Raw genomic sequence first — 57,552 nt, forward strand, 5'->3', positions numbered from 1 at the left:
CGCGGGGCGCCGTCCGGAGGTCCGTCGAAGGCCGCGCGGACGGTGTGCAGCAGCCGCAGATAGGCCTGGACGGCGGTGCGCTCACGGTCGGTCAGTACGGCGGTGGGCATGGCTCGGCTCTCCCCGTCGGTCGTCACGGTCACGCGCCCGGACGGCGCGGTCGTACCGCGTGTGCGGTGCGCACCCACCAGCTTGCCGTCCGCCACTGACAACGCCTGCCCGCTACGCCTCGGTTCGCCCGCTCAGCCGACCCCGAACCGCCCCGGGACCCCTTCCTGAGGGCACGTCTCCTCGCCCGGCCGCGACGAAATCCGGTGCCCGGTCGAGCCGGGCTCACTTCCCCGGATAGCCCAGTGACGCCTCGATGCGCCCCGCCACGTCGTGCCGCCGCACCGGGCCGCGCAGGGCCGAACCCGCGAGCCAGGTCCGGCACTTGCTGGCCAGCAGCAGCCCGAAGGTCTCCGCGTCCTGTTCCTCGGCCTGGTCGAAGCGGGTGCGGGCGGCCATCCGCCGGACGGCTGCCTGCACCGCGGCCCGGTCACTGACCGCGCCGCCGCCCGCGCCGTCGTCGATGAGCCGGGCCGCCACCGCGACCCCCTCGACGTCGTGACCGTGGTGGTCGGCGTGCATGTGCCACAGCTCGTGGCCCAGGATCACCAACTGGTGGTCGGGCGCGGTGCGTTCCTCGACCACCACCAGGTCGCGGTCGGTCAGGTCGAGCCACAGCCCGCTGGCCGTGCCGGGCGGGAAGACGGCCGTACGGAACAGCACCGGGCGGCCGCGGCGGCGGCTCATCGCGTCGCACAGCGCCCGGTACAGCTCCTGCGGCGGGGTGGGCGCGGGCAGGGTCAGCTCCCCGACCAGCTCGCCGCTCAGCCGGCGCATGTCCCTGCCGATGGCCATGTTCTCCCGTTCCCCCTCAGCTCACGACTCGGGCCGCTTGACGCTCTCCAGGAGCATGTCCAGCCATTCCGCGACCTTGTCGCGGTGCTGGTCGGTGGGGAGCTGGGCGGCCCGCCAGGCGATCCCGCGCACCCCGTGGTCCTGCAGCAGCCGCTCCAGGGGGTCCGCCGCGGCCGCGGCCGCCGCCCGCTCCCGGTCGGCCAGCTTCTGCAGCAGTTCCTGCTCGACGCGCTGGAGAGCGCCGGCCAGCGCCTCGGGGTCCGCGGCGGTGAGGAATCCGGCGTGCACCCGGAAGAAACGCTGGAGGGCGTCGCAGTGCTCCATGGTCGGCCGCCGGTCGCCGTTGAGCAGGGCGCCGGCCTGCTGCCGGGACATGCCCGCGCCGTCGGCGATCTCCTGCTGGGTGTGTTTTCGGCCGTTGGGCTTGAGGCGGGTGCGGCGCAGCAGGTCCAGACGTTGCAGGAAGCGTTCCTGGACATCGGGTTCGCCCGCGGGCCGGCCGCCGAGCAGGGCCCTGACCACGGGCTCGGGGACACCGCAGGCGTAGGAGAGCCGTCCGATGTCGTAGACCTCCGCGTACGCCACGCCGAGCCGGTCGGCGAGCGCGGTGACGCGGGAGACGACGGCCGGCAGCTGGGCGGTCGCCGTGGCGCCCGGATCCTCGTAGCCATCCGTCACCGACAGAACTCCTACGTCTCTCAGAGGAATCAGGGGCTTCGCGCAAGTGGTCGCCGTGGACTTCCCGGAGATTAGCCGGTCGTTCGAACTCACATCCAGGTGTCGCCACAACTGTGGCCAATTTCGGCCGTCAACAGGCATGAAATGCCACGATAGTTGACATGCATCCGAGTGGGGCAGCAGGATCACATCGCCGCGAGAAGGCCGCATAGGCAAGAGGGGTGACCTCCCGATGGCATATCAGGCAGGTGGGCAGCGGCCGGCGCCGCGGCCCGTCCCCGAAAGTCTTGAGGCCCAGGCATATCTTCAGGACTACGCGTTGCTGCTGGACGCGGTTCCCTTTCCGTCCCTGGTGGTGGACCACCGCTGGGACGTGGTGCTGGCCAACGACGCGTTCGAGACACTTTTCGGGGGGGTCGCCCCGCATCCCACGGCCATGCCCGGGGACAACTTCCTCCGGTTCGTTCTGTTCCACCCGGATGCCGGTTCGGTGCTCGGCGCGCACGAGTCGGGCTGGTGCCTGCCGATGCTGGCCCAGTTCAAGACCACGCTGGAGCGGTACGGCCACGACCACGAACTGCAGTCGATCCGCCGTGAGATCGCCCAGGACCCGATCATGGAGGCGGCGTTCCGGCACGGTCTGCCGCACTGGCTGCGCGCGGTCGGCGAGGAGGGTGCCCGGCTCGACGGGGCCGTCCGGCCGGTGCTGCACCCGGACCCACTGCTGGGGGCCACCGAGTGCCGGGTGGTCGGTGAGACCGCCAGGACCCTTCAGGACATGGGCTACGCGCGTTACACCCTGGTGCTGCGTGCCGCTCCCCGCCCCGCCGCCCCGCGCCGCTCCCGCCGGCCCGGCGGCCTGGGCGCCCATCTGACCGTGGTTCCCGCCCCTGACGCCTGACCCGGCACCGTCGGCGTTCAGGTCGCCGACGGCGCCGGGCCGGACGCCCACACCGGCACCGGCCCGCACTCCCCACCACCTGACCTGTCCGGACGCGGATCCCCGCTCATGCCGCGGTGCCCGCACACGGATCCCGCTCACGTCGCGGTGCCCGCACACGGATCCCGCTCACGTCGCGGCGCCCGCACGCGGATCCCGCTCACGTCGCGGCCACCGCCAGGACCAGCGGCACGCCCCGGCAGGGCACCAGGCGCAGCGTGCCGAAGGTGCCCGGCCGTCCGCTCTCCAGCACGGCCGCGAAGTCCGGCCCCTTGGTCAGTGAGCCGGCCAGATGCGCCGGGTCCGCCGACGCCGCCACCCGGCCGCGGGCGTTGACCAGCCGGGCGGGGCCGGACAGCGTGCGCAGCAGGGGCAGCGCGGCCGCCTCGAAATGCCGTAGGTACACGTCCGCGGCGGCCACGCCCAGGAAGCGGCCCGCCCGTTCCACCGGCGCGGACAGGGTGAGGCTGTACTCGTCCGAGCAGAGGTAGTCGACGTACGGCCCGGCCACCGCGCGCCGCCCGGTGTCCCGGGGCAGCGTGAACCAGTCCCAGTGCGTGTAGTCGGAGTAGGCCGACGTGCGCGGGTCGAGGTCGAGGAGCAGTGGTCGTACGTCGCCGCCGGCGTCGCTCTGCCACCATTCCAGCCAGGCCGGCACGTCGGCGAGCAGTCCGGGCGCGGCCACGAAGCCGACACCGGAGACCAACTCCTGCCGGGCCAGGCGCAGATGGAGCCCCGGGCGCAGCGCAGCCAGGTCCGCGGTGACCGGCCGGCGGCCCGTGGCGGCCACCCGTGCCAGCAGCGCGGCGGTGTCGGCGCGGGTCTGCGCGACGGCGTCGAACACCGCCTCCAGGGCGTGGCCGACCCGCTCGGCCACGTACTCCTCGGTGGCGGCCGGTGCCCTGGTCACGGATGTGGAGGGGACGGTGCCGCGGCTCATGCTGCCCTCCGGCGGACGGGGGAGCGGGCGCGGCGCGGCTACAGGGTCAGCCGCAGGGCGATGAGCCGCGCCGTCGAGTCCCGCACGCACCGCTCGGCCAGCTCCCTGGCCGATGCGTCCGCCCCATCCTGCACGGCCGAGATTACGGACCGGTGACGGTCCGCCACCTCTTCACGATATTCGTCGTCGCCGAGCACAAGGCACAGCAGCGCGCCGACCTCCGTCTGGAGCGCGACCTGTTCCCGGGTGAGCCGGGCCGACTGGGCGGCGGCGGCCAGTTCCACGTGGAAGCGGCCGTACAGCCGGCAACGCGCCGAGGTGTCCCGGGCCTTGCGCAGCTCCTCGGTGGTGCGGCGGAGCTGGTCCAGGTCGTGGTCCTCGGTGCGCTGTGCGGCGAGGTGTGCGGCGGTGCCGGACAGGGCGGCCCAGTGGTCGCCGAGGTCGCGCAGCTCCTCGGGGCTCCAGCCGCGCAGCCGCTCCAGGAGCCGCTCCCGGCCGGGCGTGTCCGGCAGGGAGACGAAGCTGCCGCCGCCGCGGCCCCGGCGGGTGACGACCAGGCCCTGCTGGCGCAGCGCCATCAGCGCCTCCCGCAGGGTCACCGTGGACACTCCGAGCTGTCCGGCCAGCTCCGTCTCGCCGGGCAGCTGCTCCCCGTCGGCGAGCAGTCCGAGCTCGATGGCGTCGCCGATCCGGCGTACGACGGCGTCCACCCGGGCCCCGCTGTCCACCGGGGCGAAGACGGCCTTTCGGGCGCCGCCGTCCGTCTGCTGCTGTTCCACGGCCCACCACCCTATGCGTTGACCCAAGCTTTACCTCAGAAGGGTCTTGAGCTTTGAACTATGACTTCATATCTTTCCGTTCACCACGTGCAACGCAAGAGAGCACCAGAAAGGTTCCCGCCCATGGAGGCCAGCGCGATCCGGTTGCGGGATCTGCGGAAGTCGTTCGGTGACACCAGCGCCGTGGCAGGAGTCGACCTGGAGATCCGCGACGGCGAGTTCTTCTCGATGCTCGGCCCCTCCGGCTCCGGCAAGACCACCGTGCTGCGCCTGATCGCCGGCTTCGAGAGCCCCACCTCGGGCGTGGTCGAACTCGCCGGGCAGGACGTCACCCGCCGTGCCCCCTTCGAACGGGACGTGCACACCGTCTTCCAGGACTACGCCCTGTTCCCGCACATGAACGTCGAACAGAACGTCGCCTACTCCCTCAAGGTCCGCAAGGTCCCCCGGGCCGAACGCCTGGTCCGCGCCCGCAAGGCCCTCGCGGAGGTCCGCCTCGACGGCTTCGGCGGCCGCCGTCCCGCGCAGCTCTCCGGCGGCCAGCGCCAGCGCGTCGCCCTCGCCCGCGCCCTCGTCGGGCGGCCCCGCGTCCTGCTGCTCGACGAGCCCCTCGGCGCCCTGGACCTCAAGCTGCGCGAGCAGATGCAGCTCGAACTCAAGGCCCTGCAACGGGAGGTGGGCATCACCTTCGTCTTCGTCACCCACGACCAGGAGGAGGCCCTGACGATGAGCGACCGCGTCGCCGTCTTCCACCAGGGCCGCATCGAACAGGTCGGCACCCCCGCCGAGATCTACGAACGCCCCGCCACCACCTTCGTCGCCTCCTTCGTCGGCACCTCCAACCTGCTCACCGGGGACACCGCCCGGCGGCTGCTCGGCGAGAGCGGCACCCACAGCATCCGGCCCGAGAAGATCCGGGTCCTCGAGGAGACCGCGGGCCCGGGCGAACCCGACCACGCCGACGCCGTCGGCACCGTCGCCGAGGTGGTCTACCTCGGCGACGCCACCCGCTTCCTGGTCGACCTGGACGGCGGCGGCCGGCTCACCGCGCTCCAGCAGAACCTCGACACCTCCGCCGAGGACGTCGCCGCCTACCGCGGCACCCGCGTCCGGCTGCGCTGGCAGCGCCGGCACACCGTCCACGTCCCCGGCTGACCCGCCGTCCCCACGGCCGGATCCGCCGGCTCCCACGTCCGGATCCGCCGTCCCTCACGTCTGGAGTACGTCGTGCGCCTCATCCGTCCCCGCACCGCGGCCGCCGCCGTCGCGCTGCTGCTGGCCGCCACCGCCTGCGGTTCGTCCGGCTCCGGTTCCTCCACCGGACTCAACCCGCCCGACCTCAAGCCCCTGGCCAAGCTCGGCAAGAGCGAGGGCGCGGTCAACCTGATCGCCTGGGCCGGCTACGTCGAGGACGGCTCCGACGACCCCAAGGTGGACTGGGTCACCGACTTCGAGAAGCAGACCGGCTGCCAGGTCCACTCCAAGGTCGCCGCCAGCTCCGACGAGATGGTCAAACTGATGAAGACCGGCGAGTACGACGCCGTCTCCGCCTCCGGCGACGCCTCCCTGCGCCTGATCGCCTCCGGCGACGCGGCCCCGGTCAACACCAAGCTCGTACCGAACTACAAGGACATCTTCAGCGGCCTGAAGAACGGCGCCTGGAACTCGGTCAAGGGCCAGATGTACGGCATCCCGCACGGCCGCGGCGCCAACCTGCTGATGTACAACACCCAGAAGGTCAGCCCCGCGCCCACCTCCTGGTCGGCCGTCTTCGACGACGCCGCGAAGTACCAGGGCCATGTCACCGCCTACGACTCGCCGATCTACATCGCCGACGCGGCCCTGTATCTCAAGGCCACCAAGCCCGAGTTGAAGATCAAGGACCCCTACGCGCTCGACCAGAAGCAGTTCGACGCGGCCGTCGCCCTGCTGAAGAAGCAGAACGCGGACATCGGCGAGTACTGGAGCGACTACCTCAAGGAGATCTCCGCCTTCAAGAGCGGCGACTCCGTGATCGGCACCAGCTGGCAGGTCATCGCCAACCTGGCCGCCGACGACGGCGCCGAGGTCAAGGCCTTCGTGCCCAAGGAGGGATCCACCGGCTGGTCCGACACCTGGATGGTCTCCGCCAAGGCCAAGCACCCCGACTGCGCTTACCAGTGGCTGAACTGGATCGTCTCCCCGAAGGTCAACGCCGAGGTCGCCGAGTACTTCGGCGAGGCCCCGGCCAACGCCAAGGCCTGCGACCTGACCAGCGACAAGAACTTCTGCGCGACCTACCACGCGGCCGACGAGAGCTACTGGAAGAACATCGCCTTCTGGAACACGCCCATCGAGCAGTGCCTGGACGGCCGCACCGACGTCAAGTGCGTGCCGTACGCCAAGTGGGTGCAGGCCTGGACCGAGATCAAGGGCTGAGCCATGACCGTGCTCACCCGGACCGCGGGGGCGCTGTACCGGCGCCCCCGGCTCCGCCTCGCCCTGCTGCTGACCGCCCCGCTGCTCTGGCTGGCCGTGCTCTATCTGGGCTCGCTGGCGGTGCTGTTCGTCTCCGCGTTCTGGACGACGGACTCCTTCACCTCCGAGGTGGTGAAGGTCTGGTCGGCCGACAACTTCCACGAGCTGTTCACCACGCCGGTGTTCCGGCAGGTGATCCTGCGCAGCGTCGGCGTCGCCCTCGCGGTGACCGCCCTGTGCGCGGTGATCGCCTTCCCGGTCGCGTTCTACACCGCCCGGGTGGCCAGGCCGAGCCTGCGCCCGCTCCTGGTGGTCGCCATCCTCACCCCGCTGTGGGCGAGTTACCTGGTCAAGGTGTACGCCTGGCGGCTGATCCTGTCCGAGGGCGGCCTCGCCGACTGGCTGCTGAGGCCCTTCGGGCTGAGCGGGCCCGGCTTCGGGCTGCCGGCCACCGTGCTCGCCCTGACCTATCTGTGGCTGCCGTACATGATCCTGCCGATCCACACCGCGCTGGAGCAACTGCCGGACAACCTGCTGGACGCCTCCGCGGACCTGGGCGCCCGCGCCGGACGGACCCTCCGGTCCGTGGTGCTGCCGATGGTGCTGCCGTCGGTCGCCGCCGGGTCGGTGTTCACCTTCTCGCTCAGCCTCGGCGACTACATCACCGTGCAGATCGTCGGCGGCAAGACCCAGCTCATCGGCAACCTCGTCTACGCCAACATCGAACTCAACCTGCCCATGGCCGCCGCGCTCGCCACCGTCCCGGTCGTCGTCATCGTGCTGTACCTGCTCGCGATGCGCCGCACGGGCGCGCTGAGCAGCCTGTAGAGGAGTCCGCCGTGCAACTCTCCCGTTCCGCGCGGATCGCGGTGCGTGTCGCCGCCGGCCTCGGCTTCGCGGTGATCTACGTGCCGTTGCTGCTGGTGCTCGTCAACTCCCTGAACCCGGACCGCAGCGCGAGCTGGCCGCCGCCCGGTGTGACCACCCGCTGGTGGTCGGCCGCCTGGCACAGCTCCGGTGCCCGCGAGGCCCTGTGGACCTCGGTGAAGGCCGGGCTCGGCGCCACCGCGATCGCCCTGGTGCTGGGCACGCTGATCGCCTTCGCGGTCGCCCGGTACCGCTTCTTCGGCCGGGACGCCCTCTCCTTCGTGGTCGTCCTGCCGATCGCGCTGCCCGGCATCGTCACCGGCATCGCCCTCAACTCGGCCTTCAGCACGGTCCTTGCGCCGCTCGGCGTCGGACTCGGCCTGTTCACCGTGGTCGTCGGACACGCCACCTTCTGTGTGGTGATCGTCTTCAACAACGTGGTCGCCCGGCTGCGCCGCACCTCCGGCACCTACGAGGAGGCGGCGGCCGACCTCGGCGCCGACACCTTCCGCACCTTCGCCGACATCACCTTCCCGCTGGTGCGCTCGGCGCTGCTCGCGGGCGGACTGCTCGCCTTCGCGCTCTCCTTCGACGAGATCGTGGTCACCACCTTCACCGCGGGACCGGGCGTCCAGACCCTGCCGCTGTGGATCTACGACAACATGACCCGCCCCCAGCAGGCACCGGTGGTGAACGTGGTGGCGGCGGTGCTCGTGCTGCTGTCGGTGGTCCCGATCTACCTCGCCCAGCGGCTGTCGGCGGACACGGCCACGGGCAGCCGTGTCTGACCCCGGCTCCCCAGGCTTACGCAAACTGCTTGCGTAACTTGCGCTACGCTTGCACCCATGACGCGACGACTTGCGGAAGTGGCCAAGAAGGTCGGGGTCAGCGAGGCCACGGTCAGCCGGGTGCTCAACGGCAAGCCCGGGGTCTCCGAGGCCACCCGGCAGGCGGTGCTCTCGGCCCTTGACGTCCTCGGCTACGAGCGCCCCACCCAGCTGCGCGGCGAGCGTGCCCGGCTCGTCGGCCTGGTCCTGCCCGAGCTGCAGAACCCCATCTTCCCGGCCTTCGCCGAGGTCATCGGCGGCGCGCTCGCCCAGCTCGGGCTCACCCCGGTGCTGTGCACCCAGACCAAGGGCGGGGTCTCCGAGGCGGACTATGTGGAGTTGCTGCTGCAACAGCAGGTCTCCGGTGTCGTGTTCGCCGGCGGTCTTTTCGCCCAGGCCGACGCACCGCACGACCACTACCGGCTGCTCGCCCACCGCAACATCCCGGTGGTGCTGATCAACGCGGCCATCGACCATCTCGGCTTCCCCGCCGTGTCCTGCGACGACGCCGTGGCGGTGGAACAGGCCTGGCGGCACCTCGCCTCCCTCGGCCACGAGCGGATCGGACTCGTCCTCGGCCCCGCCGACCACATGCCGTCGGCCCGCAAGCTGGCCGCCGCGCGCACGATGGGCGACCTCCCGGACGCGAGCGTCGCCCGGGCCATGTTCTCGATCGAGGGTGGTCACGCGGCCGCCACGCGCCTCATCGACCAGGGCGTCACCGGGATCATCTGCGCCAGCGACCCCCTGGCGCTGGGAGCGATCAGGGCGGCCCGTCGCAAGGGCCTGGACGTCCCGTCCCAGGTGTCGGTCGTCGGCTACGACGACTCCGCGTTCATGAACTGCACCGAACCCCCGCTCACCACCGTCCGCCAGCCCATCGAGGCCATGGGCCGGGCCGCCGTCGAGCTGCTGAACGCTCAGATCGGCGGCACGGTCGTCCCGGCGGAGGAGCTGCTGTTCGAGCCGGAGCTGGTCGTCAGGGGGTCGACCGCGCAAGCGCCGAAAGCCTGAGAGTCAACAGATCCCATCTGCTGTCGAATAATTACAGATTCTGCGCGACATCTTGCGCGGCAGTGCTGCCGGTGCTTGAGTGTGCGGCGCCCACCGGTCCCGGTGCGGCGCCCAACTGCTCCTGTTCTGGGGGGTCCACCGATGTCCAGCACCGGGTTCCGCCGTGCTCTCGTCGCGATAGGTGTCTGTTCGTCCCTTGCGCTCTCGGCCTCGGCCTGCGGGTCGGGCGACGACGACGCGGGGAGCGGCAAGACGCGCATCACCGTCAACTGCGAGCCGCCGAAGAGCGCCAAGGTCGACCGTTCGTTCTTCGATCAGGACACCGCCGACTTCGAGAAGAAGAACCCGGACATCGACGTCGTCATGCACGACGCGTTCCCCTGCCAGGACCCGAAGACCTTCGACGCCAAGCTCGCCGGCGGCCAGATGGAGGACGTCTTCTACACGTACTTCACCGACGCCAAGCACGTCGTGGACATCAACCAGGCGGCCGACCTCACGCCGTACCTCAAGGACCTGAAGAGCTACGACACCATCCAGAAGCAGCTGCGGGACATCTACACCGTGGACGGCAAGGTCTACGGCATCCCGCGCACCGGATACAGCATGGGCCTGATCTACAACCGCGCGCTCTTCCAGAAGGCCGGTCTCGACCCCGACAAGCCGCCGGCGACCTGGGAAGAGGTCCGCGCCGACGCCAAGAAGATCGCCGCCCTCGGCAACGGCACCGTCGGATACGCCGACTACAGCGCGCAGAACCAGGGCGGCTGGCACTTCACCGCCGAGCTGTACTCGCAGGGCGGCGACGTCGTCTCCGCCGACGGCAAGACGGCGACCGTCGACACCCCCCAGGGCCACGCGGTCCTGCAGAACCTGCACGACATGCGCTGGACCGACAACACCATGGGCAGCAAGCAGTTGCTGATCCTCAACGACGTCCAGCAGATGATGGGTTCGGGCAAGCTCGGCATGTACCTCTCCGCCCCGGACAACATCCCGATCCTGGTCAAGGAGAAGGGCGGCAACTACAAGGACCTCGCCCTCGCCCCGATGCCCGGCGGCCAGGGCACCCTCATCGGCGGCGACGGCTACATGTTCAACAAGAAGGACACCCCGGCACAGATCAAGGCCGGCCTCAAGTGGCTCGACTCCATGTTCCTCACCCCCGGTGACGGCTTCCTCGGCGACTACGCCCGCGCCAAGAAGAACAACGCACCCGTCGGCCTGCCCGAGCCGCGGCTGTTCACCGGCGCCGCCGACGCCAAGGACCAGCAGGTCAAGAAGGCCAACGCCAACGTCCCGGTGGAGAACTACCAGGCGTTCCTGGACGGCAACCAGTCCCTCCAGATGAAGATCGAGCCGCCCGACGCCCAGCAGATCTACTCCGTCCTCGACGGCGCCGTCTCCGCCGTCCTCACCAAGAAGGACGCCGACATCGACCAGCTCCTCAAGGACGCCAACGAGAAGATCGCCGGCATCCTGGCCCGGGGCTGACCCGCGATGAACAAGACGGCCGAGCGCCGACCTGCCCCGGCGGCGGTCGGCGCCCGACAGGCCCCGGCGCCGTCCCCGGCAGGGGACCGGAGGCGGCGCCGGTTCCTCGACCAGGCCCGTGCCTACGGGTTCCTGCTCGGCGGACTGATCTGCTTCGCCCTGTTCTCCTGGTACCCGGCGATCCGCGCGGTCGTGATCGCCTTCCAGAAGTACACGCCCGGCTCGTCCCCGGAATGGGTCGGCACCGCCAACTTCACCCGGGTCCTGCACGACCCCGAGTTCTCGGCGGCCTGGCGCAACACCCTCACCTTCACGCTGCTGGCGCTGCTGATCGGCTTCGCGATCCCGTTCGTACTCGCGCTGGTCCTCAACGAGCTGCGGCACGCGAAGGCGTTCTTCCGGGTCGTGGTCTACCTCCCGGTGATGATCCCGCCGGTGGTCAGCGCCCTGCTGTGGAAGTGGTTCTACGACCCGGGGGCCGGCCTCGCCAACGAGACGCTGCGCTTCCTGCACCTGCCCACCTCGAACTGGTCCAACGGCGCCGACACCGCGCTCGTCTCCCTGGTCATCGTGGCCACCTGGGCCAACATGGGCGGCACCGTCCTGATCTACCTGGCCTCCCTGCAGTCCATCCCCGGCGAGCTCTACGAGGCCGCCGAACTGGACGGCGCCAATCTCCTGCAGCGCATCAGGCATGTGACGATCCCGCAGACCAGGTTCGTCATCTTGATGCTGATGCTCCTCCAGATCATCGCCACCATGCAGGTGTTCACCGAGCCGTTCGTCATCACGGGCGGCGGCCCGGAGAACGCCACGGTCACCGTGCTCTACCTCATCTACAAGTACGCGTTCCTCTACAACGACTTCGGCGGCGCCTGCGCCCTCAGCGTCATGCTCCTGGTGCTGCTCGGTGTCTTCTCCGCCGTCTACCTGCGGCTGACCCGCTCCGGGGAGGACGGATGAGCAGCGCCACCCGAACCCTGATCTCCCCGGCGACCCTGGCCCGCCCGCGCGGGAAGGCGATCTACTGGACCGTCTTCACCGGTGTCGTCCTGCTCTTCGCGCTCGCCTTCCTGTTCCCCGTGTACTGGATGGTGACCGCCGCGATGAAGTCCCCGGACGAGGTCGCCCAGACCCCGCCCACCCTCATCCCCAAGCACCTGCACCTGACCGGGTACACCGACGCCTGGGACCTGATGCAGCTGCCCCAGCACCTGTGGAACACGGTGGTGCAGGCGGCCGGTGCCTGGGCCTTCCAGCTGGTGTTCTGCACGGCCGCCGCCTACGCCCTGTCGAAACTGAAGCCGGCCTTCGGCAAGGTGGTCCTCGGCGGGATCCTGGCCACTTTGATGGTCCCGGCCCAGGCCCTGGTCGTTCCCAAGTACCTGACCGCGGCCGACCTGCCGTTCATCCACACCAGCCTGCTCAACGACCCGCTCGGCATCTGGCTCCCGGCCGTCGCCAACGCCTTCAACCTCTATCTCCTCAAGCGGTTCTTCGACCAGCTACCGCGTGACGTGCTGGAGGCCGCCGAGATCGACGGCGCCGGAAAGCTGCGCATCCTGTGGTCGGTGGTGCTGCCCATGTCCCGCCCGGTGCTCGGGGTGGTGTCGATCTTCGCCCTGGTCGCGGTGTGGCAGGACTTCCTGTGGCCGCTGATGGTCTTCTCGGACACCGACAAGCAGCCCATCAGTGTGGCCCTGGTCCAGCTGTCGCAGAACATCCAGCTCACCGTGCTCATCGCCGCGATGGTGATCGCCAGCATTCCGATGGTCGCGCTGTTCCTCGTCTTCCAGCGGCACATCATCGCCGGGATCAGCGCGGGCAGCACCAAGGGCTGACGCCCTTCCTCCGACAGAAAGGCACGCACAGTGGGACAGCCCAGCCATGCCCCGAAGGACCTCGACTGGTGGCGTTCCGCCGTCATCTACCAGGTGTACGTCCGCAGCTTCGCGGACGGCGACGGCGACGGCACCGGCGACCTCGCGGGCGTCCGCGCCAAGCTGCCGTACCTCGCCGAACTGGGCGTGAACGCCCTCTGGTTCAACCCCTGGTACCTGTCACCGCTGAAGGACGGCGGCTACGACGTCGCCGACTACCGGGCCATCGACCCGGCGTTCGGCACCCTCGCCGAGGCCGAGAAGCTCATCGCGGAGGCGGGGGAGCTGGGCATCCGGACGATCGTGGACATCGTCCCCAACCACGTCTCCGACCAGCACCCCTGGTTCCAGGCGGCGTTGGCGGCCGGCCCGGGCAGCCCCGAGCGCGAGCTGTTCCACTTCCGCCCGGGGCGTGGCGAGCACGGCGAACTCCCGCCCAACGACTGGCCGTCACAGTTCCTCGGCTCCACCGAACCGGTGTGGACCCGGCTGCCCGACGGCGACTGGTACCTGCACCTGTTCACCCCCGAGCAGCCCGACCTCAACTGGGCCCACCCGGCCGTCCGCCAGGAGCACGAGGACATCCTGCGGTTCTGGTTCGAGCGGGGCGTCGCCGGTGTCCGCATCGACTCCGCCGCCCTGCTCGCCAAGGACCCGGACCTGCCCGACCTGGCCACGGAACCGCGGCCGCACCCGTTCGTCGACCGCGACGACCTGCACGACGTCTACCGCGCGTGGCGCGCGGTCGCCGACGCCTACGACGGGGTCTTCGTCGGTGAGGTCTGGCTCCCCGACGCCGAGCGCTTCGCCCGCTACCTCCGCCCCGACGAACTGCACACCGCCTTCAACTTCTCCTTCCTGTCCTGCCCCTGGGACGCCGGCCGGCTGCGGACGTCGATCGACACCACGCTCGCCGAGCACGCCCCCGTCGGCGCGCCCGCCACCTGGGTGCTGTGCAACCACGACGTGACCCGTACGGTCACCCGCTACGGCCGCGAGGACACCGCCTTCGACTTCGCGACCAAGGCCTTCGGCACCCCCACGGACCTGGAGCTCGGCACCCGCAGGGCCCGCGCGGCCGCGCTGCTCTCCCTGGCGCTGCCCGGTGCGGTGTACGTGTACCAGGGGGAGGAGCTGGGGCTGCCCGAGGCCGAGATCCCGGCGGACCGCATCCAGGATCCGATGTACTTCCGGTCGGGCGGCACCGATCCCGGCCGGGACGGCTGCCGGGTGCCGATGCCCTGGGCCGCCGACCTGCCGTACGCGGGATTCGGTTCGCGCGAGGAGCCGTGGCTGCCGCAGCCGGCCGGGTGGGCCTCCTACGCGGCCGACCGCCAGCAGGACGACGGCGACTCCATGCTCAGCCTCTACCGTCGCGCCATCGCCGCCCGCCCGCTCTTCGGGTCCGGCCCGCTGACCTGGCTGCCCGCTCCCGAGGGGGTCCTCGCCTTCACCCGCGCGGAGGGTGCGATCTGCGTGGTCAACCTCGCCCCCGACCCCGTCGAACTCCCCGCCCACCGCGAACTTCTGCTCACCAGCGGCCCGTTGGACGGCACGGGCCGTCTGCCGCAGGACACGGCGGCCTGGCTGACGACCTGAGCCGCCGGTACCGCTCGTGCTATCCCCCTCCCCCCACCCCGAAGGGATCAGCAGATGCACCGCACCACAGCCAGAACTGTCAGGAGCATGCCAGCCGTGGCGACCGCTGTCGCGCTCGCCGCCGGCATGCTCGTCGCCGTCGCGCCCGCCGCCCACGCGGCCGCGGGCGCGAGCCTGCCCTTCACCTCGGTCGAGGCGGAGGCGGCGACCACCACCGGCACCAGGATCGGCCCGGACTACACCCAGGGCACCCTCGCCTCCGAGGCCTCGGGACGCCAGGCCGTGCGCCTCACCTCCGGACAGCGGGTCGAGTTCACCGCGCCCCAGGCGTCCAACGCCGTGAACGTCTCCTACAGCGTCCCGGACGGCCAGTCGGGCACGCTCGCCGTGTACGTCAACGGGGTCAGACTGGCGAAGACCCTGACCGTCACCTCCAAGTACTCCTACGTCGACACCGGCTGGATCGCCGGCGCCAAGCAGCACCACTTCTTCGACAACGCCCGGCTGCTGCTCGGCCAGAACATCCAGGCGGGTGACAAGGTCGCCTTCGAGTCCACCGGCACCCAGGTCACCGTCGACGTGGCCGACTTCGAGCAGGTGGCCGGGGCCGCCACCCAGCCCGCCGGGTCGGTCTCCGTCACCTCCAAGGGCGCCGACCCCAGCGGCAACGGCGACTCCACCCAGGCCTTCCGGGACGCCATCGCCGCCGCCCAGGGCGGGACGGTGTGGATCCCGCCGGGCGACTACAAGCTCACGTCCTCCCTGAGCGGCGTGCAGAACGTCACCCTCCAGGGCGCCGGCGGCTGGTACTCGGTGGTGCACACCTCGCGCTTCATCGACCAGTCCAGCTCCTCTGGGAACGTCCACATCAACAACTTCGCGGTGATCGGCGAGGTCACCGAACGTGTCGACTCCAACCCGGACAACTTCGTCAACGGATCCCTGGGGCCGAACAGTTCGGTCTCCGGGATGTGGATCCAGCACCTCAAGTGCGGCTTCTGGCTGACGGGCAACAACGACAACCTGGTCGTCGAGAACAACCGCATCCTCGACACCACCGCCGACGGCCTCAATCTCAACGGCACCGCCCACGGCGTCCAGGTCCGGGGCAACTTCCTGCGCAACCAGGGCGACGACTCCCTGGCCATGTGGTCGCTGTACTCGCCGGACACCAACTCCAGCTTCACCGGCAACACCATCTCCCAGCCGAACCTGGCCAACGGCATCGCCATCTACGGCGGCACCGACATCACCGTGCGGAACAACCTGATCTCCGACACCAACGCGCTGGGCAGCGGCATCGCCATCTCCAACCAGAAGTTCGCCGACCCGTTCTCACCGCTGTCCGGGACGATCACCGTCGACGGCAACACGCTGGTCCGCACGGGCGCGATCAACCCCAACTGGAACCACCCGATGGGCGCCCTGCGCGTCGACTCCTACGACAGCGCCATCAACGCCACCGTCAACATCACCAACACCACGATCACCGACAGCCCGTACAGCGCCTTCGAGTTCGTCTCCGGCGGCGGCCAGGGATACCCGGTCCGGAACGTCAACGTGACCGGCGCGACCGTGCGGAACACCGGGACGGTCGTGGTGCAGGCCGAGGCGCAGGGCGCCGCCACCTTCCGCAACGTCACCGCCACCGGTGTCGGCGCCGCCGGCATCTACAACTGCCCCTACCCGGCGAACTCCGGCTCCTTCGCGCTGACCGACGGCGGGGGCAACTCCGGCTGGGCCGGCACCTGGTCGGACTGCTCCAGCTGGCCGCAGCCCGGCACCGGCAACCCCGACCCGGACCCCGGCCGCAACCTCGCCAAGGGCCGCCCGGCGACCGCCACCGGCTCGCAGGACGTGTACACGCCCGGCAAGGCGGTCGACGGCGACGCCAACAGCTACTGGGAGTCCGCCAACAACGCCTTCCCGCAGTCGCTGACCGTCGACCTCGGCTCCTCCTACGCGGCCCGCCGGCTGGTGCTGAAGCTGCCGCCGTCCTCGGCCTGGAGCGCGCGCACCCAGACCGTCACCGTGCTGGGCAGCACCGACGGCTCGAACTACTCGACCGTCGTGGGCTCCACCGGCTACCGGTTCGACCCGGCCACCGGCAACACCGTCACCGTCGCCCTGCCCGGCAGCACCGACCTGCGTTATCTGCGGCTGACCGTCACCGCCAACAACGGCTGGCCGGCCGCACAGTTCAGCGAGGTGGAGGCGTATCTGACGTCGTGACCTCCGCCGCCCGGGGAGCTCCGCGTTTCGCCGCCTGGATCTGCTCGTAGACATGGGTGCGCAGTTCGGCGAAGCGCGGGGCGACCCGGGTGTGCAACTGGTCGCGCCGGTCCGGCAGATCGACCTTCAGCTGTTCCTGCACGACGGTCGGGGAGGCCGACAGGACGATCACCCGCTCGCCCAGATAGACCGCCTCGTCGATGTCGTGGGTGACGAACAGGATCGTGATCCCGCGCTCCCGCCACAGCCCGCGGACCAGATCCTCCAGATCGGCCCGGGTCTGGGCGTCGACGGCGGCGAACGGCTCGTCCATCAGCAGGACCCGGGGTTCGTAGGCGAGGGCCCGTGCGATCGCGACCCGCTGCTGCATACCGCCCGAGAGCTGCCAGGGATAGGCGCCGGCGGCGTCCGCGAGGCCGACCGATGCCAGCGCGTCGGAGACCAGCTCCCTGCGCCGCTCCCGCGTCAACCGCTTCTGCTTCAGAGGGAGTTCCACGTTCTCGGCGACCCGCATCCAGGGGAACAGGCTGCGGCCGTACTCCTGGAAGACGAACGCCATCCCGGGCGGCGGCCCGGTCACCTTCCGCCCCTCCAGGAGGACTTCACCACCGGTCGGGGTGAGCAGGCCGCCCATGCACTTGAGCAGAGTGGTCTTGCCGCAGCCCGACGGGCCGACGAGACAAACGAGTTCACCGGCCTCCACGGTGAAGGTGAGATCCCGCACCGCCTCGATGCGGCGGCCGGAACCGTCGTAGACCTTCTTCAGGCCGCGTACGTCGAGCATGGACCGCCCCTTCACGATGCGCACTCAGGACCGCCGGGTTGTCGCGCGCAGCCCGTGGTACCAGCCGAGCACCCGCCGCTCGACCAGCTGGAAGACCACCGAGAGCGCGAAGCCGAGCAGGCCCAGCAGCAGGATCCCGGTCCACATGTCGGGGATCGCGAAGCCGCGCTGGAACTGCACGATGGTGAAGCCGAGCCCGTTGCTGGCCGCGAACATCTCGCTGATGACCATCAGGATGATCCCGATCGACAGCGCCTGCCGCAGGCCCGCGAAGATCTGCGGACTCGCCGAACGCAGCACCAGCGTACGCAGCCGGGTCACGCCCGTGATGCCGTAGGAACGGGCCGTCTCCGCCATCACCGGGTCCACCGCCCGTACGCCCTCGACGGTGTTGAGCAGGATCGGCCAGACGCAGCCGCTGGCGATCACCACGATCTTCATGGAGTCGCCGATGCCGGCGAACAGCATGATGACCGGGACGAGGACGGGCGGCGGCACCGCCCGCAGGAATTCGAGGACGGGTTCGCAGACCGCCCGCACCCGCCGGTAGGAGCCGACGACCGTGCCCAGCCCGATGCCCAGCACAGCCGCCGTGGCGTAGCCGGCGAGCAGCCGCAGCACACTGCGCAGCAGGTCGTCGCGGAGCCGCTGCCCCGTCCAGACGTCCGGGAAGGTCTTCAGGATGGTGCGCAGCGGCGGCCAGTAGACGTTCGTACTGCCGTCGGAGGCCACCCACCACAGCGTGAGCAGCAGCACGGGCAGGGCCAGCAGGTACACCGCCGTGAGCAGCAGCCGCCTCACACCGTCACCTCCCCGCGCACCGACTGGTGCCAGGCCAGCGCCCGCCGTTCCACCGAGCGGGCACCCACGTTGATGAGCAGGCCCAGCAGACCGGTGACCACGATCAGGGCGTACATGTCCGGCACCGCCTGCGAGGTCTGCGCGACGGCGATCTGCTGGCCCAACCCCGGCGCCCCGATGACCAGTTCGGCGGTGATGGTGAGGATCAGGGCGACCGCGGCGGCCAGCCGGACACCGGTCATCACGTACGGCAGCGCGGTCGGCCACAGCACATGACGGACCCGGGCCCAGGTACCGAGTCCGTACGACCGTGCCGTCTCCTCGGCGACCGGGTCGACGTCCTGGACGCCGTACATCACCTGGATCAGGACCTGCCAGAAGGAGGCGTACACGACGAGCAGCAGGACCGAGCGGAGTTCGGTGCCGTAGAGCAGGATCGCGAGGGGGATCAGGGCGACCGAGGGGATCGGGCGGAGGAACTCGACCGTGGAGGCGGTGGCCTCGCGCAGGTGCGGGACGACCGAGAGGACGACGCCCGCCACGATGCCGGCGCCGACCGCGACGGCCAGGCCGACCGCCCAGCCGGTGAGGGTGTCGCCGAGCGCCGACCAGAAGGCCCCGTCGGCGAGTTCGGTGCCGAGGGCGCGGGCGATCCGGCTGGTCGGCGGGAAGTAGTCCGCCTTGACCAGACCGAGCCGCGGCACCGCCTCGCCGAGGGCGAGGAAGGCCGCGAGCCCGGCCGCCCCGAGTGCGGTGTTCAGTCCCTTCGCTTCGCTCACGGCAGCAGCTTGTCCAGGTCGGGTGCCGTCTTGAAGAGGCCGTCCTGCTCGCTCAGCTTCTCCAGGGTGTCGATCGACGAACGGTTCGGGTCGGCCGGCCACTTCGGCAGGGTCACCGCGGCCAGCACGTCCGCGGGGGTCTTGGTGTAGGTGGTGACGATCTGCCGGACCTCGTCCGGGTGCGCGTCCGCGTAGGCCAGCGACTCGGCCGTCGCCTCCTGGAACTTCTTCACGACGTCGGGGTTCTTCTGCGCGTACGACGTCGAGGTGAAGTACATGGCCACGGTGAGGTTCTTCGCCACGTCGACCAACGGTGAGGCGATCTCGGTGGCGCCCTGGAGCTTCATGGTGGCGAGCGCCGGCTCGACCGCCATCGCCGCGTCGATCTGCCCCTTGTCGAGCGCGGCCGGCATCTGGTCGAAGGCCAGCTCGACGAAGCTCACCTTGCCGGGGTCGCCGCCCGCCTTGCGCACCGACTCGCGCACCGCGGTCTCGTTGATGTTCTTCAGCGTGTTGACGGCGACCTTCTTGCCCTCCAGCTGCTTCGCCGAGGTGATGTCGCGGCCCTTCTTCACGACGAGCCCGCCGAAGTCCTTGCCCGCCACGCCCGTCGAGGCCACGCCGTTCGCGATCGCCCGCACCGGCACGTTGTTGGACTGGGCGATCATCAGCGAGGTCATGTTGCTGAAGCCGAACTGGAACTGACCGCTCGTCACACCCGGCACGACGGCCGCGCCGCCCTGCGCGAGCGTCATCGACAGCTTCAGACCGCGCTTGCTGTAGAAGCCCTCCTTCTGCCCGAGGTAGAGGGGGGCCACGTCGACGATGGGGATGATGCCCACCTTGACGGTGGTGGTGCCGCCCGACGAGGACGATGTGGACGACGAGCCCCCGGAGGAGCCACAGGCCGCCGTGGTGAGCAGGGCGGTGCCGGCCGCGAGACCGGCGAGCAGACGACGCATGGGCTCCTCCTGTGCAGACAACGGTGTTCCGACAGGGTGTGCGCTGTGCGCACAGTAGTGCTCGGGTGGTGCTCAGCGGGAAGGTAGAACCGGCCGGACAACCCGGTCAATGGGTTTAGCTGACAAAATTGTTGACAGTTATCGAACCGCGCTCTCACCGTGTTCTCCGTGTCGAACCGTCACACCGCGAGGTGACGTGACGGACCGTGACGGGACGAGTCGGACCGGGGAGGCGCCGATGTCGAGTGATGCCCGTGTACCTGATGCCCGCGCACCGCACTTCGTGAGGTCGTTCGAGCGCGGCCTGGCGGTGATCCGCGCCTTCGACGCCGAGCATCCCGCGCGCACCCTCAGCGAGGTGGCCCGCGCCTGCGACCTGACCAGGGCCGCCGCCCGCCGGCTGCTGCTCACCCTGGCCGACCTGGGCTACGTCCACTCGGACGGCCGCCGGTTCCGCCTCACCCCACGCGTCCTGGAACTCGGCTACGCCTACCTCTCCGGCCTCGACCTGCCGAGCCTCGCGCAGCCGCATCTGGAGCAACTCGCCGCGCTGGCGGGGGAGTCGGCCTCACTCTGTGTGCTGGACGCAGCGGCGGTCGTGCATGTCGCGACGGCCCCGGCCCGACGGGTGATGGCGGCGACCGTGGCGGTGGGGGTGCGCTGCCCGGCCCACCGCACGGCGGCGGGGGTGGTGCTGCTCGCCCACGCCGCCGAGCCCGGCGTACCCGGCCCGCCTGGCGCGGAGTTGATACTCCGTCAGGGATATGCCCTGAAAGAGGACGACCTGGAGGACGGCGTCAGAACACTGGCCGCCCCGGTGCGGAACCGGAGCGGCCAGGTGGTGGCCGGGGTGGCACTGGCGGTGCACTCCGGCCGGATGTCCACCGCCGCGGTCCGCCGCGACCTGCTGGCGCCGCTGCTCGCGGCGGTGGCGCGGATCGAGGCGGACCTGCGGATCACAGATCGAGCACCAGGCGCTCCCCTCGGCACCGCGACACACAGATGAGCATGGTCTCCCCGGCCGCCCGCTCCTCCTCGGAGAGCACCGAGTCCCGGTGGTCCGGGTCGCCTTCGAGGACATCCGTCTCGCACGTCCCGCAGGTGCCCTCGGTACAGGAGTAGAGCACCTCGACCCCGGCGGCCCGGACGCTGTCGAGCACGGAGACCCCGGGTGCGACGGTGAGGGTACGGCCGCTCCGGGCCAGGACGACCTCGAACTCGCCGTCCTCGCCCGCCTGTCGGGCCTTCGGCCGGAACCGCTCCACCCGCAGGACGCCCGCCGGGCAGTGCTCCTCCACCGCGTCCAGCAGCGGCTCCGGACCGCAGCAGTACACGAGGGTGCCGTCCGGGACGTCGTCCAGTACCGGGCCGAGGTCCAGCAGCCCGGTCTCGTCCTGCGGGGCGACGGTGACCCGCTCCCCGCCGTAGCGCGCCAGTTCGCCGGTGAACGCCATGGACCGCCGGGTCCGGCCGCCGTACAGCAGGGTCCACTCGGCGCCCGCGGCCACGGCGGCGGCCAGCATCGGCAGGATCGGGGTGATGCCGATGCCGCCCGCGACGAACCGGTAGCGCGGGGCCGGCTCCAGCCGGAAGTGGTTGCGCGGGCCGCGTACCCACACCTTGTCGCCGACGCCCAACCGCTCGTGGACGAAGGCGGATCCGCCCCGTCCGCCGGGTTCCCGCAACACCGCGACGCGCCATCCGGAACGGTCCCCGGGATCCCCGCACAGCGAGAACTGCCACTCCAGCCCGGGCCCGAGCACGACATCGACATGCGCCCCCGGTTCCCAGCGCGGAAGTTCCTCGCCGAGGGGATGCCGAAGGGTGAGGGAGACGACCCCGTCGGCCGCCGACACCCTCGCGCCGACGACCAGTTCGGCTTCGTACAGGCTCATGTCGTGCGCTCCGGGGGCTGGTGTCCCTCGGGGTGGCCGAGCATCCACTCCCACATCTCGACCGGGTCCTGCGCGGTGTGCTCGGCCCCGCAGTGACAGGTGCCGTGCAGCACGTCGGTGCCCGGCAGCCAGTCGACGCGGTAGACCTCACCGGTCGGGGTGTTCACAGGACCTTCTCCACGGGCTTGTCGCCCTCCTCGGCCAGCCGGGCGAGGATCCGGCGGGCGGCGAGACCGCCGGTGTCGATGTTGATGCTCAGCTCCTGGTAGCCGGCCCGCTCCGAACCCAGCGTCCGCTGCAGGAGGTTGAGGGCGTCCACGTCCTGCATGACCACCGTGTGGTTGTTGTTCCGCAGGAAGTCGGTGACCTCGGTGTCGTCGGTCGCCCAGTCCCGGGAGACCATCCAGAAGTCGTACACCCTGCCGTCCGAGGACGGGGTGATCGCGTAGGTGATCTCGGTGTGGAAGCCGTTCGGGTCGCTGCCGTCGGCCTCGGGCACCACGCCGGCCGGTGCGATCCGGCTGTGCAGCAGGTACAGGCAGGGCGCGTGGTACTCGATGTCCTGCCAGCGGGTGATCCGGCCCTCGATCCCGGTCGAACGGGCGTAGAACGGCGGGCACTCGGCGTCGTCCATGTGCCGGCTGACCCGCACGACCCCGGCGCCCTCGTCGACCTCCGTGGTGATCGGCGTCTCGGCGACCTCCGGGGTGCCTATGTAGCCGCCGTGCAGGTAGGTCTCGTGGGAGAGGTCGAGGAGGTTGTCGACGAGGAGGCCGTAGTCCGCGTCGATGGGCTCCATGCCCCGTACGGTCGTCCAGCCCGGGGCGTCGAGGTGCCGGGCCCGCGGGATGGCGTCCGGATCGGCGAGCCCGGGGTCGCCGATCCAGACCCAGACCAGGGAGTCCTGCTCGACCACCGGGTAGGAGGCGACCCGGGCGGTGCGCGGGATGCGTTTCTGCCCCGGCACGTACACGCAGGCGCCGGTGCGGTCGTAGGTGAACCCGTGGTACCCGCACACGATCCGGTCACCGTCGAGCCCGCTCTCCGACAGCGGGTAACGCCGGTGCACACAGCGGTCGTTGAGGGCGACGGGACGGCCGTCCTCCTCGGTGCGGTAGAACACGAGCGGTTCCCCGAGAACCGTCCGCCCGAGCAACTCCCGCCCGACCTCGTGACTGTGGGCGGCGACGTACCACTGGTTCCTGGCAAAAGCGGTGATGTGCGGCATGGTGTTCGGCTCCCGTCTTTGGGTCGTGGCGACATCGTCGGGACGGGCTGTGCGAGGGCGCAATACGGCTTCCGTGTCACGGAAGAGTGCTTGGAAACTCCCTGGTGGGAGCGCTGATGCGAGGCACTGTGCCGCTGCGCGCCGACAAGAAAGACAGCAGTCATGCCGTCTGCCCGCGGTGACGGGCGCGTTCATCGGTGACCATCTCATTGAGATATATGTCCGTTTTATTGCTTCTCTGGCACTTCTTTGGCGGCATACGGCTGGTACAGCGGCAGAAGTTGTATATCTGCAGATCAAGAAGGAGCGTTGCTCTGATCGGAGGCTTCCGGGGCGAATCCGGGTCGAATTCGCCCGCGCGGGGTGTTTTCGCAGGTCACGGTCGTGTTTGGAAGGCGTAACCGGGTGACTGTGAAAGTGGTCGCTGAACCGTGCGGTCTGGGCTGCAGTCGCAAGCAGGTTCTTGGTCTGCTGGTGGTACGGACTCAACACCTCGTTGACCAGCGGAAACGGCAGATGTTGAGGCCCGAGAGGCGGTGTTGGCCCGCGTGTGGTCCGGATCTTGAGTGTCACCGCCACTCAAATGATCTTCAGCTCTTTCGGCGGCTGGACCACCTCGGGCTCCACCTCCCCGTGGTCGGGGCTGGAGGCCGAGCCGGGAGGCGATTCGGCCAGGCGGGAGCGATGGGTGTTGACCGTCTTCTCGACTGCCTGGCCGAGGTTGGCCCAAAGGGTGATACCGATCCGCAACCTGCTCGGCCTGCGGCGCCCCGACCCGGGCGCCCTCCCCGTAACCGCTGGAACGGTCCCGGCAAATAACCCTCACCTCGGGGTGACCGCGGAGCCAGGCGGCCAGGTCCTCGCCGTCACGGCAGTCGTAGAGGTACAGCGGCCGGTGGGTGGCCATGTCGATCAAAACCGTAGTGGCGGCCCTTGCGGAAGGCGAAGTCGTCGACACCGAGGATCTCCACCTTGCCGACCTCCGGCTCGGGCAGCGACCTGACCAGCCGCAACAGCGTGTCCTTCCCCACAGTGAGGCCGCCCACGGCCGCCAGGCGGGCCCCTGCCCGGCCGGCCAGAGCCAGCCCGATCTGCGTCAACACCCCACGCAGCAGCGGGGTATGCCGACTGTGCGGGGTGGTCAGTCCCGCGATTTGCTCGGCGAACGTCACCGCCGTGCACGCAGGGTTCTCGCAGCGGAAGCGACGCACGCATAACTCGATCACGACACCGAGCCCGCCCACGGGGACATCACGCAGCCTGCGTACGTACCGACCGTGCACCCGGGCCGAGCTATGGCCGCACCGACAGCAGCCAGTCATCGCCCGCACCCGCGTTCTCAGCACTACCTGGTTAGGTCGCCGCTCGACCTCCTCGATCAGCAACGCAGACAAGTACGGAAACAGCTCCAAGAGCACATCATGAGAGCACGCGATGCATGATCGCGAACAGTCGGCACGAGCTGCTCAGCCGCCCGGATCACAAGATCGTCGACCGAACCCGGATCTTCACGACGATGGCGTCGATCATGACGACTGCGTAGACGGCGTCCAGCGGGCACAATCTTTAGGACAGTCCCTGCCAGGGCAACGGTGCGGCGGCGGGCAAACTGACGGCCGTTCAGTGGCCGAGGTAGGTGGGCTGTTCCTTGTCGAGGAAGGCCTGAACGGCGATGGCGTGGTCCTGGGAGGCGAGGGCACGGGTCTGCAGTTCGTCCTCCTTGTCCAGGGTTTCGCTGAGCGAGTGGGACGCGGCGAAGGCGAGCGACTCCTTCAGCGCGCCGAGCGCCAGCGTGGGCCCCTCGGCCAGTTGTCTCCCGAAGTCGCGGGCGGTCTGGGCCATCTCGGCGGCCGGGACGACCCGGGTGGCCAGGCCCAGCTCCAGCGCCTCGGCTGCCTTGACGGTACGCGGCAGCATCAGCAGCTCCGTGGCCTTGGCGTGGCCGATCAGTCGCGGCAGCGTCCAGGAGGCGCCGGTGTCGGCGGTGAGCGCGATGCCCGCGAAGGCGGTGTTGAAGCCAGCTGTGTCGGCGACGAGGCGGAAGTCGCAGGCGAAGGCCAGCCCGGCGCCGGCTCCGGCGGCCGCCCCGTTGACGGCGGCCACGGTGGGCTTGCGCATCCCTGCCAGTGCCCTGGCCAGTGGGTTGTAGTAATCGCTGACGCTCGAAAAGACGGCGGGGATGCTGGAGCCGTCCTTGGCCTGGCGCAGTGCGTCGTCCTTGAGGTCCGCCCCGGCGCAGAAGGCCTTGTCGCCGGCGCCGGTGAGCAGAAGGGCGCGTACGGCGGGGTCCTTGGCAGCGGTTGTTACGGTGTCGCGCAGGGCAACCAGGGTGGGGGTGTCCAGGGCGTTCATCGCCTTGGGACGGGTGATGGTGATGACGGCGAGGGGGCCGTCGAGCTCGTAGTCCACGGTGTCGGACACGTTGATGGTTCTCCTTCTGGAGTCGAAGGTAGGCGGACGACTTCTGGTGAGCCGAAGGCCGGGCGGACGACGTCGGGCCGCCGGTGGGTGATGAGCGGCCCGGCGTCGGCCGCGACAGTTCGATCAGCCCCCGATGCCCGTCAGGGTGCGCACACGGCCGGCCTGGGCTGCTCGCTCGGCGGCGCGCTGCTCGGCGTAGGTCGGTCGGCGGTGCCCTGGAGCAGGGCCTTGGTCGCGACCACAGCGTTACGCGGGGCCTTGAGCACCACCGCGGCCAGCTCGCGAGCGGCGGCGTCCAGCTTTCCGCCGGGCACGGCGAGGGAGGCCAGACCGATCCGTACGGCCTCCTCGGCGTACACAAAGCGTCCGGTGGCGCAGGGCTCCAAAGCGCGGGAGTAGCCGACCAGCTCGGTGAGCTGCTTGGCACCGGTCATGTCGGGGACCGTGCCCAACGCGGTCTCGCGCATGGCGAGCCGCCCGTCCTCGGCGATCACCCGCAGGTCGCAGCTGAGGGCCGGCTGGAAGCCGCGCCGATGGCATGCCCCCGAACCGCGGCGATGGTGATCAGGTCGGGGCGGCGCCATCAGGTCAAGGTCTCCTGGTTGGAGGCGATGGTGTCCTGCACCTCCTGGTCGGGCGGCGCGGCCAACTGGAAGGTACTGAGCTCGCCTGGAACGCCCTCGGGAGTGAGCATGGCCCGGTCCAGACCGGCCGAGAAGGAAATGCCCTCGGCACGGAGCAGGACCACCCCGTACGGGGCCGGACAGGGCGCGGCCGACCGCCGCGAGTGCGGGCCAGGTGCCGGGGTGTTGGGCATTGCGCTGCTCGGGTCGGCAGAGCGTGACGGTGGCGAGGGCGTCCTCGACGCCCAGGCGGGTGCCCATGCGGGCCCATTCGGCCTGGTCGGGAGACGGGTTGGTGAGGGATGCGGTCACGACAACCTCTAGGGTTCTGGTGGGTGGGGGGTCAGCGGACGACGCTGGGGAGCCGGTCGGTGATGAGCTGCTCGGCTTCGGAGACGATCCGCTGGATCAGCTCCTCCACGGTGGGGACGTCATGGATGAGGCTCTGCGACAGGCCTGCGGTCCAGATTCCGAGATCGAGGTCTCCGACCTCGAAGACCTTGCGGCCGCGGGCTCCGGCCACCAGTTCGCGCACGTCCTCGAACTTGGCGCCGGCGTTGAGCCTCTTCACGACTTCCACGCTCACCGCGTTGCGGGCGACCCGGGCGGTGTTGCCGAGGGTCCGGAAGATCAGTTCGGTGTCCCGCTCGCTCGACCGGACGATCTGCTTCTTGACCTTCTCGTGCACCGGTGCCTCGGCGGTGGCGAGGAACCGTGTGCCCATGTTGATGCCGTCGGCGCCCAGTGCGAGCGCGGCGACCAGGCCGCGGCCGTCGGCGAAGCCGCCGGACGCGATCATCGGGACGGAGATCTCCCGAGCTGCCACGGGGATCAGGACCAGGCCGGGAACGTCGTCCTCGCCCGGGTGACCGGCGCATTCGAACCCGTCGATGGAGATGCCGTCCACGCCCAGTCCCTGTGCCTTGACGGCATGGCGGACGCTGGTGCACTTGTGCAGTACCTTCACCCCGGCGGCCTTGAACGCGGGCATGTGCTCCGCGGGGCTGGAGCCTGCCGTCTCCACCACCGTGACTCCGGACTCGATGATCGCATCGCGGTACTCGGCGTACGGCGGCGGGTTGATCGTGGGCAGCATCGTCAGGTTGACGCCGAAGTTCTTGTCGGTCATCTCCCGGCATCGGATGATCTCCTTGGCCAGGGCCTCGGGCGAGGGCTGGGTCAGCGCCGTGAGAAGACCGAGTCCGCCGGCGTTGGCGACCGCCGAGACCAGTTCAGCCCGGCCCACCCACTGCATTCCGCCCTGAACGATGGGGTACTCGACATCGAAGACGTCACAGAACGCTGTCCGTATCATTGTCCACTCCTAGGTTAGTGATTGATCCATAATTACGAGCCGCCGGTTGCGGCTCGTGGCGACTAGGGAAGTTTCCCGGCGCTGCCTGACCCGTCCGGGGCCGGTCAGGCAGCGGGCTTGGGCGGGTAGGGGCTACGGCTGCATCTCGTACGCGCCGGACAGCGCCTCGACCTGGGACCAGACGCGGGCGTAGCGCTCCGCGTCGGGGGCCGGGCGGCGGACGGCGGCCTTGGCCCAGGCGACCTGGGCGTCGGTGGCGGCCGCCTTGCCGTACAGGTCGGTGGCGAAGCCGGAGAAGTCCCGGATCAGCACGTCGAAGAGCTCGTCCACCACGTCGGTGTCCAGGCCGGTCAGCTCGGCCTGCTCCAGGATCAGCTGGCCGTAGACCACCAGAGCGAAGAGCTGGGTGACAGAGAGCGAGAAGTCGAGGTCCTTCAGCTGCTCCTTGGTGGGGGCGTTGTCGGTGAGCAGCTCGCACAGCGCGTCGGCCTGCTCGCGGAAGCGGGCGACGTTGGGCAGCTTGGCGAACCGGTCGTAGGGGGCGCGCCAGTCGGCGAAGCGGATGGCGCCCAGGCCGTGCGCCGGACCCTGGTGGAAGAGGAAGGTGTCGTCCGCCGCCTCGAGGCGGGTCGGCACGGGCGCGTACTCGACCGGGTTGAACAGGTAGTTCGACATGAACTTCTGGATCAGGGCGAGGTTGACGTGAACCGTGCCCTCCAGCTTCGGCAGGCCGCGGATGTCCTTGGCGGCCTTGTCGAAGTAGGTGTCCTTCTCGAAGCCCTTGGCCGCGATGACGTCCCACAGCAGGTCGATGACCTTCTCGGCCTCGGTGGTGACCTTCATCTTGGTCATGGGGTTGAAGAGCAGGTAGCGGCGGTCGTCGGCGTTGGCGGAGCGGAAGTAGTCGACGGCGCGGTCGCTGAAGAGCTTCATGCCGATCAGGCGGACGTAGGCGTCGGTGAACTCCCGGCGCACGTGCGGGAAGTTGGTGACCGGCTTGCCGTACAGGTAGCGGTTGTGGGAGTGGGTGACCGCCTCGTACATGGCGTGCGTGCAGATGCCGATACCGTCGGCGCACAGGTTGAACTTGCCGACGTTGACGGTGTTGAGGGCGGCGGAGAAGGCATCCTCACCGGTGTGCATGATGGTCTCGGCCGACACCGGGTAGTCCTCGAGACGGAACTCGCTGACGTAGTGCTGCGCGCTCACCACGTTCTTCACCAGGTGGTAGTTCGGGTGACGGCTGTCGGCGGTGAAGAAGACATAGCCCTCGGGGCCCTCGATGTCGGAGCGGCGGCCGAAGACGGAGACCACGCCTGCGACGTTTCCGTTGCCGATGTAGTACTTGGAGCCGTTGGCGCGGAAGCCGCCCTTGCCGTCGGGGGTGAGGACCATGTCCGTCTGGTAGATGTCGGCGCCGTGGGTCTTCTCGGACAGGCCGAACGCCGCCACATGCCCCTCGGAGAGCAGCTTCGCCGTCTTGGCGCGCACCTGCTCGTTGGCGCTCTGCCACACCGGGCCGAGGCCGAGGATGGTGACCTGCCAGGTGTACCAGTAAGACTGGCCGTAGAAGCCGAGGATCTCGTTGAGGGCGGCGTTACGGGCGGTGTCCCAGCGCTTGTTCTCGTCGCCCTCGGCGTCGGAGGACGGGGTGAGGAAGGTGGCGAACAGCCCCTCCTTGGCTGCGAACTCCAGGAAGTCCGCCGTAAAGACATGATCGTTGTAGTCGTCCATCAGCTGGTTCTTGCCGCGGTTCTCGAACCAGTCGATCGTGGCCCGCAGCAGTCGACGGGTCTCCGGGTCGAAGTGCTTCGGGTCGTAGGTGCGCGGGTTGAGAAGTAGGTCGTTAGACATTGCGTGATCCTTATGAGTGCGGGTCTTGTTGTCCGGCGGGGCCATAGCGGCTCCCGTCTCAAGTGCTCTCTTTGCCTGTTTTGCTTGCCTGTTGCAGTGCGGACAGGACGGCGAGTTGCTTGCGGTCGCGCAGCTCGCTGAGTTCCGTGGACGGGGAGGTGCCGTAGGCCTTTTCGACGGCCTTGATGGCCGTTTCCTCGAGTTCGGGGTCCTGGGAAGGTTCGCCGAGGGTGATCGACTTGCTCATGGACTTGCCGATGTGTGTGACGATGTGCCGGTAGCCGCCGGGGCCGCCGCCGAGGTGCTGTCCGAGGAAGAGTCCGACGGTGGCCCAGCGGATGCCGAGGGAGTTGGTGAGGACCTTGTCGATGTCCTGCGGGCTGACCACGCCCTGCTGGACGAGGTAGGTGGCCTCGCGGCTGATCGCGTGCTGCAGGCGGTTGCCGACGAAGCCAGGGATCTCCTTGTGCAGGACGACGGGGGTGCGGTCGAGGAAGGTGTAGAAGTCGACGGCCTTCTGGACGGCGTCCTTGCTGGTGCGCTCACCCGGTACGACCTCGACGAGCGGGATCTGGTGGGGCGGGTTGAAGGGGTGGCCGATGAGGATCCGGTCCGCGTCCTGGATCTCCTTGGTGAAGGTGGTGGTGGGGATCGCGGAGGAGGAGCTGAGCAGCAGCGCGTGTTTCGGCGCCTCGCGGACCAGGGTGGCGAACAGGTCCTTCTTGAACTCGACGTTCTCCGGGCCGTTCTCCTGGACGATGTCGGCGTCGCGGACCGCTTCGGTGACGTCCGCGGCGATGTGGACGTGGGCAGCGAGGCCACTCACGTCCAGGCCCTGGGCGGTGAGGTGCGGGGCGAACTGCTCCAGTGCGTCGGCGACGGCTTCGGCAAGGTCCGGGCGCGGGTCGCTGACGCGGACGGTCATGCCGTGGGCGGCGAACAGGGCTGTCCAGGACAGGCCGATGGTTCCTGCGCCGATCACGGCGGCGGTGCGGAACGGCCGGCTCATCGCGCGCCTTCCTTCAGGTAGTCGAAGACCGGCTTGGGCCCGGCGAGGGTCAGGTCGGTGTTGATGTGGCTGGCGGAGACGGCCTCGAGGACGGGCAGATCGGCCAGCGGGGCGAGGGCGTGCTGGAACAGTTGCAGCCGGGCGGGTCCGGTGTAGGCCTCCTTGACCACGATGTCGGTGATCTGGGTACGGACCAGTTCTTGCACGCGCGGGGTGCCGTCGTAGCCGGGGATGATCTTGAGCATGAAGGTCGGCGTCGTGATCTGCGCTTCAGCCTGACGCTTGTCGAGCTCGTAGTGCTTGTAGCCCATGGTGGCGGTGGCGACGCGCAGCGTGCCGAAGTCGATGGTGCCGACCAGCGTGGGGCCGTCGACGTACAGCTTCGGCGCGCCGATGACCTTCGGGTAGGCGCTGAGTTCGCGTCCGGCCGCGGTGGCGGGGAAGTTGTCGAGGTACATCGAGTGCAGATACTCGCCCCGTTCGCCCTCGAAGGTGACCGGGATGACCAGGCCGCCCTCGGTGTAGGGGCCGTAGGCGGTGACCTCGTTCATCTTCATGATCTCGAACCGGACCAGCGGCTCGTGGGCGTCGATCTGCAGGGGCTCGGGGACGACGGCGCGCAGCGCGTCGGCGTCGGTGCGGTAGACGATGTTGAGGTATTCGCGGTCGGTGAACCGGGCCACCACCGGCGCATACGCCGGGTTCGACAGCGGGGTGTCCACCAGACGGCGAACGTCTTCGATCTTCATTTCTACTTTCCCGTCCACTCCGGGGCGCGACGCTCGGCGAAGGCGGTCATGCCCTCGTGGACATCGGCCGAGGCCATCAGGCCATTCATGATCGTGCGCTGTGCGGCGAACGCGTCCCTCTCCGGGCGGCCGTCCGCGGCCCGCGCGAGCTGCTTGACCGCGGCAAGCGCGAGCGGAGCGTTCGCCACGAGCTGCTCGGCCAGTTGCAGCGCGACGGCGGTGGCCTCACCGCTGAGGGCGACCCGGTTGACCAAGCCCAGCTCCGCGGCGTGACGACCGCTGACCGGGTCGCCGGTCAGCAGGAACTCCATCGCCAGGTGATAGGGGATCCGCTTGGGCAGCCGGATCACGCCGCCCCCCGCGGCGATCAGTCCGCGCTTGACCTCGGGCAGTCCGAACTTCGCGTCTCCGGCGGCGACGATCAGGTCACAGCCCAGCGCCAGTTCGAACCCTCCGCCCATGGCGAAGCCCTCGACGGCGGCGATCAGTGGCTTGGTCAGCTCGGTCTCGGTCAGTCCGCCGAAGCCTCGGCCCTCGACCTCCGGCGACTCGCCCTTCAGGGCAGCCTTGAGGTCCATACCGGCGCAGAAGGTGCCCCCCGCCCCCGTCAGGACGCCGACGCGAAGCGCGGGGTCGGATTCCAGCTCGTCCAGCGCGGCGGCCAGGGCGGCTGCCACCGCCGCGTTTACGGCATTGCGGGCCTTGGGGCGGTCGATAGTGATCAGCAGCGTCGAGCCGACCCGCTCGGCGCGTACTTCGGTGGTGCTCATGGGTGTGTTCTCCTCCCTGGATTCAGCCGGCGAGTTCGGCGAGGACGTCGGCGGTGTCCTGGCCCGGCAGGGGGGCCGGGCGGCGGATGGAGCCTGGCGTGGCGGAGAACCTGACCGGGATGCCGATCTGGCGGATCAGGCCCTCGGTGGGGTGCTCGACGGCGTCGAGGAGGTGGCCGTCGCGGACGTAGTCGTCCTCGTGCGCGTGCTCCAGCTCCAGCACCGGTCCCATCGGGATGTTGTGCTTGGCGCACACTTCGGCCCACTCCTCCGTGGTGAGCGCTTGGGCGCACTCGTCGACCAGGTCGTACAGGTCGTTGTCGATGAGGTTGAAGTTCTCGGTGTTCACCCGTGGGTCGGCGGCCAGGTCGGGGCGGCCGGCGGCGTTGAAGACGTCGCGATAGTTCTGCGCGCTGTAGGGCATCACGCAGGCCAGACCGTCCTTGGTACGGCGTGCCCTGTGGCCAGGGAGCATCGACAGCGGGAAGCCGGTGGGGCCCTCGGCCGGCTCATACACGTGCCCGGCGAGGTGCTCGACCAGGTTGAACGCGATCATCGTGTCGGTCATCGGGATCTCGATGTGCTGGCCTTGACCGCTGCGGCCGCGGTGCACCAGAGCGGCCAGCAGGCTGTAGAGGATGGTCAGCCCGGCGACCTTGTCAGCGAGGATGGACGGCAGGATCATCGGCGTGCCCAGCACGCGGTCGGCGATGTCGACCAGCCCGGAAGCCGCCTGCACCGTCTCGTCGTAGGCGGCGATGCCGGCTCGGTCCGAATTGCTGCGGAAACCCTGCGCCTGCGCGTAGACCAGGCCCGGGTTGCGAGCAGCGACGTCCTGGTAGGTCATGCCCAGGCGGGCCAGCGCACGGGGGCGCATGTTGGTGATCAGCGCGTCGGCGGTGTCGATCAGCCGCAGAGCCTGCTCGTGCTCGGCCGGGTCCTTCAGATTGAGGGCCACACTGCGCTTGTTGCGGTTCACGTTCAAATGCAGCGACGTCATACCCGGTGTGGTCCGGTACGGGCCCATCCTGATGGTGTCCCCGGGGGACTCGATCTTGATCACATCGGCGCCAAGGTCACCCAATATCTGTGCCGCGTACGGGCCCATCACCACGGTGGACATGTCGATGATGCGCACCCCGTCCAGCGGCCCGGCAGCGGTTGTGTTCGCCATTCTTCGCTCCTTTCGAGCTGCTCCATTGCTCAACAAAGACGCTAATGCAGAATGACGGGGGGTGGAATTGCTGTTTGGTCAACAACGGTGTGACCCTAGGGGTCACACCGTTTTCCAGGCGGATTTTGTCGAGGATTTGGTCAGGTGTGGATGGGGCGGTCGGTGAAGACCTCGCGAGCCGCGTCGATCAGTTCGCCCAGGTCGCCGCCCTCGGCGCGGTCGCGACGCCAGAGCAGGGCGGTGTCCAGATGGGGATGGAAATCCGTGAACGGCAGTGCCGCTATGCCCTCCACCTGGTAGCCCCGCATCGGGCTTTCCGGGTCGCATATCGAAATACTGAAGCCCATTCCGCTGGAAACTACCTCGTAGACGCCGCGATATCCGGTGTCGCTGTCGCTCAGATTGATGCGTTTCTTGATCCCGTGCTCCCACAATTCGCGCTCCAGCAGGTCGAAATACGCGGGCCGCAATTCCTTCGGAGGTTCGACATAGGGCAGGTCGGTCAGCTCGGTCAGTGAGACGGAGTCCTGCCCGGCGAACTGGTCGGCCGGCATCAGCGCCCCCAGCTGCTCCGACATCACGTGCAGCTGGTCCAGCGCGGGGTCGCTGACCGGGAGCCGAGCCAGGGTCAGTGCCAGCTTGCCCTCGTGCACGGCAGTGACCAGCGCGGAGGTGCTGCCGGGCCAGCGCTTGAGCTCGAACCGCTCATGGACACGCTCGGTGAGGGCGTTGACCCGGGCCCGCAGCAGGGGGTGCACCCCATCGGGCATGCCGAGGAACACGGTGGTGAGCCGAGGCCGGACCGCCTCGTTCAGCCGCCACTGGAGGGAATTGGCCTGCTCCAGCATCTCCTGCGCCAGCGGCACCAGTGCTGTGCCGGCCGGGGTGAGAGTGACGTGGTGGGTATCGCGATCGAACAGCTGGTGGCCGAGCTCTCGCTCCAGATTCCGGATCTGCCGGCTCAGCGGCGAGGTCGCCATGTGCAGCCGACGAGCCGCGGCAGAGAAGTTCAGCTCCTCGGCAACCGCGACGAAATACCGCAAATGCAGCAATTCCACGTGGTCAACCTTAGCCCTGCATCGGATAGTCGTGTTCTACGGTCAGGCGGAACTGGTAGTCGTGAAGGTCGGCTGCGACGCAGGGCGCGGCGCACACGAGTAACACCCGCACTTGCCGTTCGGGCAGCCCTGTTGAAAGGGCTCAAGCAGCTGATGTGTTCCAGTCCGCAGGGGAGTGCCGTTCGTCCAGGGTGGCGATTCCCTCCCCGGCTTGCCGGTTGACCGCGTTCCGCTGTTCCGGTCGGTTGATCTCTAATGTCAGGACGCCTTCTCTGGCCTCCGCGTACACCAGGTTCGGGTCGGATGCTGTTGCCTTCCGTCTGGGACGGTCGGGTCACGGGCTGGCCGCTTGTGCCGAGCCGCCCGCTGCTCCTTCGGCGATGAGCCGTGCGATCTCGTCTTCGCTGTAGCCCAGTTCGGTGAGGACTTCAGTGGTGTGCTGGCCGATGGTGGGGCAGTGGCGGCGTACTCGGGAGGGGGAGGCGGAGAACCGTACCGGTGGCTGGATCACCCGGTGGGGGCCCTCGGTAGGGTGCTCCTCCACCGTCAGCGGTCCGCCCTCCGTGATGTAGGGGTCCTGCGTGACCTCCGCGGCCGTGAGCACCGGCGCGAAGGGAATGCTGTACTCGACGCACAGCTGCTCCCATTCCGCTGTGGTCTTCTCCCCGGCCAGTTCCTCGATAAGTTCGTACAGCTCGGCAGCGTGCTGAGCGAGGCTGCGGGTGGAGGCGAATCTCTCGTCCTCCGCCAGTTCTGGTCTGCCAGCCGCGTGGAAGAAGTCCCTGATGTTCTTCGGCGTGTAGGGCATGATGCACGCCCAGCCGTCGCTGGTGGCGGAGGCACGGTGCATGGGTGTGATGGTCCGGGAGTAACCCATGGGTCCGGCCGCCGGTAGGAAGGTGTTCCCCACGAGGTGCTCGAGCAGGTTGAAGGTCAGCAGGGTGTCGGTCATCGGCACCTCCACGTGCTGCCCCTCGCCGGTGCGTAGGCGGTGCGCCAGCGCGGCCAGCACCGAGTACACGATGGTCAGCGCGCAGAGCTTGTCGGCCAGGATGGTGGGTACGTAGTACGGGGTGCCGGTGAGGCGCTGCATCAGGTAGACCATCCCGGACGCCGCCTGGACGACCTCGTCGTAGGCGGCTCGGTCGGCGAATCGTGAATCGCTCCGGAACCCCTGCGCATGGCAGTACACCAGACGGGGGTTGCGCTCGGCCAGGACCGGATGCTCCAGCCGCAGCCGCTGCAGGGCGCCGGGGCGCATATTCGTCACCACCACATCGGCGGTCTCGACCAGCTTGAGGAATGCTTCGCGGCCCTCCGGCATCTTCAGGTTCAGGCCGAGACTGCGCTTGTTGCGGTTGACGTGGAGTGCCAGAGCGGACATGCCCGGGTGCAACTGCGGGAAGGACGACCGGGACACGTCGCCGCTCGGGGCTTCGACCTTGATCACATCTGCCCCGAGGTCGCCCAGGATCTGCGCGGCGTAGGGCCCCATGACCACGGTCGACAGGTCGAGCACCCGAATGCCCGACAGCGCGCTGGGGAGCTCATTCTCGGTGTCCACAAAAGGCCTCTCTTCAAGAAGCCCTCTCATTGCACCCTGGAAGGTTCGTCGGGGACGATGCGGCGACCTGCACGCGGGAGAAGGCCACGTCGATGCTGTGCAGATGCATTCCCTGATGGAGCAAAGGCTCGCTACCAACGCATCACGCGTGGTAGGTCTGCGCAACTCGAGAATTGGGTTGATGCGCCCGACGACGCCTGCTTGTACGGGCCTGCGGCCATCCCGAACCTGCACCGGTCCGTTGTCGCAGCAGGCCGGCCGCCGCGGGATACCGCGATGCCCCGATTGGGGGCGGCTTACCCAGCCGCCGGCCCAGGGCCGCGTCGTTCAGGTGATGTGTCCTGGTTGATCACATGATGCCGAGGGTGATCAGTGGACGGTTGGCGTCGCGGGTGTGGTGGCGGAGTCCAGCGGCGATGTTCGTCTGGTTGCCGAGTCGGAGAGCGCCGATGGCCAGGTTACGCAGGGATGCCATGGCACGTGGAGCGGTGCCGGTGCGTACGCGGGAGGCGTCCTCGGTGTACGTGGTGTCCCTGACGTGGTGGATCTTGTTCTCGATGCCCCAGTGGCCGCGGACGCGGCGGGCGATCTCGGTTGCGTCGGCCTGCTCCGCGGTCAGGTCGGTCACCCCGTAGATGCGTTCCAGGGTGACCTTGCCGGTGGTGACGATCCGTCGGCGGCGCACGATCTGGACGGCCTGCACCGCGTGTGGGAACGCGATCCCGGCGACGGCGGCGGCCTTGATCCGGCGGATCTGGTCGCGGCCGTGCGCGGTGGCCCGCGTCTTGTCCAGGAGTGGCACTTCCCGCCATGGCAGGGCCTTCAGCCACTGGTGCAGGGTGGGCTGATTGCCCTTGATCAGCGCGATGTAGTGGGCGTGCTTGTCCTCGACGAGGAAGCGCGCGTGGGCGGTCTGCGAGTGGAGGGCGTCGAAGGTGACCACCGTGCCGTGCAGGTTGAGCGGGGCAAGCAGGGGCTGGAAGACGGTGATCTCGTTGGTCGTGGCGTCCACCTCGCGCTGGGCGGTGACCAGACCGGCCCCCGTCATCGCGGCGAGCAGATGGACCTGGGTGCCGTCGGTGCGGCGGGCACCGCGCACGGTCTTGCCGTCCACGGCGAGGGAGGGCAGGGGCCGCCGGTCGCTGTCGTTCTCCTCCTGGCCGGCGGCGCGTTCGCGCCCGGCGAGCCAACTTCCGACGGCTGTATCCAGCGCGTCGCCGTCGATGCGTTGGAGGACACGACGCACGGTGGCCTCGGCCGGGGCGACGGGGCCGCGGTCCGGCTCCCGGCATGGGCCACCGAGCCGGGCCAGGACGTTGGGCGGGGCGTCGGCGGCCCACTCCGCGATCGCGGCCAGGGACTTCGCTCCGGCCAGGACCGCGCACGCGGCCAGGGAGAGGACGAAGGCGAGCGAGTGGCGTCGGCCCTGGTCCCGGCGGGGAACGGGCACCTGAGCCAGGCAGGTCAGCAGGCCGGGGAGGTCATCGGGGACGGTCGGCGCGGTGTCGGCGAGTTGGCCCAGAGGGCGCGGGATGAGCGAGGATGAGCAGGCAGGCACGGTCTTCCGTCGTGGTGATCAGGGACTCGACACCTCATGATCACCGGAAGTCGTGCCTGCCTCCGCGTCAGCCCCCGCAGTCCTGCCCCAGCTCCTGAAGCCCAATCAACCCGGATGCACCGCCGGAACGACGCCGCCCTGCCCGCGTACCCCGTCGGTCACCGTCATCGTGGCGCCGACGGGGTACGCCCGTCACCCGCGAGCGGAGTGCGACTTCAGCGGATGCGGTGCTTCCGCCAGAAGGGGCCGAGGTCCCTGTGCGTCATCGACTGTGCGGCCTTCTTGAAGCCGGCGGTGGTGGAGACGCCGTACCAGTGGTCGTGGGCGTACTTCTTGATGAGGCGCGCCATGGTGCCGGCCCCGAGGACGTGCTCCAGGTCGGCCAGGACGCAAGGGCCGATCCCGTACACGACCTGGAAGTACTCGTCACGGTGTGTAGACCAGTAGGCCATCGAGTTGGTGAGCGCGGCGGTGGCGCTCGGCCAGGAGTCGTCCGGCGAGCACTCGAACCCGTCCCAGCGGTAGTAGCGCGCGTTGGCGTACTGAGCGAAACTCTCGTCCAGCCAGGGTGAGTTGTACTCGTCGTTGCCCACGACGCCGTACCACCACTGGTGGGCGATCTCATGGACGGTGGCGCCGCCCTCCTCCTCGGTGCCGAGGATGACCAGGCCGGGGTACTCCATGCCGCCGGCGAACCCGGGGGTCATCACGAGGTCGATCTCGCCGTACGGATAGCGGCCGAACTCCCTGCCGAACCGGTCGATGGCGGCGACGCCGTCCTTGCGGTTGAGGCGGACACCGGCGGTGGGCGTGTTCGGCGACCAGTACGACTTCACGCGCACGCCGTCGGGCGAGGTCTGGGTCGCGGTGCGGAACGGGCCCGCCGCCCATGCGAAGTCCCGCACCCGCTTGGCGACGCTGTGGGTGACCGTACGCCCGGTACCGCCGGGGCGGGTCCATGTGCTGCCGGTCGCCGGGACCTTGAGGGCGGACGGGTGGTCAAGGCGCACCCGGAAGTCGCTCGCCAGGGTGTAGAAGCTCTCGCCGTACGACACATACGGATCGAGGTGCCATCCCCTCGCGTCGTGCACGGCGAGGACCGGCAGCGCGTTGCCCAGGAAGCGGAACGCGCCTTCGCGGCCGAAGCGGTTGTTGCGTGCGGGCACGGTGAGGGCCAAGTCGAAGGAGACGGCCGTCCGCTCGCCGCGTGCGAGCGGCCTCGGCAGAGCGATGCGCAGCGCCGTGCACTTCACGCCGGGGCGGCCCGGAGTGCCGCCGCGCACGTGGGAGACGCGGACGGGGGACGGTCTTCCGGATGTCCCGCAGCCGTCCTCGCCATTGCCCCACAGGCGTATGTACACCTCACGCAGGGGCCGGCTGGAGGCGTTGCGGAAGGACACCGTCTGCCGGCCCGCCCAGTGGGAGCCGTCGGCGTCGGCGCGCAGCTTCACGTCGTAGCTGGGGCGGTCGGGCGTCGCGGGTTCGGCCGCTCTCACCGCGGCGCCGGGCGCCGGGCCGGACGGCGTGCCGGCCTCGGCCACGGTGGAGCCTGCTGTCGCGAGCAGCGCGAGCAGGGCGACCAGCAGACGGCGACCGGTTCTTGAGGGGCCCGTGGGCGACGAAGGCATGGCTGACGACATGACAGATGACATGCCAGCGGATCTTGTCACAGGGTTCCCCACGGCCGACACAGGCCCGCGCGAAGAGGGGAGGTCGGCTCCGCTTGGGCGGCGAAAATGCCAGGGTAGGCAGGGGATGTTCGCTGTACGTTGGCGCACAGTAAGGATCCCGGTTCAACCCATCCGCAGTTCATCCCCTTCAATGAGGCCTGGTCAGGGACACCACGTACGCCGAGGACGCCTCCCGCGTACGCACCGGCACCGCTCCACGTGCCATGGCATCCCTGCGCAACCTGGCCATCGGCGCTCTCCGACTCGGCAACCAGACAAACATCGCCGCTGGACTCCGCCACCACACCCGCGACGCCAACCGTCCACTGATCACCCTCGGCATCATGTGATCAACCAGGACACATCACCTGAACGACGCGGCCCTGGCCGCCGGCCGTAATGGCCGACATCGCTTCGACCAATGTCGATGGGCCAGGAAGCCTCGCAGTGTCCGGGCCCTAGAAACCGGCGCAGCCGTGGCGTCACACGAGGCCCGTTCCGCACCGGCCTGGCGGACGGGCTGAGCGCCCGACCTGCCGCGTACGGGCAAGGTGGGGCGCTCGGCTCGACAGGCCTCCGCGAGGCACCGGTCATTCGATCCCCCAGGCCGCCTTGTCGAGGCGAGTGGCGACCGGGAGACGACGAGACAGGATCCCTCCGGCAACTTGTCTGCGTCCTCGATCAGTGCGCGGCCGAAGCCGCTGGGGGCTGTTCCACGCGCAGGTCCAGGATCCATCCGGTACGGGGCTCTTGGAGTCCTGCCATGTCGAACGGCGCATCCGGTTCCCTGCGCACTTGGCGGATGGTGTCGCCAACGCGACGGCGCAGTACGTCCAGGGCGGTGCTGAAGCGGCCGGTGCCGTCTACTCCCGTCAGGACGACGACCTGCCATTGGTCCAGGATCTTGCGAATCGCCTAATCGTGTCAGGACAGTGCCTCCTCGGGCGTCCTCCCTGTTGGCTGCTCTGCCCAGACGGTCTTTCCCTGATCGCAGTATCGGGTTCCCCACTGGTCCGCGAGGGTGGCGACGATGAACAGTCCTCGGCCTGTCTCGTCGATGGTGCGGGCGTGTTTCACGTGTGGAGCGCAGGTCGAGGCGTCGCTGACCTCGCTGGTCAGCATCTCGTCAAGAATCAGGCGTAGTTGCAGGGGCGGAGCGCCGTAGCGGACCGCGTTGCCTACGAGTTCGCTGACGATGAGCTCATTGGTGAACGCAACCTCCTCGTCCACACCCCAGGCATCCAGTTGGCACCGGGCAGCCGCACGGGCGATCGGGGCGGCCTCGGGACCCGGCGGCAGGGAGAGGGCCAGTACCTGATCCGAGGGCAGCGCCTGCGTACGGGCGAGCAGCATCAGAGTCTCGTCGGGCGGGTGGCCGTGTGTGAGCGCATGCGTGATGTCGTCGCACAGCTCGGGAAGACTCCGCTGGCTGCCGCGGTCCAGGAGCGGGCGCAGTGGACCAGCCAGGACCTTGTCTGCGAGCGGGGCCGTGGCCATGGCCAGGGTGGTGCCTTCGGGGAGGCTGACCGTGGTCGCGGGAAACGGGGCACTGCCCGCTCCGGCGAGCAGGGGGCCTGGAGGCACGGCCACGGTGGACGAACTGCCGTCGGGGAAGAGAACGACTGGCTCCGGGAGACCGGCACGGGCGACGGTGCACGTGAGAGTGACCGGGTCGTAGATCGCGATGGCGCAGCTGGCAGTGAGCGGTTCATGGTGCAGGGGATCCCCAGGGGGCAGTGCGGCACGTTCAGCTGCGAGACGGATCGCGGTGTCGCTCAACCGGGCCAGTAGCTCGTCGGGCCCCAGGTCCAGCGGGGCCAGTGCGTGGAGGGCCGTCCGAAGCTGTCCCATGGTGGCCGCCGCGGCGACGCCTCGTCCGGCGACGTCGCCGACGACCAGCGCGGTCCGTGCGCCGGGCAGCGCGATCGCGTCGAACCATACGCCGCCACCCTCGGGACCGGGAAAGTGCAGTTGGCAGACCTCCACGGAGCTTGGCGTGTCTGGATGCTGGGGCAGAAGCCTGCGCTGGAGAGTCGCTGCGATGGTCCGCTCGCGGGTGTACCGGCGGGCGTTGTCGATGCAGAGAGCGGCGTGCGCGCATACGTCGGACGCGAGCTGAAGGTCCTCCTCCTCGAAGGGATCTTCTTGTTGGTGGCGGTAGAAGCTGACTGCGCCCAGGGCATGACCGCGCAATGCCAGCGGTGCCACGATCAGAGAGTGGACATCGGACCGCCTGATGGACTCCGCTCGGGCTGGGTCGGCGGCGAGCCACGCGCTGTCGGCGTCGATCGGGACGAGCCGCGGGCGGAGGTCGGACAGTACGCGCGAGTAGGGGGTGCCGGACGGCAGCGGGCGCACGTCTCCCACCGGGTATGCCGAGATCCGTCCCCGGAAGGCTGTTCGGCGTAGGGGAACGTCCTGGTGGACGGGGACCGGTGGCGGGTCCTCGCCGCGGACGACGTCGTCGATGACTTCGACGACGGCGATGCCGGCGAAGGCAGGCACTACTGCGTCCACCAGTTCTCGGCACACGGCCAGCACGTCCAGCCGTCGCCCCACCCTTGCGCGGACCGCGTCCAGGAGGGCCAGGCGTTTCAGCGCGTTCTCACGCTCGGTGACGTCGACCGCGGACGCCACCAGACCGAGCACGTCCCCGCGGCCGCTCTCCAAGCGGGCGAAGGAGACGGAGTAGATGCGGCGTCTGTGCAGGCCAGGCGCCTCGCCAGCCCGGACGAGCCTGTTCAGTACCGGCACTCCGCTCTCCAAGACCCTGCGAGCCACCGCGAGCGTTTCGTCAGGGTCTTCGAGTTCGAACACCTCGGTGAACCGCTTGCCGAGCAGGTCTGCCACTGGCGTGTCGCGCAGCCAACGGGTGCCGGTGTTCATGCGGACCACGCGGAGTTGGCTGTCCAGGACGTGCAGTCCCACCGGGGACTGGGTGAACATGGCCCTCAAGACCGCCACGTCCTGCTGGGAAACGGCGTCCGCTGCAGCACGTACCTGCCAAACCACGGAAGTGCCGCGCAACTCCGGCGTGACCAGTACCGGGGCTCCGTCAGAGAGGCTGCCTCGGCGCCCTCCGTCCCCCGCGTTGATCTCACGCATCAGCGCGAGGACGGACTGGCCGACGGCCTCCTCGGCGGACCATCCGAACAGCTCCTCAGCAAGACGCTGCCACTCGATCACCCGTCCGTCCTCAGCGATGATCATGAGCACGTCGCGGTCGGGCACTGAAAACCTCCCGCTCTCATCCCCGGGTCCATGCACCTCCCGATCTGCGCAGTGCACCCCTCCACCAGTTCAATCGCGTGGTGGTCCCCCGGCAACCCGACCTGGTGGTTCAAGCTGTCACGGCAGGCTGATCGACCTCCTGAAGAGGATGCCGCGAAAGCCGCCCTCCCCTGCTCCACAGACGCCGGACGCACTGCGTCGATGGCGTCGGGCCGCATCAGTGCGGTGGACCAGGCGACCCCGCTGCCCAGGTCGTGGTCGATGACCACGGCCTGCTGTGTGCCGAGTGCGTGGATCAGGCCGATGATGTCGCCGACGATGTGCAGGGTGGTGTATTCCTCGACTGCGGCGGGCCGGTCACTGCGGGCCCTAACGGGCTGGTCAGGGGCGACGACGTGGTATCCGGCCTGGGCCGAGGGTGTGAACTGGTGATGCCGGTTGTACCAGCACTCGGGAAAGGCGGGAGCAAGAGCCAGGGGCCCTTCACTCTCCCCCACAATGTGCGGCCGAACCTCCCCGACAGTGACGGTGCGGTGCGGTGCGGTGCTCGACCATGGTCGTCACCCCTTCCCGCGACATCGGCTCGGGCCGGACTCACTCGCCATGTCGCTCAGTCGCCGAGTTCGGCCAACCAGTTCAGGGCCCGGATTCCGGGCATGAACAAGTACTCTCCGCCCTTGGTGATCACGAAGCGGGGCAGCTGCTGCAGCCGTCGACGGATGGGGCGCTCCGGGATGGTGAACACACCGGTGCCGTCGTTGGCTCCCACCAGCGGATCCTTTTCGGTGTCGAGGCCGGTGAAATCGCCGTCGTTGATCCACTGGGACTTGATGAACTCGAACTGCCGGCCGAGGTCGGTTCCCATGAAGATGAACACGATGCCGCGGTCGGCGCCGTCGTCCTCCAGTTCCCCCTCGGGGAGCGGGGGGCCGTAGGTGGCGGCTCGGCGCAGGGCGCGGTGGATGGTCGGGTCGACGAGCCCCTCCACCAGGGAGTCGCGCGGGTAGGCGCGCCGGATGTGGGCGCCAAGGGGGCAGCACAGGCCGCGCGGATCCTGCTCGTGGTAGGCGAAGTCGTTGACTCGCTGCGGATCGGCGGCGAGAGCGGGGTCGTCGTGCTCGGGGGCGAGCATGAGGGGCGCTCCGCTGCGCCAGCGGCCGACCATCTTCGCCGCCAGCAACTCTTCCTCCTCCGGCGAGGAGGCGTTGGCGTTCAGGTACTGGCGGAAGGCGGCGACCCGGGTGTGCAGTTTACGGAAGGCCACGTAGGTGCCGTTGCGGCCGAGGACGTTCGGTTGCGGCATGGGCGCGGGCTCGCCCAGCTGGTTGACGTAACCCATCAGGAACTCGCCGGCCTTGATGGCGTCGCCGAAGCCGGGGAGGTAGCCGTAGTGTTCCGGGCCCGTTTGGAGGATGTCGGCCACGCCGCTGCCCTCGATGTTCGGTTCACCGATGCCGTCGACGAATCCCAGATGAGTGCGCCCGGTGGGCAGTTGCGGGGTGTCCACCCGGTAGATCACCGACACGCCCGGCAGATCGTGGTGGGCTTGGTGGGCGATGTCCAGCACGGACTGCAGCGTGGCGTCATCCGGGGCGAACAGGGCCAGCGCCACGTGCACGTCCGTGTCGCCCATGGGAGGCTCCCAGTGCTCGGGGCTGCTCTCACCGACGTCACCGAGGGTCTTGGCACGGGCGGCCATCCCCGCGCGGAACTCCGCCGGGAAGCTGTCCAGCGACTCCTGTGGAACGCCCAGGGCGCGCAGTCCGGAATGGCTCAGGGCCACGTTCAGCCAGGCCCGCTCCGGCGGATCCCACCAGTCGACTGCCGTGGCCACCTCGGGTGCCAGACGCCGCAGCATCCGGCGGCCGTCCGCCGGGTCGTCGATGCGGAGCAAGAAGTAGGCGCCGGTGTAGGGCGAGGGCCGTTGCCGCAGCACCGTGCCCTGGATGTCCGCCAGCTCCAGTACCTGTTCCTGGTGCGTCGTCCCCGTCGTCGACACGTCACTCCTTCTCGCTCTTGCCATGCCACGTCGGCCCATTGCGGAAACAGACACGTCGTTCACGTCCTGGCGGTCAGGTCTCTACGGCAACGGAAGCACGTCGTCGGCGCTGCGGGGTTCTTTGCGCTCCTGGTTGTTGAGCTTGTGTCGCAGAATGGAGGAATTCCGGTACACCTCTTTGCGGACCCGCATGATGTTGCCGAGGGGACGGTGTTCCGCCGTCACCCGCCACGGATTCAAGGAAAGAGCGTCCAGCTTCCTGAGGTTGTCCTCGCCGGAGATGTCCTGCTGCGGGATCCGGAGCTTTGCCACCGTGACGGACGGGGACAGTTCCTCGGGCCACTCCACGGTGACGTCCTCCACCGGCATTTGCTCCAGGTCGACACAGAGCTGGACCTGGATATCGAACTCGTAGGGACGCTCACGCAGTTCTGCCACCAGAGCCGGCCGGAAGATCTCCGGTGCCGATGCCGGATCGACACTTCGCTGAGTCACCTTGTCGGCGAAGGCGGGGACGGGCGCCATGCGCACCTTGGCGATGTAGTCGCCGTGCCGGACCGAGCCCATCGTCCAGTAGGTCGACAGCAACAGGTTCACCAGCGGCCGCTGTGAGACGGAGAGGAAAGCCCGGAGCTCCTCCCAGGCCCATTCCTCCGGAGTCAGGGCTCCCTTCCCCGTGACGAAGTCGTGGAGGAACTGATGGAAGCCGGGCTTGCCCTTGGCCAGATAGGTCGGCGCGTCAGCGACCAGTTCCTGGATGAACGTGTAGTGCTCGGCGGTGTTGCAGAAGAAGATCGGCGCGTTGATGTTGGCGTAGTCGAAGGTGCGCGTGTCGGGCTCGTCCTCCAGCAGGGTGGGACCGTCGATGTCGAAGAGCTTCAGCGCCAGTCCGGCCACGCCGCCGAGCCGGGCATCGGTCCCGAGATGGCCCGAGCCGTTGGAGAAGCGAATGAGTGCGTCGTGGCGTCCCGGCGTGGCATAGATGCCCTGCGCATACTCGGCCGGGAGCTGGTCCAGGATGTCCACCTCGGCCCTGACCAGGGCGTAGCCCTTGGCATGCGCGGAGCGGACAGCCTGACCGGTGCCTTCGGCTGTGACCGAGTCGGCGACGAACCGCCCGGAATCCCGCATGGCGATCTGCAGATTCTTGTCAAACTGCGGGTCATCGGTTTCGACGTCCGGTGTATACCTGACGAACTTCGTCGCCATCGTTCAACCGTCCCTTCTACGTCCGGCTCTTGCCAGGTCAGAACCCGGACCGGCCGCGCCCGGCCTCGCCGGGACCCCCGGCAGCCCCATGCGGGATGGAAGCGGCGCGGCACCACTCAAGAGATGGCCGGGACGCGGCGCAGTCTCCCAGCTGGACGGGCGGTGTTTTTCTCAGCCCTGTGCCTCGTCGAGAAGTTTGTCGAAAGCTTTGGCGATCCGCTGTCCCCGGCGCACATCCTTCACGGTGGCGTCCGGATAGGCGCAGTACCAGCCGTCGGCCGTCACCTGGTGCTCGGCGATGAAATCCGCGGTCTGCTTGGGGTTGTCGCGAAGCCCCGGCCACCCCTCGACTTCCTCGAAGACAAAGTCCAGCATCTCGGGAACGAGCGTGGCGAAGTCGTTGATGTAGGGGTCCCAGTCACCGTCGTAGGCGGTGCAGAAGAGCAACTTGGTGTCGTTGTCGAAGATGACGTAGCGCATGTCGTGTACGGTGCCGACGCGCTCCGCGGCCCCGTAGGCCCGCGGATCGGCGAGCTTGGCACGCAACCGTTCGGCGCCGCCGGGTTTGAGAGGCAAAATGGTGGTCAGCTCGCTGACCCTGCCTTGGCGCCTACCCACTCGGCCTGCGCTCTCCACTGGGGCAGTAGCGGTGTCAGACATGACCCATGTCCCTCCGTCGCCCGAGGACTGGTCCGGGGAACCATTGCCTCTTACCTATCGCAACGCTACGCCCTGCGTCGGTGCCTCTCCATCGCACAGCAGAGGATGATCCTTTGGCCACGCACTTGGCCATTCGTCCATCAACCAACCATCCGACATTCTGCATTCGGTCTCATGTCGGCATCCGCGTGCAGGGCTACCTTCCTTTGGAGGTCGCGCAGACAGGCGTGGTGGGGGACCCTGGCAACAGAACGGAACGAGCACAGGTCCTGATGATCATGGAGTTACGACGCTCTGTGATCACTGGAGAGACCTGTGCGCGGCTTCCCCCGCGAAGCCGCCTGACACACTTGCAAGGAGTGGCGGTTACGCCTCCGGATGCGGGGGCCTCAGCCGATCTGGGCGGCCGCGCCTGAGGTCAGGCGGTGGTAGCGCGCTGCGACACCGGGGCCGTGGTCGCCCAGGAAGCCACCGACCATCGCGGTGCCGATGTCGTTGAGGGCGCCGTCGTGAATGGCGTAGGCGTCGTGCGGGGCGACCTCGCGGACGTAGTCGATCAGGTGGCCGACGGTGGACCAGGGGGCGTGCACCGGCAGCAGCAGCGTGCCGACGGTGGCGTCGGGGACGGTCAGGGCGTCTCCAGGGTGGAAGAGGACGTCGTCGATGAGGAAGCCGATGTTGGCGATGCGCGGGATGTCGGGGTGGATGACCGCATGCCAGGTGCCGTGGACCTTCACATCGAAGCCGGCCGCGGTGAACGTCTCGCCTTCTCCGACGGCGGTGACCCGGGCGCCGAGGCCGTCCAGCTGCTTGGTGACAGAGGAGTTGGTCCAGATGTGCAGGGCCGGGTTGTGCTGAGCAGCCCTGCGCAGCATCTCCTCCGAGAAGTGGTCGAAGTGCTCATGCGTGACCAGGACGGCGTCGGCGCCGTCCAATGCCTGCGGCTCGGTCAGGCCACCCGGGTCCACAACCAGGCGGCGACCGTTCTTCTCGACGCGGACACAAGCGTGCCCAAACTTGGTGGGCTGCACTACCAGCACCCTTCCACTCAGGAAACTATGTAACTTGGCTGCACAATCGAACTGTACACCCATGTTCCATGGAATCGAGTAGGATGCACGCGTGGACGAGGATGTGCTGGCCGAGGAACTGCGGCAGTCGGTCGGGGAGCTGGTCCGAGCGGTGCGCGTGGTGGACACCATGCCTCCCGGGGAGGCGGCCGCCCTCGGCTTTCTCGACCGAAGCGGCCCGCTGACCACGGCCGACCTCGCCCACCGACGCGGCGTGACGCACCAGTCGGCCGCCAAGTCCGTGAAAGAACTCATCAGCGACGGCCTGGTGCACGCCGAACCCCATCCCAGCGACGGGCGCAAACTCCTCTTGCACATCACCGACGCCGGCCGCGCCCGCCTGCAGTGCGAACGTTCGCAGCGAGCCCGCGCCCTCAACGCTGCCATCCGCGACACGTTCAGCCCCGAAGAGCAACAGCAACTACGCGACTGCGTTGCCCTGCTGTCCCGCCTGACCGCACGGCTCGCCGGAAAGTGACCGGCCGGTGCCCGGTGACCCGGTGCAGTCACGGCAAGCCGACGCCCAGCCGGCTCCCGCACCACTCTTGGCAGTTCGGACGGTGGTGGGTCCGCCGTGAAGAGCGGAGCCACCGCCCCTTTCACTGCAGAGCAGGTGAGTTGGAGCCGCGATCCGGGATCGCGACGCGACATTCCCGGCTGCCTGCCGGCTGTCCGCCGAACCCCTTCACCGCGGCGGATCCGCCGGTCCCCGGGCAGGTTCGGCTGCAGCGGGCGCGGGTGGCCATGCCTGCGGTGAGAGGACCCCGTTGACGTAAGCGCGTGCTACCAGAGCCGTTCTGTTCTTGACTCCCCAGCGCCGGGACAGGCGCGCGAGGTGGTAATTGACCCCGTCGGCGGTCAAGCCGACCTCCGTGGCGATGTGCGTGCTCGTGCAGCCTGCGGCCGCCAGGGCGAGGATGCGGGCCTCGATGTCGCTGGTCTGTCCGGGCCCCGTCGTCTGCGCGGTGGGCGGGGCGGCCGGCTCCTCGAAGACGTGCAGGATCAGCAGCAGGTTCAGCGGGCCGTCGGGCACGTCGCCGATCACGTCGATGGTCATCTCGCCGCGTCGTTCCACACCCGCTGCGGGACACCAGGACACCTCGACCGGGTACCTCGACCGCCGGCGCAGCCGTAGAGCCTCCGAGATCGGATCGAGTCGCCGCTCCGCCGTCGGGCTGAAGAGGTCCCGTGCGCTGCGTCCGACGAGGCGGCCGACGAGCGTGCCCCACTCCGAGGCCATGGCGTGGTTGGCCGAGAGGATGGTGCCCTTCGCATCGCAGAGGGCGACGGGAAGCGGAATGCGGTCGAACAGCACGGTGGCCTGGTTGCGCCAGAAGACCGCCTGGTCACCGTCCGGTGTCGGGGACCAGGTGCCGTCCTCGCCGCTCACCTGATGCTCAGGGGTGCCCACCGTCACTCCCAGTGATTTCCTGTACACCGAGGTGCAGGAGGGGCGCAAGCCCTCACTCTTCGACGCTACTACAAGAATTCTTAGCACTGGTGCGATACCGGGCATTCTCGCGGCGCGACGGTGGAGAGGACCGCCCCACCGGAGGCGGCAGTCCCTGAATGTTCCACCGCGGAGGGCGGTGCATCTCCATGACCGAAACCCGGTGCGAACTGCAGGCAGCGAGCGGCAGCGTTCCGGACGGCGTTCCTGTGATAGACATCTCCGCCACCGGGCCCGGCGACACGCCTGTCCTGCAACTGATGGAGCTCGCCCGGCGGCACGGCCCGGTCTTCGTCCAGCGCCTGCACGGCCGCGACACGTTCTTCGTCAGCGGACTGGACCTGGTCACGGAGCTGGCCGATGAGCAGCGTTTCCCCAAGGACGTGGGCCCGGCGCTCGTGAACGTGCGGGAGTTCGCCGGCGACGGCCTCTTCACCGCCTACAACGACGAGCCGAACTGGGCCAAGGCGCACGACATTCTCATGCCCGTCTTCGCCCTGGGGTCGATGCGCACCTACCACCCGGTGATGCTCAAGATCGCGCGCCGACTCATCGACTCGTGGGACCACCACATTGCCGTCGGCGCCGCCGTGGACGTGCCGGGCGACATGACCCGGATGACGCTGGACACCATCGGCCTGGCCGGGTTCGGCTTCGACTTCGGCTCGTTCGCGCGGGACGAGCCGCACCCGTTCGTCGGCTCGATGGTGCGCAGTCTGGACTGGGCGATGACCCGGCTCGCCCGTGTTCCCGACATGGACTGCGCCCGGATGGCGCCCGGTGTCCGGGATGCCTTCCAGGCCCTGTACCTGAAGCACACCCCCGGAGCCCAGGGCGCGGACGCCCACGAGTGGCTCCAGCAGCTGATCGCCGGTGGCCGCTACGTCGAGGACGTCTACGTCGGCTGACCCCCATACCCGCGTGGGGAAGGCCACCTGACCGCCTTCCCCACGCGGTGCACCGTCACCAACCCAAGACTCGGCCCACCACCGAAAGATTCGAGGTCCCTGCCATGGCCACCATGCTTGCCGGCCGTCTCCACCTGGACACCCTGAAGTTCGCCGTCGAAGAGGTCCCCGTCCCCGTACCCGGCCCCGGAGAGGTGCTGATCGAGGTCAAGGCCGCCGGTGTGTGCCTGTCCGACGTCCACCTGATCGACGGCAGCCTCAAGCCGTTCCACCCCGTCGACACCGTCACTCTGGGCCACGAGGTTGCCGGTGTCATCCACACGCTCGGCTCGGGCCTGCTCGGCGACTGGGCCCCGGGCACGCGCGTCGCCTTGCAGGCCGGCCAGCCCTGCGGCCGCTGCGGCAACTGCATGCGCCGACTGCGCCCGTGCCTCAAGACCCTGACCCGCGGCCTGGACTACGACGGCGGCTGGGCCCAGTACGCCGTCGCCCGCGAGGACACCCTCGCGCTCCTGCCCGACCAGCTGCCCTTCGACCAGGCCGCCATCATTCCCGACGCCGTCTCCACCCCCTACGCGGCCATCGTGGAGACCGGACAGGTCCGCCCCGCCCAGGCCGTGGGCATCTGGGGCGCAGGCGGTCTGGGCGCCCACGGCATCCGGCTCGCCCGACTGGCCGGCGCCGCGCCGATCATCGCCGTCGACCCGCTGTCCAGTGCCCGCGAACGCGCGCTCGCCTTCGGCGCGGACCTCGCCCTCGACCCGGCCGCCCCCGACTTCCCCGAAGCCGTCCACCAGGCCACCGCGGGCCTGGGCCTGGACGTGGCCTTCGACTTCGCCGGCGTCCCCGCCGTCCGCGAGCAGGCCGCCACCGTGCTCGCCCGGGGCGGAGTGCTGGTCCTGGCCGGCCTCACCCCGAAGCCGCTCACCATCACGGACAGCACCCAATTCAGCTTCCGCCGCAACCAGGTCCGCGGCCACTACGGATCCGGGCCCCAGTACGTCGAGCAGCTGATCCGGCTGGCCTCCACCGGCCGCCTCGACCTGGCACCCTCCATCACCGCACACATCCCCCTCGCCGAAGCGGCCGACGCCGTCGCCCGGCTGGAACGCAAGGAGGGAGACCCGATCCGCCTCGTGCTGATCCCCTGACGCCACCAACCGCTGCGGCTCGCCAGGACGGCCGGCCATGCCGACAGCTCGCGAGCCGTCGGCATGGCCGACCGTCTCCGGGCAGTCCCACGGACGCGGCCGGCCCCTCACCGACCACTTCGGCCGTCGAACGAACAACGACCTCTGCCTGCAAGGGAACGACCTCCATGCGTCATCAGCGCACCGTCCGCCATGCGGTGGACAACCCGCCCAGCCCGCGCCACACCGTCCGCCACGTGGTACTCCACCTGCTCACCCCGCTGGTGATGTGTCTTGGCATGGGCCTGTCCTACCTCGGCGCCTTCCACGCGCCGCAGGACCACATGCACGGGATGAAGGTCGCCGTAGTCGGCACATCGGCACGCAACCAGCTGCTGGCACAGGCGCTGAAGAGCAAGGCCGGGGACGCGCTGGACGTCATCACCGTGCCCCACCAAGCCGTGGCCCGGCAACAGATCATGGACCGGGATCTGGTCGGCGCGTATGTCCCGAGTGCCAAGCACCCCGAGCTGCTGGTCGCCGAGGCCAACTCCGGCACCTCCGTCACCGCGGCCGAGGAGGTCTTCACCAAGGTGGCCGCCAAACAGGGCGCCCCGTTGCAGGTCACCGACTTGTCCCACATGGCCGACGGTGACCGCACCAACGAAAACCTGTTCTTCCTGCTGGTCGCCCTGAGCATCGGTGCCGTTCAGGGGGCCGCTGTCATCGCCGCGGCCGGTGCCGCACTCAGCGTGTGGACCCGGGCCTCCCTCGGCATCGTCGCGGCCCTGGCGGTGAGCACCATCGGGGCGATACTGGCGGGTCCGTGCTTCAACATCGTCGACCACGACCAGTGGGGCATATGGGGCATGTCCCTGATGTACACGGCAGGGATCCTGACCATCGGCATCGGTCTGCACACGTTCCTCAAACGCTTGACGTTGCTGGTCCTCATGGCGCTGTTCATCATGCTCAACTTCACCACCTCCGGCGGCATTTTCGAGCCGGAGCTGCAGGGCGGCTTCTTCGGCGCGCTGCATGCCTTCTGGGACGGCGCCGGCTTCGTCGAGGGCGCCCGCAGCCTGCTCTACTTCGACTCGGCGAAACTGGGCGGCCGGATCCTCTCCCTGGCGCTCTGGCTCGTCGCGGGCCTGCTGCTGGTGGTCGCGGCCGCGGTGGCCGAGCGGCGTACCAACCCTGCCCCGGCGCCCGTCCCCCTGGCGGAGGCGGACGCCGAGGAGGAAATGGGCGAGGCCGTCGCAGTGTGATCGCGCGGACGGGAGGGGGCGGTCCTACGGCCTGAAGCAGCACCGCTACTCGCTGCCGCCGGAGTGCCGATGCCTCGCGCCGCCACAAAATGGCCGACGGCCGAGCCGTCAGCGGTTGTCGGCATGTGGTGGCGCTCGGGCGACGGTGGGACGTGTCGTTGGCGAAGCACTTATGGCGCTCATACAGTGAGTGGGTGGGTGGCAGTTCGGCGACTGACGCGGTGCGTGCGGCCACAGCAGAGGTCGACTACGATGCGCTCTTCGCTGCCACCCCCAGCCCATGCCTGGTGCTTCTCCCGGACCTGGTGATCGTCGCCGCGAACAGGGCGTTCTGCCAGGCAAGCGGGCGCACCCGCGATGATCTGGTCGGACAGCCCTTCTTCGACGCCATCGCGGTAAACCCTGCAGACCCCGACACAGATCAGATGCGCCACCTGGTGGCGGCGTCGCTGGAGCGGGTGCTCTCCACCCGGGAGCCGGAGACGATGGCGCTGCTGAAGTACGACGTCCCCGCCGCGGGCCGACCCGGGGTGTTCGAGGAGCGCTGGTGGTCCACGACCAACACGCCGGTTTTGGGGCCGGAGGGGCAGGTGAGGTGGATTCTCCTCCGGGTGGAGGATGTGACCGCCTACGCCCGTGAAAGGCACGTCCGCAACAAGCCCGACCGTACGCTGCAGATGGAGGCTGAGCTGTACGAACGCACCCGGAAGGTGCAGCGCCTGAACGAAGAGCTGCGCCGGGCCCACGCCCGCCAGCGACGGGTCGCCCTCAAGCTGCAGGAGGCAATGCTCCGCTCACCCGACCTGTCCCGGCACCGGGATGTCGCGGTGCGCTACCTGCCCGCGGTCGACTCCTTGAATGTGTGCGGCGACTGGTACGACGCCGTTGACCTGTCCGACGGCCGCTTCGCGGTGGCGGTCGGGGACGTGGTCGGCCACGGCTTGGAGGCCGCGACCGTCATGGGCAGGCTGCGCAGCGCGCTGTCCGCCGCCAGCCGGGCCGTGGCCGGGCCCGCCCAGGCTCTGGAGCTCCTGGGCCTCTACGCACGCTCGATCGACGGGGCCTTGGCCACCACGGTCGTCTCCGTGCTGATCGACACGCGCTCCCAACTGATCATCTACAGCAGCGCCGGCCATCCCCCTCCGGCCCTGCTGCACCCGGATGGTCACTGCACGTTGCTGGACCAGGCCACCGACCCGCCACTGGGCGCTCGCCCCCGACACGTCCCCCGCCCTCAGGCTGGCATCGAGTACAGCCGCGACTCCACCCTTGTGCTCTACACCGACGGCCTGATCGAGCGCCGCGACGAGGACATCGACACCGGCATGCACCGGCTGATGGACACCCTCGTGGAAAGGTGCATCGGGCTCGATCCGGAACACGTCGCCGACACTCTCCTGACTCACCTCCGCGTCAGCAAAGGTGCCAGTGACGACATCGCCTTGGTTGTCGTTCACCTGTGAGAGTGAGCTTGCCGCACTTCCTGACGAAGGGTCCCCGGCGTCCTGCTCAATGTCGGATTCCGGAGGCACCAAGACTCCGCGACGTCAGCGATCGATTCTTGGAGCACCAGCCGTCCTGTTGCGGAGGGACCAACTCGTTCAAGCTGACCCAGGGGGACCGACTGCTCCGGGGCGAGACGAGGACCGCCGTGGCGCGAGCCACCGTGGTTCAAACCCGGGCGCCGACTCGTACAACTGCGGGATCCAGGCCAGAACCAGGTCCCCTGGTACGAGTCCTTCGCTCCGTGGTGGATGGCATCGGAGACAGCCGCGGCGGCGGCGCCACGGCTGAGCCCACCACCGGCGAGCTCCTCACGGATCTTGAGGCGCGGGCAGGAGGACCGGGCTCCTCTTCGTGCCGGGACGGCGTCTGCGGCGGATGGCCGTCTTGATCGGACGGGCTGGGCTGCAGGCCCGCCAGCTTTTCGGGCTCTGCCGTGCGCTCCTGGTCCGGGCCTGCCGCAAGTGCGCCTCACGCGCCGATAGTTGCCGGTGAACCCGTACTCCGCCACCAGACGCGCAGTGGTCCCCGGGTCTGTGCTACGGCGTTTCGGCGCGTCACCCGTCTGCGTGCCCTTCGCGGGTTGTCTCCAGCGGCAATGTGGTGCCTGTGGGGAGGACCTCTCCGATCGGCGTCGACACTCGTGGCGGCGCGGGGCGCGGTCCAGTGGCGAACCGGCAGGACTCCAGGCAGCGTGTGGGAGGGCGGGTCGGTGCTGGTGCCGTCTTTGCGTCAGCGCAGGCGGCATCCCACCCTGCCCTTCACTTGCGCACCGTGAGCGCGGTTGCCGCCGCAGCCCTGGGGTGCTCCCATGGAAGAAGCAGCGATCACCGGGTCGGAGCGCGGCACGAGGTCCTCGGCGAGCAGGCACTCGACCCCGCCGTCCCCGTACCTGGCGGCCGTCTCCGCGAGCCTGCCGCCGGCCTTCCGGAAAGTCCTGAGCTGGTCCGCGGCATCGCGTTCGCCGGTGCCGCGCCCAGGTCAGCGTGGCGAGCCCGAGCCGGGACACACGCGTCCCGCGCGGCCAAGGTGCCTTGGCTCCATGACGGCTGAGGTCAATGGTCACCCGCGGTCCTTGGTCACGAGTGATGGACCTGACAGACGCCGCCCCCGGGTCGACATGCTCCGGGGGAACGACGACGAAATTCCCATGGGTGAGGGGAGCGATATGCGACTCGGGATCAACCTCGGCTACTGGGGCGCCGGGATGGACTCGGACAACCTCGCTGTCGCCAAGGAGGCGGACCAGCTCGGTTACGCGGTGTGCTGGGCGGCGGAGGCCTACGGCTCGGACGCGCCCACCGTGCTCGCGTGGGTGGCGTCCCGGACGGAGCGCATCGACGTCGGCTCGGCCATCTTCCAGATCCCGGCCCGAACGCCCGCCATGACCGCTATGACCGCCGCCACCCTCGACTCCCTTTCGGGCGGCCGCTTCCGCCTCGGCCTGGGCCTCTCCGGCCCGCAGGTTTCCGAGGGCTGGTACGGCGTCAAGTTCGACAAGCCGCTCGCCCGCACCCGTGAGTACGTGGAGATCGTCCGCAAGGCGATGACGCGCGAGCCGCTGACGTACGAGGGCGAGCACTGGACGCTGCCCCTGCCCGGCGGCCCCGGCAAGGCGCTCAAGCTGACCGTCCACCCCGTGCGCGAACACATCCCGCTCTACATAGCGGCCATCGGTCCGAAGAACCTGGATCAGACCGGCGAGATCGCCGACGGCGCCCTGCTGATCTTCCCCTCCGCCGAGCACCTGGAGGACACCGCGCTCCGGCACATCCGGGCGGGTCGCGAGAGGGCCGGCAAGACCATGGAGGACTTCGACGTCTGCCCGACCGTGCCCATCGCCCTCGGCGAGGACGTGGACGCGCTGGCCGACCTCTTCCGCCCGTACACCGCGCTGTACGTCGGCGGCATGGGCAGCCGCAAACAGAACTTCTACAACCGGCTCGCGCAGCGCATGGGCTACGAGAAGGAAGCCGCCGAGATCCAGGACAAATACCTGTCCGGCGACAAGGACGGCGCGGCAGCCGCGATCCCGCGCCGGCTCATCGACTCCACCACCCTGCTGGGTTCCGTGGAGCGCATCTCCGACCGCATGCGGGCCTACGCGGCGGTCGGCGTGACCACGCTCACCCTCTCCCCGGCCGGCACCACCCTCGACGAGCGGCTCGCGGCCCTGCGCGCCGGCGTTGAAGCGCTGGATCGCGCGGGTCTCGCGGAGTAGAAGGTGGCAGACCTCGCCTGGCGAGACGGACGCCGGGTGCTCGGCGCTGCTTGGCTCGGCCGGGGATGGGCCCGCGCCGGGTCCTGGTTCTAGGCTAGGACGAAGGAACCTCCACCCACTTCTTGCGACGGTACAGGGCCAGGTCGACTCCCATCGCGGTCAGCAGGTCGCCTTCGGAGTCAGGCCGGCCACTTTGAGGCCGGGGCCAGCCACGACCCCGACGAACTGCTGTGTTCTGAGGTCCCAGATGCGTGGCGTGTCGTCCCGGGACGTTGAGACGGCGAGCGCGGTGCCGTGGACTGTCGTACAAACGACGTTGTGCACGAAGTCGACGTGGCCGCGTTAGGGTCCGCCCACCTGGTGACAGGTCAGCAAGCAGTATCGCGATCGCCTCCAACGAGGCTTTCACCGGCTGGAGCAGGACCTTCACCGATCCACGGCTCTGCGAGCCCTCGTCCACCTCCGAACTCAGTCGCTGCTCAATGTCGCTGACTCAGCCTTGAGCCCTAGATCGCCTCACCGCGTAGGACACACGGTCTGAAGAGGACGACTTGGCGACTTCGAAGGCTGTGGGCCCCGTGCGCTCTCCTGGATCACTAAAGCGTCCTCGGTTTGGGCGCGATTGTCGGGCTTCGGTGTCAGAATGCGGGGATCAACGAGTCACCCTAGTGTCCCGCGCCAGTAATCCGTCGGTAGATCCGCCTCGTCCTGGCGGCCCAACTTCGGTCGTCGGCCAGGCATGTTGGCCGTCCGCAACTCAGCCGGAACTACCTAGGAATTTCAGGCGCAGGACACTAGTACTCCAGCCGTAGATCGCTGGTGCGCCGTCCGACCGACCGCGCCTACGGGTGCGTGTCCGTGATCGCGATGACCTCGTCGAGGCGGTCCAGGGCAGCCTGCATGTCGTCGACCTTGGCCTGGATGCGGTCCCGCTCGGCGCGCAGCATGGCTCGTTGCTCGGCGTCGGTGTGCCCGGAGTCCCAGCACGGAAGGAGTTCCGTGATCCTTCGGCTGGTCAGGCCGGCGGCGAACATCTGCTGGAAGAAGCGCACCAGGGGGACGGCGTCCTGCCGGTAGAGGCGCTGGCCGGAGGGGCTGCGCTCCGCGATGAGCAGCCCCTGCTGCTCGTAGTAGCGCACGGCGCGTACCGAGACGCCGGCACCCCGCGCCACCTCGCCGATGCGGATCAGCCGCTCGGCCGCGGCCTGCGTGACGGTCATGGTGATTCCTCTCACCCCGGTCCTGACGACCAGCACTTGCCTCTGACGTCAACGTCAGGTTTTAGCGTACCGGGCATGGACATCAATAACTCAGTTGCCCTTGTCACCGGAGCCAACCGCGGCCTGGGCCGCGCCTTCGCCCAGCGCCTGCTCGAACGGGGCGCCCGCAAGGTCTACGCGACGGCCCGCCGACCGGAGACCGTGGACCTGCCCGGGGTCGAGGCGCTGCCCCTCGACGTCACCGATCCCGCATCCGTGAGGGCCGCCGCCGAGGCCGCCCCGGACGTCTCGCTACTCATCAACAACGCGGGGATCCAGACGGGGGCCGACCTGGTGACCGGTTCGCTGGACGCGGTGCGGCACGAGCTGGAGACCAACATGTTCGGCCACCTGGGAATGATCCGGGAGTTCGCGCCGGCGCTCGCCAGGAACGGCGGGGGCGCGATCGTCAACGTCCTCTCCGCCATGTCGTGGTTCGGGGGCAAGGGCGCCAATGCCTACCACCTGACCAAGGCCGCCGCCTGGGCCATGACCAACGGCGTCCGCCTGGAGCTCGCCGAGCAGGGCACGCTCGTCACAGCGGTACACCTCGGCCTGGCCGACACCGACATGGCCGCGGGCTGGCCCGTGGACAAGATCGCTCCGTCGGACCTGGCCGACGCGGCGCTCGACGGTGTCGAGGCGGGCTCCGCCGAGGTCCTCGCCGACCAGTGGAGTCGGGACGTCAAGTCCCGTCTGCCGCTGACGCCGGAAGAATTCAACGACGCGATGGACCGCGCCCTGGCGGCGCTAACGGCGGCATGAGGGGCCCCTCGGGCCGCACTGGCTGAGTCGGAGCTGGCCCGGTCCTTCCGCGAGC

At 69.2% G+C, this 57,552-nt stretch carries 51 protein-coding genes and 5 pseudogenes (1 of these 56 running past the window's edge); 20 read left to right on the forward strand and 36 right to left on the reverse strand.

The window, feature by feature from the left end:
- The 3 genes from ABZ642_RS25230 to ABZ642_RS25240 all read right to left on the reverse strand — a co-directional run.
- On the reverse strand, positions 1-110 hold the beginning of the coding sequence (locus ABZ642_RS25230; protein WP_360488262.1) for a hypothetical protein. Its footprint begins 121 nt before the window's first position; 110 of the gene's 231 nt are visible here — the first part of the coding sequence; it begins with the start codon at positions 108-110; its stop codon lies off the left edge, out of view.
- Positions 111-333: 223 nt separating this feature from the next.
- Complete coding sequence (locus tag ABZ642_RS25235) at positions 334-885, reverse strand: toxin-antitoxin system, toxin component (protein ID WP_360488596.1); 552 nt, start codon at positions 883-885, stop codon at positions 334-336.
- Between the two features lie 39 nt (positions 886-924).
- Positions 925-1,581, reverse strand: coding sequence for a helix-turn-helix transcriptional regulator (locus ABZ642_RS25240; protein WP_360488264.1), 657 nt, complete (start codon positions 1,579-1,581; stop codon positions 925-927).
- A 232-nt stretch (positions 1,582-1,813) separates the two neighbouring features.
- On the opposite strand from ABZ642_RS25240, the gene ABZ642_RS25245 reads away from it, so the two are divergent.
- Positions 1,814-2,482 carry a hypothetical protein gene (locus tag ABZ642_RS25245; RefSeq protein ID WP_360488267.1) on the forward strand — a complete coding sequence of 223 codons (669 nt, stop codon included), beginning with the start codon at positions 1,814-1,816 and terminating at the stop codon, positions 2,480-2,482.
- Positions 2,483-2,681: 199 nt separating this feature from the next.
- On the opposite strand, the gene ABZ642_RS25250 is transcribed toward ABZ642_RS25245, so the two are convergent.
- Together ABZ642_RS25250 and ABZ642_RS25255 are read right to left on the reverse strand one after the other, a co-directional pair.
- Positions 2,682-3,461, reverse strand: a complete 780-nt coding sequence (locus ABZ642_RS25250; RefSeq protein WP_360488269.1) for a cache domain-containing protein — start codon at positions 3,459-3,461, stop codon at positions 2,682-2,684.
- Between the two features lie 38 nt (positions 3,462-3,499).
- A complete protein-coding gene (locus ABZ642_RS25255) occupies positions 3,500-4,240 on the reverse strand; it encodes a GntR family transcriptional regulator (RefSeq protein WP_360488272.1) in 741 nt (246 codons plus the stop codon).
- Positions 4,241-4,363: 123 nt separating this feature from the next.
- On the opposite strand from ABZ642_RS25255, the gene ABZ642_RS25260 reads away from it, so the two are divergent.
- The 10 genes from ABZ642_RS25260 (at position 4,364) to ABZ642_RS25305 (ending at position 16,610) form a co-directional block, all read left to right on the forward strand.
- The gene (locus tag ABZ642_RS25260; protein WP_360488274.1) at positions 4,364-5,395 is read left to right on the forward strand and encodes an ABC transporter ATP-binding protein; all 1,032 of its coding nucleotides are present in this window, start codon (positions 4,364-4,366) and stop codon (positions 5,393-5,395) included.
- A 72-nt stretch (positions 5,396-5,467) separates the two neighbouring features.
- Complete coding sequence (locus ABZ642_RS25265) at positions 5,468-6,658, forward strand: ABC transporter substrate-binding protein (RefSeq protein WP_360488277.1); 1,191 nt, start codon at positions 5,468-5,470, stop codon at positions 6,656-6,658.
- 3 nt (positions 6,659-6,661) lie between these two features.
- A complete protein-coding gene (locus tag ABZ642_RS25270) occupies positions 6,662-7,525 on the forward strand; it encodes an ABC transporter permease (RefSeq protein WP_360488280.1) in 864 nt (287 codons plus the stop codon).
- Between the two features lie 11 nt (positions 7,526-7,536).
- Positions 7,537-8,352 carry an ABC transporter permease gene (locus ABZ642_RS25275; protein WP_360488283.1) on the forward strand — a complete coding sequence of 272 codons (816 nt, stop codon included), beginning with the start codon at positions 7,537-7,539 and terminating at the stop codon, positions 8,350-8,352.
- 57 nt (positions 8,353-8,409) lie between these two features.
- A complete protein-coding gene (locus ABZ642_RS25280) occupies positions 8,410-9,405 on the forward strand; it encodes a LacI family DNA-binding transcriptional regulator (protein WP_360488286.1) in 996 nt (331 codons plus the stop codon).
- 141 nt (positions 9,406-9,546) lie between these two features.
- The gene (locus ABZ642_RS25285) at positions 9,547-10,899 is read left to right on the forward strand and encodes an extracellular solute-binding protein (protein ID WP_360488289.1); all 1,353 of its coding nucleotides are present in this window, start codon (positions 9,547-9,549) and stop codon (positions 10,897-10,899) included.
- Between the two features lie 6 nt (positions 10,900-10,905).
- A complete protein-coding gene (locus ABZ642_RS25290) occupies positions 10,906-11,862 on the forward strand; it encodes a sugar ABC transporter permease (RefSeq protein WP_360488292.1) in 957 nt (318 codons plus the stop codon).
- Positions 11,859-12,740 carry a carbohydrate ABC transporter permease gene (locus ABZ642_RS25295; protein WP_360488295.1) on the forward strand — a complete coding sequence of 294 codons (882 nt, stop codon included), beginning with the start codon at positions 11,859-11,861 and terminating at the stop codon, positions 12,738-12,740. Before ABZ642_RS25290 ends, ABZ642_RS25295 begins: the two co-directional genes overlap by 4 nt.
- Before the next feature lie 30 nt (positions 12,741-12,770).
- Positions 12,771-14,378, forward strand: coding sequence for a glycoside hydrolase family 13 protein (locus tag ABZ642_RS25300; RefSeq protein ID WP_360488298.1), 1,608 nt, complete (start codon positions 12,771-12,773; stop codon positions 14,376-14,378).
- 54 nt (positions 14,379-14,432) lie between these two features.
- Entirely contained in the window at positions 14,433-16,610 is a 2,178-nt protein-coding gene (locus ABZ642_RS25305) for a discoidin domain-containing protein (RefSeq protein WP_360488301.1), read from the forward strand.
- Here ABZ642_RS25305 and ABZ642_RS25310 read toward each other — a convergent pair.
- From ABZ642_RS25310 to ABZ642_RS25325, 4 genes are read right to left on the reverse strand one after another with little or no spacing between them, the layout of a single operon-like run.
- On the reverse strand, positions 16,579-17,394 hold the full coding sequence (locus tag ABZ642_RS25310) for an ABC transporter ATP-binding protein (RefSeq protein WP_360488304.1): 816 nt from the start codon (positions 17,392-17,394) through the stop codon (positions 16,579-16,581). The genes ABZ642_RS25305 and ABZ642_RS25310 overlap by 32 nt on opposite strands.
- Before the next feature lie 24 nt (positions 17,395-17,418).
- Complete coding sequence (locus ABZ642_RS25315; protein WP_360488306.1) at positions 17,419-18,195, reverse strand: ABC transporter permease subunit; 777 nt, start codon at positions 18,193-18,195, stop codon at positions 17,419-17,421.
- Positions 18,192-18,974 carry an ABC transporter permease gene (locus ABZ642_RS25320; RefSeq protein WP_360488309.1) on the reverse strand — a complete coding sequence of 261 codons (783 nt, stop codon included), beginning with the start codon at positions 18,972-18,974 and terminating at the stop codon, positions 18,192-18,194. Before ABZ642_RS25320 ends, ABZ642_RS25315 begins: the two co-directional genes overlap by 4 nt.
- A complete protein-coding gene (locus tag ABZ642_RS25325; protein ID WP_360488312.1) occupies positions 18,971-19,936 on the reverse strand; it encodes an ABC transporter substrate-binding protein in 966 nt (321 codons plus the stop codon). The genes ABZ642_RS25320 and ABZ642_RS25325 overlap by 4 nt, the downstream gene beginning before the upstream one ends.
- Before the next feature lie 238 nt (positions 19,937-20,174).
- On the opposite strand from ABZ642_RS25325, the gene ABZ642_RS25330 reads away from it, so the two are divergent.
- A complete protein-coding gene (locus ABZ642_RS25330; protein WP_360488314.1) occupies positions 20,175-20,942 on the forward strand; it encodes an IclR family transcriptional regulator C-terminal domain-containing protein in 768 nt (255 codons plus the stop codon).
- On the opposite strand, the gene ABZ642_RS25335 is transcribed toward ABZ642_RS25330, so the two are convergent.
- The 18 genes and pseudogenes from ABZ642_RS25335 to ABZ642_RS25420 all read right to left on the reverse strand — a co-directional run bounded on the left by ABZ642_RS25335 (position 20,893) and on the right by ABZ642_RS25420 (position 38,782).
- Positions 20,893-21,831: a PDR/VanB family oxidoreductase gene (locus ABZ642_RS25335; RefSeq protein ID WP_360488317.1), complete on the reverse strand. Its 939-nt coding sequence runs from the start codon at positions 21,829-21,831 to the stop codon at positions 20,893-20,895. The two genes, ABZ642_RS25330 and ABZ642_RS25335, sit on opposite strands and share 50 nt — an antisense overlap.
- The gene (locus ABZ642_RS25340; protein WP_360488320.1) at positions 21,828-21,998 is read right to left on the reverse strand and encodes a hypothetical protein; all 171 of its coding nucleotides are present in this window, start codon (positions 21,996-21,998) and stop codon (positions 21,828-21,830) included. Before ABZ642_RS25340 ends, ABZ642_RS25335 begins: the two co-directional genes overlap by 4 nt.
- Positions 21,995-23,059 carry an aromatic ring-hydroxylating dioxygenase subunit alpha gene (locus ABZ642_RS25345; protein ID WP_360488323.1) on the reverse strand — a complete coding sequence of 355 codons (1,065 nt, stop codon included), beginning with the start codon at positions 23,057-23,059 and terminating at the stop codon, positions 21,995-21,997. The genes ABZ642_RS25340 and ABZ642_RS25345 overlap by 4 nt, the downstream gene beginning before the upstream one ends.
- A 579-nt stretch (positions 23,060-23,638) precedes the next feature.
- The gene (locus tag ABZ642_RS25350) at positions 23,639-23,809 is read right to left on the reverse strand and encodes a hypothetical protein (protein ID WP_360488611.1); all 171 of its coding nucleotides are present in this window, start codon (positions 23,807-23,809) and stop codon (positions 23,639-23,641) included.
- Positions 23,810-23,852: 43 nt separating this feature from the next.
- Positions 23,853-23,966 (reverse strand): annotated as a pseudogene (locus tag ABZ642_RS25355) (hypothetical protein); the annotation flags it as partial.
- Positions 23,926-24,471, reverse strand: coding sequence for a transposase family protein (locus ABZ642_RS25360; protein WP_360488326.1), 546 nt, complete (start codon positions 24,469-24,471; stop codon positions 23,926-23,928). The gene ABZ642_RS25360 and the pseudogene ABZ642_RS25355, both read right to left, overlap by 41 nt.
- Positions 24,472-24,679: 208 nt before the next feature.
- Complete coding sequence (locus ABZ642_RS25365; RefSeq protein ID WP_360488329.1) at positions 24,680-25,480, reverse strand: enoyl-CoA hydratase-related protein; 801 nt, start codon at positions 25,478-25,480, stop codon at positions 24,680-24,682.
- 123 nt (positions 25,481-25,603) lie between these two features.
- Positions 25,604-26,364, reverse strand: a pseudogene (locus tag ABZ642_RS25370) (enoyl-CoA hydratase/isomerase family protein).
- Positions 26,365-26,446: 82 nt separating this feature from the next.
- The gene (locus ABZ642_RS25375) at positions 26,447-27,418 is read right to left on the reverse strand and encodes a nitronate monooxygenase (protein ID WP_360488332.1); all 972 of its coding nucleotides are present in this window, start codon (positions 27,416-27,418) and stop codon (positions 26,447-26,449) included.
- A gap of 132 nt (positions 27,419-27,550) precedes the next feature.
- Positions 27,551-29,272, reverse strand: coding sequence for an acyl-CoA dehydrogenase family protein (locus ABZ642_RS25380; RefSeq protein WP_360488335.1), 1,722 nt, complete (start codon positions 29,270-29,272; stop codon positions 27,551-27,553).
- A 58-nt stretch (positions 29,273-29,330) separates the two neighbouring features.
- The gene (locus ABZ642_RS25385; RefSeq protein WP_360488338.1) at positions 29,331-30,281 is read right to left on the reverse strand and encodes a 3-hydroxyacyl-CoA dehydrogenase NAD-binding domain-containing protein; all 951 of its coding nucleotides are present in this window, start codon (positions 30,279-30,281) and stop codon (positions 29,331-29,333) included.
- Positions 30,278-31,030 (reverse strand): acetoacetate decarboxylase, encoded by a 753-nt coding sequence (locus ABZ642_RS25390; RefSeq protein WP_360488341.1) that lies wholly within the window; start codon positions 31,028-31,030, stop codon positions 30,278-30,280. The genes ABZ642_RS25385 and ABZ642_RS25390 overlap by 4 nt, the downstream gene beginning before the upstream one ends.
- Before the next feature lie 2 nt (positions 31,031-31,032).
- On the reverse strand, positions 31,033-31,800 hold the full coding sequence (locus ABZ642_RS25395) for a crotonase/enoyl-CoA hydratase family protein (RefSeq protein WP_360488344.1): 768 nt from the start codon (positions 31,798-31,800) through the stop codon (positions 31,033-31,035).
- A gap of 22 nt (positions 31,801-31,822) precedes the next feature.
- Positions 31,823-32,974, reverse strand: coding sequence for a CoA transferase (locus tag ABZ642_RS25400; RefSeq protein WP_360488347.1), 1,152 nt, complete (start codon positions 32,972-32,974; stop codon positions 31,823-31,825).
- A gap of 140 nt (positions 32,975-33,114) precedes the next feature.
- Entirely contained in the window at positions 33,115-34,032 is a 918-nt protein-coding gene (locus tag ABZ642_RS25405; protein WP_360488350.1) for a LysR family transcriptional regulator, read from the reverse strand.
- Between the two features lie 334 nt (positions 34,033-34,366).
- Positions 34,367-35,596, reverse strand: coding sequence for a CoA transferase (locus tag ABZ642_RS25410; RefSeq protein ID WP_360488353.1), 1,230 nt, complete (start codon positions 35,594-35,596; stop codon positions 34,367-34,369).
- 349 nt (positions 35,597-35,945) lie between these two features.
- Complete coding sequence (locus ABZ642_RS25415; protein ID WP_360488356.1) at positions 35,946-37,154, reverse strand: ISAs1 family transposase; 1,209 nt, start codon at positions 37,152-37,154, stop codon at positions 35,946-35,948.
- A gap of 215 nt (positions 37,155-37,369) precedes the next feature.
- A complete protein-coding gene (locus ABZ642_RS25420) occupies positions 37,370-38,782 on the reverse strand; it encodes a M1 family metallopeptidase (RefSeq protein ID WP_360488359.1) in 1,413 nt (470 codons plus the stop codon).
- Positions 38,783-38,985: 203 nt separating this feature from the next.
- On the opposite strand from ABZ642_RS25420, the pseudogene ABZ642_RS25425 reads away from it, so the two are divergent.
- A pseudogene (locus ABZ642_RS25425) lies at positions 38,986-39,174 on the forward strand (ISAs1 family transposase); the annotation flags it as partial.
- A 574-nt stretch (positions 39,175-39,748) separates the two neighbouring features.
- On the opposite strand, the gene ABZ642_RS25430 reads toward ABZ642_RS25425, so the two are convergent.
- The 6 genes from ABZ642_RS25430 to ABZ642_RS25455 form a co-directional block, all read right to left on the reverse strand.
- Positions 39,749-42,055, reverse strand: coding sequence for a SpoIIE family protein phosphatase (locus ABZ642_RS25430; protein WP_360488362.1), 2,307 nt, complete (start codon positions 42,053-42,055; stop codon positions 39,749-39,751).
- A complete protein-coding gene (locus tag ABZ642_RS25435) occupies positions 42,031-42,552 on the reverse strand; it encodes an alpha/beta fold hydrolase (RefSeq protein ID WP_360488365.1) in 522 nt (173 codons plus the stop codon). The genes ABZ642_RS25430 and ABZ642_RS25435 overlap by 25 nt, the downstream gene beginning before the upstream one ends.
- Before the next feature lie 113 nt (positions 42,553-42,665).
- A complete protein-coding gene (locus ABZ642_RS25440; protein WP_360488368.1) occupies positions 42,666-44,054 on the reverse strand; it encodes a Dyp-type peroxidase in 1,389 nt (462 codons plus the stop codon).
- An 81-nt stretch (positions 44,055-44,135) separates the two neighbouring features.
- Positions 44,136-45,263 carry a catalase family protein gene (locus ABZ642_RS25445; RefSeq protein ID WP_360488371.1) on the reverse strand — a complete coding sequence of 376 codons (1,128 nt, stop codon included), beginning with the start codon at positions 45,261-45,263 and terminating at the stop codon, positions 44,136-44,138.
- Between the two features lie 171 nt (positions 45,264-45,434).
- On the reverse strand, positions 45,435-45,881 hold the full coding sequence (locus ABZ642_RS25450; protein ID WP_360488373.1) for a hypothetical protein: 447 nt from the start codon (positions 45,879-45,881) through the stop codon (positions 45,435-45,437).
- Between the two features lie 431 nt (positions 45,882-46,312).
- Complete coding sequence (locus ABZ642_RS25455) at positions 46,313-46,954, reverse strand: MBL fold metallo-hydrolase (protein ID WP_360488376.1); 642 nt, start codon at positions 46,952-46,954, stop codon at positions 46,313-46,315.
- A 91-nt stretch (positions 46,955-47,045) separates the two neighbouring features.
- On the opposite strand from ABZ642_RS25455, the gene ABZ642_RS25460 reads away from it, so the two are divergent.
- Positions 47,046-47,471, forward strand: coding sequence for a MarR family transcriptional regulator (locus ABZ642_RS25460; RefSeq protein WP_360488379.1), 426 nt, complete (start codon positions 47,046-47,048; stop codon positions 47,469-47,471).
- A gap of 207 nt (positions 47,472-47,678) precedes the next feature.
- Here the strand turns inward: ABZ642_RS25460 and ABZ642_RS25465 are convergent, their stop codons facing one another.
- A complete protein-coding gene (locus ABZ642_RS25465) occupies positions 47,679-48,404 on the reverse strand; it encodes a LuxR C-terminal-related transcriptional regulator (RefSeq protein ID WP_360488382.1) in 726 nt (241 codons plus the stop codon).
- A 188-nt stretch (positions 48,405-48,592) separates the two neighbouring features.
- On the opposite strand from ABZ642_RS25465, the pseudogene ABZ642_RS25470 reads away from it, so the two are divergent.
- The 4 genes and pseudogenes from ABZ642_RS25470 to ABZ642_RS25485 all read left to right on the forward strand — a co-directional run.
- Positions 48,593-49,195: pseudogene (locus ABZ642_RS25470) on the forward strand (cytochrome P450); the annotation flags it as partial.
- Positions 49,196-49,455: 260 nt separating this feature from the next.
- Positions 49,456-50,502, forward strand: a complete 1,047-nt coding sequence (locus ABZ642_RS25475) for a zinc-binding dehydrogenase (protein WP_360488385.1) — start codon at positions 49,456-49,458, stop codon at positions 50,500-50,502.
- 167 nt (positions 50,503-50,669) lie between these two features.
- Entirely contained in the window at positions 50,670-51,749 is a 1,080-nt protein-coding gene (locus ABZ642_RS25480; protein ID WP_360488388.1) for a hypothetical protein, read from the forward strand.
- A 194-nt stretch (positions 51,750-51,943) separates the two neighbouring features.
- Positions 51,944-53,212 carry a SpoIIE family protein phosphatase gene (locus ABZ642_RS25485; protein WP_360488390.1) on the forward strand — a complete coding sequence of 423 codons (1,269 nt, stop codon included), beginning with the start codon at positions 51,944-51,946 and terminating at the stop codon, positions 53,210-53,212.
- 862 nt (positions 53,213-54,074) lie between these two features.
- On the opposite strand, the pseudogene ABZ642_RS25490 reads toward ABZ642_RS25485, so the two are convergent.
- Positions 54,075-54,296, reverse strand: a pseudogene (locus ABZ642_RS25490) (aldo/keto reductase); the annotation flags it as partial.
- 124 nt (positions 54,297-54,420) lie between these two features.
- Between ABZ642_RS25490 and ABZ642_RS25495 the strand changes: the two are divergent.
- On the forward strand, positions 54,421-55,473 hold the full coding sequence (locus tag ABZ642_RS25495) for an LLM class F420-dependent oxidoreductase (RefSeq protein WP_360488393.1): 1,053 nt from the start codon (positions 54,421-54,423) through the stop codon (positions 55,471-55,473).
- An 842-nt stretch (positions 55,474-56,315) separates the two neighbouring features.
- Here the strand turns inward: ABZ642_RS25495 and ABZ642_RS25500 are convergent.
- Positions 56,316-56,693, reverse strand: a complete 378-nt coding sequence (locus tag ABZ642_RS25500; RefSeq protein ID WP_360488395.1) for a MerR family transcriptional regulator — start codon at positions 56,691-56,693, stop codon at positions 56,316-56,318.
- Positions 56,694-56,768: 75 nt separating this feature from the next.
- Between ABZ642_RS25500 and ABZ642_RS25505 the strand changes: the two genes are divergently transcribed.
- The gene (locus tag ABZ642_RS25505) at positions 56,769-57,497 is read left to right on the forward strand and encodes an SDR family oxidoreductase (protein ID WP_360488398.1); all 729 of its coding nucleotides are present in this window, start codon (positions 56,769-56,771) and stop codon (positions 57,495-57,497) included.
- The last annotated feature ends 55 nt before the right edge of the window (positions 57,498-57,552 follow it).

The organism is Streptomyces sp. NPDC007157, assembly GCF_040634235.1.
In the GTDB taxonomy this organism is placed as follows: Bacteria; Actinomycetota; Actinomycetes; order Streptomycetales; family Streptomycetaceae; genus Streptomyces.

Bases quoted from the DNA above. Each gene is read 5' to 3' on its own strand.
- ABZ642_RS25235 (WP_360488596.1), bottom strand. From the start codon at position 885: ATGCGCCGGCTGAGCGGCGAGCTGGTCGGGGAGCTGACCCTGCCCGCG.
- ABZ642_RS25245 (WP_360488267.1), top strand. From the start codon at position 1,814: ATGGCATATCAGGCAGGTGGGCAGCGGCCGGCGCCGCGGCCCGTCCCC.
- ABZ642_RS25250 (WP_360488269.1), bottom strand. From the start codon at position 3,461: ATGAGCCGCGGCACCGTCCCCTCCACATCCGTGACCAGGGCACCGGCC.
- ABZ642_RS25260 (WP_360488274.1), top strand. From the start codon at position 4,364: ATGGAGGCCAGCGCGATCCGGTTGCGGGATCTGCGGAAGTCGTTCGGT.
- ABZ642_RS25270 (WP_360488280.1), top strand. From the start codon at position 6,662: ATGACCGTGCTCACCCGGACCGCGGGGGCGCTGTACCGGCGCCCCCGG.
- ABZ642_RS25280 (WP_360488286.1), top strand. From the start codon at position 8,410: ATGACGCGACGACTTGCGGAAGTGGCCAAGAAGGTCGGGGTCAGCGAG.
- ABZ642_RS25285 (WP_360488289.1), top strand. From the start codon at position 9,547: ATGTCCAGCACCGGGTTCCGCCGTGCTCTCGTCGCGATAGGTGTCTGT.
- ABZ642_RS25290 (WP_360488292.1), top strand. From the start codon at position 10,906: ATGAACAAGACGGCCGAGCGCCGACCTGCCCCGGCGGCGGTCGGCGCC.
- ABZ642_RS25295 (WP_360488295.1), top strand. From the start codon at position 11,859: ATGAGCAGCGCCACCCGAACCCTGATCTCCCCGGCGACCCTGGCCCGC.
- ABZ642_RS25305 (WP_360488301.1), top strand. From the start codon at position 14,433: ATGCACCGCACCACAGCCAGAACTGTCAGGAGCATGCCAGCCGTGGCG.
- ABZ642_RS25310 (WP_360488304.1), bottom strand. From the start codon at position 17,394: ATGCTCGACGTACGCGGCCTGAAGAAGGTCTACGACGGTTCCGGCCGC.
- ABZ642_RS25325 (WP_360488312.1), bottom strand. From the start codon at position 19,936: ATGCGTCGTCTGCTCGCCGGTCTCGCGGCCGGCACCGCCCTGCTCACC.
- ABZ642_RS25330 (WP_360488314.1), top strand. From the start codon at position 20,175: ATGTCGAGTGATGCCCGTGTACCTGATGCCCGCGCACCGCACTTCGTG.
- ABZ642_RS25335 (WP_360488317.1), bottom strand. From the start codon at position 21,831: ATGAGCCTGTACGAAGCCGAACTGGTCGTCGGCGCGAGGGTGTCGGCG.
- ABZ642_RS25345 (WP_360488323.1), bottom strand. From the start codon at position 23,059: ATGCCGCACATCACCGCTTTTGCCAGGAACCAGTGGTACGTCGCCGCC.
- ABZ642_RS25375 (WP_360488332.1), bottom strand. From the start codon at position 27,418: ATGATACGGACAGCGTTCTGTGACGTCTTCGATGTCGAGTACCCCATC.
- ABZ642_RS25380 (WP_360488335.1), bottom strand. From the start codon at position 29,272: ATGTCTAACGACCTACTTCTCAACCCGCGCACCTACGACCCGAAGCAC.
- ABZ642_RS25385 (WP_360488338.1), bottom strand. From the start codon at position 30,281: ATGAGCCGGCCGTTCCGCACCGCCGCCGTGATCGGCGCAGGAACCATC.
- ABZ642_RS25390 (WP_360488341.1), bottom strand. From the start codon at position 31,030: ATGAAGATCGAAGACGTTCGCCGTCTGGTGGACACCCCGCTGTCGAAC.
- ABZ642_RS25395 (WP_360488344.1), bottom strand. From the start codon at position 31,800: ATGAGCACCACCGAAGTACGCGCCGAGCGGGTCGGCTCGACGCTGCTG.
- ABZ642_RS25400 (WP_360488347.1), bottom strand. From the start codon at position 32,974: ATGGCGAACACAACCGCTGCCGGGCCGCTGGACGGGGTGCGCATCATC.
- ABZ642_RS25420 (WP_360488359.1), bottom strand. From the start codon at position 38,782: ATGCCTTCGTCGCCCACGGGCCCCTCAAGAACCGGTCGCCGTCTGCTG.
- ABZ642_RS25445 (WP_360488371.1), bottom strand. From the start codon at position 45,263: ATGGCGACGAAGTTCGTCAGGTATACACCGGACGTCGAAACCGATGAC.
- ABZ642_RS25475 (WP_360488385.1), top strand. From the start codon at position 49,456: ATGGCCACCATGCTTGCCGGCCGTCTCCACCTGGACACCCTGAAGTTC.
- ABZ642_RS25480 (WP_360488388.1), top strand. From the start codon at position 50,670: ATGCGTCATCAGCGCACCGTCCGCCATGCGGTGGACAACCCGCCCAGC.
- ABZ642_RS25495 (WP_360488393.1), top strand. From the start codon at position 54,421: ATGCGACTCGGGATCAACCTCGGCTACTGGGGCGCCGGGATGGACTCG.
- ABZ642_RS25500 (WP_360488395.1), bottom strand. From the start codon at position 56,693: ATGACCGTCACGCAGGCCGCGGCCGAGCGGCTGATCCGCATCGGCGAG.
- ABZ642_RS25505 (WP_360488398.1), top strand. From the start codon at position 56,769: ATGGACATCAATAACTCAGTTGCCCTTGTCACCGGAGCCAACCGCGGC.